The following is a 57,671-nucleotide window of genomic DNA, read 5'->3' as shown; positions in this document are numbered from 1 at the left end:
TGTCATAGAAATCTTCATTAAAGTCACCAAATCTTTGAGTTACCCAAGAACCTAAAGACGGCCAGTCGTCATTCAAAAAAATACCTCTATATTTAACCGAAGGCTCCTTGGAGATCACATGAAGCTGGTTATCAGGAATGGACAATGCCGGCTTCTTCTCCGGCACAATATCCGCCCAGTACACCCAAGGACTAACTCCAATCTTTTCGGAGATCGAATACAACCCGTAAATCGTCCCCCGTTTATCACTTCCTACAATGACGAGCGCCTTGTCCACTTCCGCTGTGGGTTGTTCAACCACCTGAATTTTATAACATTCTCTTTTACCTTGGATGACCGATACATCAACGGTTCCCTCCGCGATTAAATCATCGATAAAATCATTACTCCCTATCGATCCAGTGATTATGACTGTTCCATCCAATTCGTTCAATTGTGTATATATCTCAGGCTCAACCTCTGTTACCTGTTTAACATCTGCTGCAAAAGACTGTGCCACCCGGCGTAATCCCTCATAATCTTTCCCCTTGGGGTCTACGTAAATCTTGGCAGCACTGCCCTGCTTCACAAGGTGCAATTCCTTCGTAGGCATGATAATTCTCCCCTTAAGCATCCTATTTTCGTATGACTAGGCACATTATATAAGTAAGCGATTTCAACATCCATGTGTAAACTAGCAACTTTTTGTAATTATTAAATGAAACTTTGTTTATCGGTTGAACAATCTGGATATTTGGTGTTACTGTTAACAGGTATTCCTTCTAACAGAAGCATGTTTTTTGCAAACGCATCCATAACAAGAAAAGCTTATACAAAAAGCGAGGATGATCAATATGAAAAACAATAACGGGGTCATTACAGGTGGCAAGATTGAAGGTCCAAAGGCGCCCAAGGACCCGGCTGAACGCAGGAACGGTTTTTTTGTGCTCTACGAAACAGCGATTGAGGCGACAGCCCGGGCCGAAGGTCCATCTTCACAGGAAGTTTATCTGGAAGGTAACTATCTAATCGACAAGGCCAGATATATTGGCGGCGTCACTGATGAGACAATACTGGAGCTGCTAGGAAACTGTGTTGGATTCCGCAAATTAGTCCATAGTATCGGAGTGTCTGTGAGAAGGGATCATGAGCAGAACGAGCCTATCTCTTTTCTATTGCAGAACTGGGGCAAAACCAGCAAATACGAAACAGGCAGCAGCATACGTGTGCCCTGTCCCTCCGACGGTTCAGAAGTCCTCTTAAAGTTAGAGGATTTGGAATGGTCTGAAGAGGATGCAGTGCTCGGCAAATTCGCTTTTGAATTTAAACATGAAGGCGAACTGGCCATCGCGAGTATAATTTTTTATTTGCATGACGGTTATTCTGTACCAGAGCTAATCATTGAACCGCCTGTAGCGTTTGATTCTAACGAATACCGGGAGATCATTACCCAATCCTTGCTTCATCCGGGCAATAATAAAAGATTAAAAACGGCCATCCATAAGGCTATAAAAGGTGAGGATGTCACGATTGCTTATATTGGGGGTTCCATTACTCAGGGAGCAGGCGCTAAACCGATCCATACAGAATGTTATGCCTACCAATCGTATCTGAGATTTAAGGAATTATTCGGTACGAATGGTGGTGAGAACATCCATTTTGTGAAGGCTGGGGTAGGTGGAACACCGTCCGAGCTTGGGGTCATCCGTTATGAAAGGGATATTCTCCGGGAAGGTTCTGTAACACCTGATATCGTGGTGGTAGAATTTGCGGTAAACGACGAAGGGGATGAAACGAAAGGCAACTGTTTTGAAAGCTTATTCCTAAAAATACTTTCCGCCGATAATAGACCGGCAGTAGTTCTCCTGTTCAGCGTGTTTATGAATGACTGGAACCTGCAGGAACGGCTCTCCCCCATTGGGCGGCGTTATAATCTTCCTATGGTTAGTGTAAAAGATGCGGTATCCGGGCAGTTCCGCCTAAGCAAAAATGAGGGGAACATCCTCTCGAAACGGCAATTTTTCTATGATATCTATCATCCTACTAATGATGGTCACCGGGTGATGGCTGATTGTCTGGCTTATTTATTCTCCGAAACCCACAAAACGCTAATGGACGAAGATGATCTCCTATTGGATCAACATCCGGTCATCGGGAATGATTTTGCGGGAACCCTTCTGCTGGACCGCAAAAGCCATATTGACGCAGGCAGGATCGAGGTGGGCGGATTTTCGGGGATCGATACCGATTTGCAGCGGGTAGAAATGGATGCCAATCCTTTCGGAACTCCGGAATTCCCTCATAATTGGATGCATTCAGCGTCTTCTGGGGAACACAGCTTCAAGCTGACGATAACAAGCAAAAATCTTATCCTCGTATACAAAGATTCTGGCAGCAGCGAATTCGGCAAGGCGAACATTTACGTCGATGGTTGTCTTGTTGTCACCGCTGATCCACATGAGAATAACTGGACACATTGCAATCCGGTAATTCTTTATCAAAATGAGGTTAGCGGGGAGCATCAGGTAGAAATCAGAATGGTGCCGGAAGATCAGGACAAGTCTTTTACTATACTGGGCTTCGGCTATAATGTTTAATAATTTGACCTAGTGGCATATAACCTAAAAAGAAACCCATGGTCTTTAAATGACCTGGGTTTCTCAATAATTAGAGGAATCTTTTTCTATTTGGTAGGCAGCTTCTTATCCAAAATAGCCTTCACATCTTTAACAAGCTGTACGGACGCTTCAATTTCCAACTTACTTGTTGAAACACTTTCAATACTGCAACCAATAGGAATTCCCTTCTCCAGCCCGAAATCTAGTAATTCTTCAAAGATTTTTTGCGATAGCTGGATTGATTTATCCAAAATATCATTCGAGTATTTTAACTCGTTTTCTAACCATCCCGGGATACTGATCCCTAACCACTTCATAAATTGTAATGTTTTCGCGGTGCCGCATGGTGCAAGATTAAATAAAATAGGAACCATCTCAAAACCGTTATTTGTATAGTAATAATATAAATCAGACAATAAATTCTTAGATGCCTCTACATTATAAGTTGCCTGTGTAATAAAAAAATTGCACCCACTGTTGGTCTTTTCGACAACCCGTATATGCTCATCATTCTTTTTTATATGTCTTTCCGGAATGACAACTCCGCCAAAAGTTAAATTGTTATTTAGTTGTTTACTTAGCTTATAAGCCTCTGGTAAATTCAATTTCACCTCTTGTTTACTTGACGAAGCGCCCACATACACGGAAAATCTATCTTCATTTTCGTCAGTTTTAACCCAATCCTCGAACTGAGCTCTAGTATCATTACCGACGCACCGGTAAATTATTTTCGGGACCTCCACCTGTTTTAGATATTTATCACCATAGACAGCCGGATCAATCGTTGGTAAATAGGGATAAGGTCTTTCATGATCCACTCTGTCTACTTCTTCCTGAACGTCGTACAGAATTAACGCATCTAAATCAAGGTTTTTAAGTCTCTCAACCTGTTTCTGGGCGATTTCCGAGACCTTTTCTGGTGCGTGGCTTGCCTTCGGTGGTGTCATCCCATATGTTATAATACCCGGTTTTTTGCTCAATATTTTTTGTTTAAATGTATTCTCTGCCGCTCCCAAATTATAAAACCCCTCTACTCGTCGCTTTTAAGATAAGGTTACCATGGCAGGCTTAATATGTGTAACTTCTATTTACTATATCTAGTTATATTTTAAAGCTATGATTCCCTAATGATACTTATCGAGTAGTACATGTTGACAACCATTTGGTGTGACTATAATATTAGAAGTCCTGCCAACCTTAAGATTGGCGATAAGGGGACCGAAAGGTTCATTCTTATTTAAAAAGGGTGAGTATTATGAATAAAGAAGAATTAATGGAAAGCGCACGTAACACAAAGAAAGCTGCTTATGCCCCATATTCTAAATTTCCAGTTGGAGCAGCCTTATTGCTTAAAGATGGAAATGTTATTAATGGAGTAAACGTAGAAAATGTATCTTTTGGCGCTACTAATTGTGCAGAGAGAACAGCAATCTTCACAGCTATTACAAAGGGCTATACTAAAGGTGATTTTCAGGCTATAGCTGTAGCAGGTGACACAATGGATTTTCTGCCGCCATGCAGTATCTGCAGACAAGTATTATCGGAATTCTGTTTGCCCGACATGCCTGTCTATTTAACCAATGAGAAAAAAGAGATCTTAGAGCTGAGTTTAAAGGATTTATTGCCTTATGCATTCAAAAATTTAGATATGTAAAAATAATTCCTCTCGTAGTGGAATAACAAAAACACGCGTACCTGTGTTAGACAAGTACGCGTGTTTTTTGTGTTAAAAAGCTTAGTCAGAACACAGAGTTCACAGACCAGACACACCGCGTAAATACGTTGTTACTTACCAAATCGCAATTCCAACCTTATCTTTTTCTTTAAATACTACCTTTATCATTTCCAAAGCATTTCTTACCCTAAATTCAATAAATTCTTTATCATAGTCTGTATGTAGTTCTATAGTATCTAAAACTCATATAGTTAAAACCTCTCAATGAACATCATCAATAATAAAAAACAAGCGATCCATTGAGATAAAAGGATAAACACTTCCTCTCGATGATCGCTTGCTTTTAGTAGCTATGCATAGTCACATTTCTAGTTTTCCCACAAAACACTTATCGGCTCTACCCTTTACCCGCAACGACTATAACCGCAATTGCCACAAGTCTTACAGCCCTCAATATTAATCAGCGAGGCGCTGCCGCAGGATGGGCAAAGGTCACGGGAAGCCGTAGCATGGTTATGTCCATGATGACCACCATGTCCATCTTCCGTAGCTGACGGAACGCTCGATTTCAACTCCGCATTTAATGCTTCATTGAAATCCTCCAGCTCCAAAGTTGCTGCAATCGGAGCGGGTACATGATCATCATGAGCATTGTTCAGCACATGTGATTCCAGTGCCTTAGCTACAGCGTCAGCAATGGATTCAACACGATTCGCGCCGAAGCCGATAGCTCCTGATCCGCCAATGCCTTTCAGATGTTTGATCAACAGCTCCACTTTCTCACCATGATCTCCGTAACGGAGGAACAAGGAGCAGACACGGCCTAATGCTTCAGCCATAGCAAAGACGTCAGAACCCGCTTTACCTACATTCAGGAAGATTTCAGCCGGTATTCCATCAAGGTCATTGATCGTAATATATGCCATCCCAAATGGTGTGTTGATTTTATAGGTAGCGCCGCGCAGAACCTGCGGACGTTTTTTGTATTGTTTATCCGCCTCTTTTGTAGTCACTTGAGGCGCTGGACTTGCTGCTACAACACTTGTACTCGCTTCTACAGTAGTTGTAGCTTCTTCTGCCGCAACCGGAGCGGCTTCTTTTTTGTCTTCCTTCTTCGTGGTTTCCAGAACTTGAACGTCACGACTTCCATCGCGGTAGATCGTAACACCCTTACATCCTAGATCAAAGGCCATTTCATATAGCTCAGCCGTCTCCTCAACCGTAAAGTCAGACGGGCAGTTCGCTGTTTTGGAAATAGAGCTATCTACCCAGCGTTGGATCGCTGCTTGCGCACGGATATGATCTTTAGCTGACAGATCCATCGAAGTTACAAAGTAGTCAGGCAGCTCTTCACCCGGATGAGCTTCCAGCCACTCTTGAGCGATTGGAACAAACTGTTCATCATAGCCAAGACGACTTTGACGGAAATATTTAAAGGCAAAATAAGGCTCAATTCCCGTAGAAGTACCTACCATTGTACCTGTACTACCTGTAGGTGCTTGTGTAATCACTGTAACGTTACGCATACCATGTTCACGAATCGCTTCGCCAACCTCTGGATACGCTTCGACTATATTTTTCATAAAGCCGCTCATTAGATATTTCTCAGTATCAAAAGCTAGGAAGGAACCCTTCTCTCCAGCAATTTCTGCCGAAGCAAGGTAGGCTTCACGAGCCATAAAGCCGTATAGCTTGTCCAGAAACTCCAACGATTCCGGGCTGCCGTAACGGATGTTCAATTTAATCATCAGCTCCGCCAATCCCATGGTTCCGAGACCCACGCGGCGTTCCTTTTTCTGATTCGCTTCATTTTCCGGGAAATGATAAGGTGTTTTATCAATTACATTGTCCAGAAAACGGACCGAATAACGGGTTGTAGTCGCAAGATCTTCCCAATCTACATCATGATTTTTCTCATCGTAGAACTTGGACAGGTTCACCGCAGACAGATTGCAGACTCCCCAGCCTGGCAGGCCTTGCTCTCCACAAGGATTCGTACAAATAATCGGGTTGAAATACCAGCTGTTAGACATCTGGTTATAGTATTCCATGAACACGACGCCTGGCTCAGCAGATTTCCATGCCGATTCAATGATCGTACGCCACACGTCACGCGCTTTTACGGTGCGATAATGGATAACGTTTTTGCCGGCAGCTTTCCACTTGTCGAGATCGCCATCCCACATTTCGTTATATTCAGGATCGGTTGTATCCGGGAATACGAGATCCCAGTCCAGATCTTCTTTTACAGCCTTCATAAAACCATTGCTCACACATACCGAAAGGTTAGCATTAGTGACTTGGCCCATCGTTTGCTTCACGGTAATGAAGTCCTCAACATCGGGATGCCAGTCATTAATCATCAACATGAGCGCGCCACGACGGCTGCCGCCTTGCTCAATAAGCCCCGTAGTATAACTAAACAAACCGCCCCAAGATACGGAACCACTGGATGAACCATTAACCCCTCTAACAATCGCACGACGAGGACGCAATGAAGACAGGTTAATGCCCACACCGCCACCACGGGCCATAATCTCCGTCATTTCAGACAATGTCTGCATGATGCCGCCACGGCTGTCTTTTGGAGAAGGGATTACATAACAGTTGAACAATGTTAATTCTTCACTAGCACCTGCACCAGCCGCAATACGTCCACCCGGCACAAGCTTCCAATCATCCAGGATTGAACGGAATTTGCCCGCCCATTCTGCTTGAAGCTCAGGTGTCTTCTCTACAGAAGCCATCGCTGTGGATAGACGGTCCCACATTTCCTCAGGAGTTTTTTCTATATTAAGGGTCAACTTTTCAACATCCGATTTCACAAACTCACCGCTGCGTGTCTTTACAGTTACGATTCGACCACTGCGCTCCACAATTTCTCCGACTTCCTTAGTTGGAAACTTCGGATCATCTTTGGTCAGCACCAATACAACATCGCCTACTTTAGCATTGTTGCTGTCTGCATCCTTCCAAGCATAACGATCCAAAAATATTTTTTCACTTAGCCCTTCAAGGCGTTGCTTACGTTCCACTTTACTCAATAAAAAAACCTCCCGCATGTGTAGTAGATATTAGTTTCCGGTCCAAGGTATGGGCCCACAACAAAAACCCCCTTACCATCCTCCACTGCTTAACAGGTGTATGTAGGAAGCTCATCTTGTCAATAACAAATACCAGCTAAGCACTCTATAAAAAATACATTTTCAAGCTTTTGTCACAATATATTGTGTGCGTCAGCTTTTAAACTATACCACATATTGTATCGAAGGTCTTATTCGAAAATAGAGTCAAGTTGCCGAATTATCGCAAACGTTGCTGCTTTTTCTCGCTCTTGCTCTCTTTTTTAAAGGCTATCGTGAAAAATAAGAGGTTATGAATTCTCTCGTTTACGAGCATACTACTCTTACGAATGGTGATATAAATCCGAGCTTGAGGAGGCTGCATTATGACGCAATTATTCCGTAATTCTCTACCCCAGCAAGGGGGAACACCCGCGCCAATACTGCCTGTTCCTCTTTCTTTTGACCGGAATTGGTTGCAAGATCTGGAGCTCAAATTGGAAAAGGGCGGCCCATGGGGAGACTACCGTTTATCTAAGCTTGCCGTACAAGGAGAGGAAACAGGTCTAGTAACGAGCTTCGATGAGCTGCAATGTATGAAGCATTTATCCGGCTTGTCCCCACTTCCCCATCAGCTGGATACAGCGCATAAGGTTCTGTTCGAAATGTCAGGCCGCGCGATTCTTGCAGATGAGGTTGGACTGGGCAAGACCATTGAAGCAGGACTGGTGCTCAAAGAATATCTGGTACGCGGTCTTGTCTCCAAAGTGCTTATTCTCGTACCTGCTTCTCTAGTATTGCAATGGGTTCGTGAGCTAAATGCGAAATTTGGCATCACTGCTGTCGCTCAGAAAAAAGCCTATTCTTGGGGCAACGCCATAGTCGTCGCATCGATGGATACCGCCAAACGAGATCCTCATAAGGAAATCTTGCTGGAAAATGAATACGATATGTTGATCATTGATGAAGCTCACAAGCTGAAGAATAAAAAATCGACCAATTATCTATTTGTACAGCAATTACGCAAAAAATATTGCCTGCTGCTCACCGCGACTCCCGTTCAGAATGATCTGGGCGAACTCTTTAATCTGATCACTATACTGAAGCCGGGGCAACTTGGAAATCAGGGCGATTTTGCCTCGAATTTCGTGGTTGATAAACGCCAGCCCAAGAATGAAGGTCAACTGCGGGACGAGCTTTCGAAGGTCATGATCCGCAATCGCCGTGGTGAAGGTCCAGTTAATTTCACGAAACGAAAAGTCCGTAATATCCCCTTAGTTCTCTCCCAAGAAGAGAAAGATTTGTATAACAGTGTTACTTCCTTTGTCAAAGACCAGTATCAGGAATCCGGCGGCAATCTTAGCAGCATGCTTTCTCTGGTAACCCTTCAACGTGAGGTGTGCAGCAGCCGGGATGCCGTCTTTATCACTTTAGTTAATTTGATCAAAAAGCTGCCTGCGGATTCCCCAAAAAGAGACCGGATGATGGAGCTGCTACAGACCCTCCGTACCGTTAAAACAAACACTAAAGCTGAAACAACCTTAGCCCTCATTCAAGAAATGAATGAAAAGGTCATCGTTTTCACGGAATATCGAGCAACTCAAGAGTATTTACTACAGTATTTCCGTGAACATGGGCTGATGTGTGTCTCTTATTCCGGCGGAATGAACCGTGGAAAAAAAGATTGGATGATGGATCTTTTCCGCGGCCGCGCTCAAGTTATGATTGCAACGGAAGCCGGTGGTGAAGGAATTAACCTGCAATTTTGCCACCATATGATCAACTTTGATCTGCCCTGGAATCCCATGCGCGTGGAGCAACGTATCGGACGTGTCCATCGGTTAGGGCAAGAAAATGACGTAGTGATCTACAACTTGTCTACGCAAGGCACGATTGAAGAACATATCCTGCATCTGCTGCATGAAAAAATCAATATGTTTGAAATGGTGATTGGCGGGCTGGATGTAATCCTGGAACGTTTTGAAAAGAAGGAATCGCTGGAGAAAAGTTTATACAAAATCATGCTCGAATCCCGCTCCGACGAAGAATTGCGGCATGAGCTGGACCATATTGGTGAATCCCTCAGTGAATTGACACAGGGTATTAAAAAAGAAAGTGGGACTGCGACATGACCCTCACCGCACAGGAAGTACGCAAGCATGTGATGGACTATCTTGAAGCCACTGAATGCTCCATCATTGAGGCTTCGCCCCTTCACGTAACTGTGAAATTATCACCTAGAGCTGACAAAATGCTTACCGACCGGCCGTATTATTGGGGATTCGTGGAGCGCACAGGTGTAGATCCTGAGACCCTTTCTTTCACCTTTGTTTTTGATCCGGAAAAATACGACAGTCAAGCTGCAGTAGAGGTTCCCCCCATTGCAAATCGTAGTGCTGGCATTTTGAATCAAGTTGTCACCGGAAGCCTAACTACAGGCGGAACAAACGATGCAGAGGCCAGCACTGACTTACTCGAATCCGCCTCCCCGGGCTCAGAAGCAGTGAATGCTCCATCTACTGACCCGGAGGAAAGTATCCTAGCCCGCTACTTCGGCATTGTGCCGGCACTCCCACGAATTGGGCCAGGAATGATCCGCAGAGAGGATATTATTTACGGAAGCAAGCGATTGCAACAGATTTGGAACGCCGCTCGGGACGAAGGGAAATGCCTTTACTTATTTGAGGACCCGGGCAGCAGGCAGCGAAACACGCTGTTCTCTGCCGCTTACGAGCCATGGCTTAGTGTCTGCTATAAAGTGGAGATGAGCTGCGATTTGAAACGTGAAGAACTCCATTATCTTGGCATCTCCCTAACAAAGGGAACCATCATTGATGACTTTAATGCAAAAGTTTCCACAAAAGAGATGATGCCACGCTTACCGGAAAATGTGCATATCCAGCCTTATGAAATGACAGTAGCAGCCGCTACCGACTTATTGGAAACTCATCTTACCGCTCAGTTAGCCGAACTGGACTACACTTGGGCAGAACAGGCACGTGAGCGGCTAAGGGTTGAACTGGACATCATTGATGTCTATTATGGAGAGTTGCTGAAGGAGCCTGACGAAGAAAAACGCCTAGCGACTCAAGAGCAGTATAATCGGCGTCGACAAGAGACCATTTGGCAATATGAGCCGCAAATCGCAGTTTCTGCGGTGACCTATGGACTGTTTCATCTGCGGAGCCTATAGAATGCGACCCTACTCGCTAAAAGCAGGCAAAAAAACAAGGGAAATGCCGCCTTCCGGCGCGACAGCAAGCAACAGCCTTTTTATAGCTTGTCCTCTACAATAAAAAGGAAGCTTTTACTTTCTGATATTTCATAACAAAGAAAGGTGAACGACGCCATGAAAATAAGTGTACGGCGGAGGCTGCTTCTTGCAGGTCAAAGCTGCTTCCTCCTGCTTCTATGCATCGGACTCATCGCAACGAGCTCCGGTTCCTCTTCTGCGCTTGCCGCTTCCAGAGTAAGTGTAGTTGATTCAGTCACACAGGATTTGATACCTGTACTGCAGATGGATATCTTACCTTCACCCGGTACGGTCCAAGAATTTGCCAAGAGTACACTGAACAAGCTCGCAGCAGAAGCTCCATTTACAGCCTGGAAGGACGCAGGAATAGAATATTATCCTCTGGGTCCAGGTACTCATAGCTGGCTTGTCAACGTTATGAAAGGTGAACAGCGGATCGGCTACATGATCATTTCCGCTACGGATCAAGGTGGTTATATGCTTAGCGAATATGGAGCTGGCACTTACGGACTCCCCTATAGTTTATTAGAACTGCGCCAATTTTTGGTGCAGGAAGGACTTATACCTTCATCTTATACCGGAAAAATAAAACTCACAGCCTTATATGCACCACTTCTACCCGTATGGAAAATCGTCATTGACGATAAGACAATATTTATCAATGCTTCCGTGCCGCAAGTTTTACCGTGGACGCTAAGTAAAGCGGAAGAAGTGCTTAAAGGACAGCAGACAGAAACGGATGTAATCACTAACCTAACTACTGATTTGTCTCCGCTTTCTGCCTATCAAAGCGGGGGAACAGATGATCCTTATAAAGATATCATGTGGTTGACCTCCCCAAAACTGCTTGCTGTAGGCGGTGACAATATCGCCGCACTGATTCGTCCCAAGGAAAGTATTGCTTATCAAGCCGCTGGCCGAAATGATATCGTAGGGGCACCTTTCATGATTACAGGTTATCAAAACTGGTTGCCTGCTTCGAATAAAACAAAAGCAATAAACAACATGCCTACCGTTTACGCAGCATCAGGGCCAGAAGGAAGACGGTATTTGCCACTCACTGCCTTGCAGGCTATAGGAACACTGCACAAGCTGCCCGACAGAAATATCTATAACTAAACATAACAAATAACCTTCCGCTGCCACGCTCGATTAGGCACTGGAAGGTTATTTGTTATTTGTGAAATTCAATCCTTGTCACTGTGGCTCCATTTGCTTCGCCAGATCGACCAACCAAGCGGAAGCATACCGAACCATTTTTGTGACCACGGCTGCTTTGTAGCCGCTCTACGAGCATGAATGGCACGCGGATCCTCGATATAAACAACTACCTTCTCAGTGATATACTTCACAAGCTCATCGCCGCCGGAAGCCATTTGTAACACCTCCTACATTGTAAGTGAATTAAGATAGCCAGCGTCGTTCCATGCTCTTAGTGTGCACCACCGAGCATATATCTAAACTCTTGTCTCGAATTGTTCGAATAGGTTTACCTATTAAAGCACAATCTAACAAAGAATCTAGGGCACGAGGTTATTCACATGCAAGGAGGAGTTCATTTGAACAATGGGAGAAATAAAGCTTATTCCAAGACAGCAGCTGCAATATGTAGCTTGCGTATTACTTTAACCACAGTTGGACTTCTAATGCTGTTTATGGGGAGTGCATATGCTTCTGCAACTCCATCCAAACCCGTAGTGAATGATGAACGTCAGCATCTCTTAAGCCACGGTCACCGGATGATCTTAATTGACGCAGGACATGGGGGGATCGACGGAGGAACTTCCTACGGGAACATTCTTGAAAAGGATATTACATTAGATATCTCACGCCGATTATTTCTGCTGCTGCGCAGCGATGGATTTGACGTTGCCTTAAATCGTAATGGAGATTACGCCCCAAGCGATGAGAACCGCTGGCTGCGCAGTAAATCCCGGCATCTGCGCGACCTTGCCCAGCGTAAAGAGCTGGCTGAGACATTACCAGCTACTGTAGTCGTCAGCATCCATGTTAACTGGGCACCTTCACCATCCAAGCATGGTCCGCTTGTATTATATCGCCAAGAAGGGCGCAGCTTTATCCTCGCCCAGACCATTCAGCAACAATTAAACAGTCTCTATAATATCCAGGCAGAGACAAGACCGGGTAAACCTTTTTATTTACTCAACAAAATAACCGCCACAACCGTAATTGTTGAGGCGGGTTTTGTAAGCAGTCCGACAGATCGCGAAAAGCTGTGCACCCCTAAAGGGCAACAAGAAATTGCTGAAGCAATTGCTGGCGGCATAGTAGCTTATCTTATGGAAGTGTAGGATTCGAGTTCCATTTCATTTCGTTTTTAACGAGATCAGAAATGCCTATAAATTCAACATCATCTTTTATTTGCTCCACACCGCTGCGGATGCCTGCGGCGGTTTCTTTTCCATATACACCAACATGACCAATGGTTACGCAGAATCGTTGATCCTTCGCCAGATTATTTACTAGACCCATTTGTTTCAGGACATGATTAGCTGTGTGTGTATCATCCAAAAAGATATGGTTCTCTACGCGCGGCAGCCCCATTCGATAAGCCATATTGCCAGCAACAGAACGGTAGTTGGTCTTACTGTCCACAAAAAACAATCCCCGCTCTTTGCAGACGGCTAAAATCACACCCATAATCCGTTCGTCCCCGGTAATCTTAGAGCCCATATGGTTGTTTATACCGATAGCATAAGGCACATTATCGAGCGCGGCTTCCACCTTTTGACGCACTTCTTCATCAGACATCTTAGCCAGTATAGCTCCCGGTCCAAGCCATTTAGGATTACCCTGGCGGGGCTCCATTGGCAAATGGACCAGAACATCATCTCCGCGTTCATGCGCGCGTGTGGCGTCCTTCACAGATGTAGGCAAAAAGGGCATAACCGCCACAGTAAGCTTTATTGGCAGCGAAAACATTTCATCCGTCCCCTTCATGCCATTGCCGAAATCGTCAATAATAATTACGACCTTATTACGTTGAGATGTCTTCTCTTTACTTGGTGTGTTTGTAGGGTTGTCTCTGGACTCGGCAGCTGAAACAGACGGTGCCATGGGAGCGATTAAAGTAACCATTAAAGCAGCAACAGCAATCCAAATTAGTAAATAACGTTTGAACTTTCGACTGTCCTTCATCAAGAGGAACGCCTCCTTCGTCTTAAACAATTATTCTCATTGTTTGGTTCACGAAGGTTAAATATGTACGGGGAGGGTTCGCAATAATTTACAATCGGGCTTTTTCTATTGTCCCCGCGCGTCTGCGGCAAGAATTGCTTCCAGCACATCCACAGCTTGAACTTCAAAGGGCATATTCCAGATGGGGCTATCCTCAGAACAGCTAGCTTCCGCCACCATCATCAATGGATCAATATCCTTACTGGTAATTCCAAGATCGTTGAGAGTAACGGGAAGACCGATTTTTTTGCAGAAACCAATCACCTGATCAATCTCTTCATATGGTGCTTTCTCCAGTACAAGCTGAACGATCGTAGCAAAAGCAACCTTTTCACCATGAAGAGTATTCCTGCATTCCTCATGCAGCGTCAATCCATTATGAATCGCATGCGCCGCAGCAAGTCCTCCACTTTCAAACCCAATGCCACTCAAGTAAATATTGGCTTCAATGATATGTTCCACCGCAGGAGAGGTGATGCCTTGCTTAACATCTTTTAATGCCGTTTCACCCTCTGCAAGAAGGGTATCCAGACAGGCACGAGCTAATGAAAGGGCTGCAATTGTGCTAGTCCCACCTGCGTGTGTAATTGCCCCAGATTCTCGACAAGCTCTTGCTTCGTAAAAAGTGGACAAAGCGTCTCCCATTCCGGCAACAAGTAATCTTGCAGGAGCTTTAGCAATGATATCGACATCTACGATAACCAGATCAGGATTTCTTTTTAATGGAAGATAACAGTCAAAGTCTCCCTCATCCGTATACAACACTGATAAAGCACTGCAAGGTGCATCCGTTGAAGCCACTGTGGGTACAATAACTACCGGGAGGTTACTCATGTGGCTTACTGCTTTTGCCGTATCTAAGGTCTTGCCGCCGCCAATCCCTATAATGACTTCGGTATCCTTCAAGCCAATTGCGGTTACTATCTCATTAACCTGATTACGGCTACAATCGCCCTTGAATTCACACATCACTAGTGGCATTTCGTTCATTTCAAAACTGTATGTGATCTCTTTTTTGTACACAGAGAAAATATAAGGATCAATAATGGCATAAGCTCTTGTCGCTCCAAGCTGCAAACAATAATCTCCCAGCTTACGAATTTCACCATGTCCTTGTATATATTTAGTCGGTGAGCAGATGATCCGCGTCATGGTTTCACTCCTCCTTTTATTTACATTCATTTTAGAAGGATTGACCACATTCAGCTATTAAAAAGATCCCTTTAACCACCAGCTTAAATAAATCCACCATTCACACGGATCGTCTGACCTGTAACCCACTGTGATTCTTTGCTGGCTAAGAACAACACAATGTTTGAGATATCCTCAGGCTCGCCTAAACGTCCAAAGGAATTCATATTCCCCACGGTTACAATCTCTTCCGCCGATTTTCCTACGGTAAATAACTCCGTATTCACAGGTCCAGGTGAAACAGCATTGATAGTGATTCCTTTTCGTCCAAATTCTTTGGCCAGCTGACGAGTGATTTGTTCCACTGCTCCCTTAGTTCCTGCATAGACGCTGTAGGTCGGGAACATTTGACCCGTAACGGAAGTTGAAAAATTGATAATCCGTCCGTTATCATTCATATATTTAGCTGCTTGCTGGCAAGCAAAAAAGGTGCCTTTTACATTAATCGCAAACTGCTTGTCAAAATCCTCTTCCGTCATATTTAAGATCGGCTTCGTAATCATAATCCCGGCGTTATTGACGAGAATGTCGAGTTGTCCATAGGCTTCTAGTGTGGTTTGGAATAATTGTTCAAGTTCTGCCACCTGGCTGATGTCCGCCCGAATAGCGACGGCCTCTCCACCCTTTTGTTTAATACCGGTTACGACTTCCTCGGCTTTGCCGGGGTTACTCGAAAAGTTAACGACCACCTTCGCACCCTGTTGTGCCAAGTTCTCCGCAATCTCCCGGCCCATGCCTCTCGATGCACCTGTTACTAATGCTACTTTTCCAGCTAAATTCTGGTTCATAATTACTCCTCCTATTGCTTTGGCCTTCTTGTTGGTCTGATTATAAATCGATCGATTACAAATTACAAGTGACATTTTTTAATATTTGTCATTTGGATTTATTTTTGCACATATTTCACAACAGTTACTCGATTCAGCCTAATTAGGGGATTTATACCGTTCATTCGCCGTTAGTCGCTCAATTCAAACTAATCTACGGGATTTATACCGTTGATCTGCCCCTAGTTGCTCAATTCAGACTAATCTGCGGGATTTATACCGTTCATTCGCCGCTAGTCGCTCAATTCAATCAAATCTACGGGATTTATACCGTTCATTCGCCGCTAGTCGCTCGATTCAATCAAATCTACGGGATTTATACCGTTCATTCGCTACAAGTCGCTCAATTCAGACTAAACTGCGGGATTATACCGTTCATTCGCCGCTAGTCGCTCAATTCAATCATATCTACGGGATTTATACCGTTCATCTGCTAGCAAATCGCTTAATTCAATCAAATCTACGGGATTTATACCGTTCATTCGCCGCTAGTTGCTCGATTCAGCCTAATCTACGGGATTTATACCGCTCATTCGCCGCTAGTCGCTTAATTCTGACCAATCAACGGGATTTATACCGTTCATTTGCCCCTAGTTGCTCAATTCAGACTAATCTGCGGGATTTATACCGTTCATTTACTGCTAGTCCCTCGATTCAGCCTAATCTACGGGATTTATACCGTTCATCTGCTGCAAGTCGCTTAATTCTGACCAATCAACGGGATTTATACCGTTCATTTGCCCCTAGTTGCTCAATTCAGACTAATCAACGGGATTTATACCTCTTTAAGACACAAAAAAACCTCCTGAATATCAGAAGGTTTTAAGTAGATGTTACAAAGAAATCCCGGAAATAATCAAATCCCAAACGGAGGCGAAATCCTGATCAATCGTAGCCGACTGCCACTCTATAGCATGTGCTGGATGATGATACCGCGAAGTAGCATTAAAAATTGCTCTAGCCGTTACCACTGGTTCAACCACTCTATACTCTTTGGATTGTATGCCTTTTTCAATAATGCCTGCGATTTGCCCAATTAATTGATCTACGTGTAGGGTAATCATATCCACCGCTTCTAAAGTTACAGCTGCGTACATAGCAAACATTTCGGCATCATCCACAGCATAGGTGCGTTTACTACGAATCAGCGTGTCCATCCATAATCGGAGCTGCTCTTTGGCATTCCCATCAAAATGCTCTGAAATATTCTTTAAAGGCTCTGAAATATTATACTGCAACCATCTTTCGGTTACGGCTTCTCGCAAAGCAGATTTACTGGAAAAATGTCTATACAACGTACCATGACTTACTTTAAGCACCTTCGCTACATCTACAACAGAAGTCTTGTCCGGGCCAAAACGCCGGAGCACTTGTTCAGCCGCGTCCAAAATGTTTTCTTTTGATAATGGAAGATCATTCGACATATGTATTCCCCTCGCTTTCCCCTCGCTCTATCTCTGGTGGTAATTATCATAGCATATTATGTCCAAAAACGAACTGACAATATTACCACTTTGTCATTCGTTAAATCATTATCAGTATATACTCGCACCCAATTATTAAACTTAGGTCCCAGTTTAGTATCTTATTTTCCGTAGCCCCCGTACTACATGAATTCGGACTGAGGAGCCCTTATTTTCAAAAATCACCGTAATTCGCCATGCTATCGGACTCCAATGCGGCTATTCACCCAAATCCCCACCTTTTCGGCATTCTAATGTGCTAATAAGAGCTATGCAGTCCGAAAAGTTAGCCAATCACGCTAAATTGAGCAAATAGCTGCAATACGGTCCGTTACGATGAAGAAGCCCAGTATCTAGCAATCCACCTTCTGCTAACCTACGATTTCACCAAAAAACCTCCTTGATCTCTCAAGAAGGCGGGTAATATCAGCTGCTTTTTTGCTCAATCCGATCTAACCTCGTCCTAACAAACTTACCGACATTCGCAATCGCTTGCTGCGCCTCTGGCAGCATATAAGCTAAAAAGTGAAAGACACTCCACATGTTCTCCCATATTTCCAGTTCTACATGAACATCCGCAGCTTGTGCTCGTTCAGCCAACCTCGTTGCATCGCTTAACAATACCTCGTGGTCACCTACTTGAACAAGTAAATCAGGTAATCCCTGCAAATCCATCCTTAAAGGAGATAATATAGGAGCTAGTTCTGTCCGAGCACCTAGATAAAATTCAATTATTCGGTTATTTCCTTTTAAGCTGCCTGTTGGATCAAACTCCGCTCGGCTCAGATACGATTCACCATCCAAATGGACGAGATCTGTATGCGGCGAGATTAAAAAAGCACCCGCCGGCAATTCCCCACCCGCATCCCGTATAGTAATCAACGTCATCAGCGCAAGGCTGGCTCCAACAGAATCCCCTCCAAGCACGACATTCCCGGCAGAATATCCATTCGCGAGCAGCCACAGATAAGCGTCTATACAATCTTCATTAGCAGCCGGATAAGTAAACTCTGGTGCCAAGCGATATTCAATGATTAGGATCTTCGTGCCACTAGCTTTTGCAATTCGTGTAACCAAATCCCGATAAAATTCACAAGTCCCCGAAATAAAACCCCCACCGTGGAAATAAAGGATCACTTCATCAGCGGGTGAAGCAGATTTCACAGGAATAATCCACTCTCCGCTTAAGGGTCCAATCATGACCCGCTCGATGATAACATCCGTAGGACTGGGCATGTTCGCAGCCGTCCCATCCATCTCCTGTCGTATTTGCCCGATAGACTTGCTATCCCATCGGTTGCTTTGTCGCAAATAATCTTTGATCGCTGCAAGCTGCTCTGTACTTGTCTTTTCCATCTCGTAAATCCCTCCTACAATTTTTTTCAACTCAGATTGTAAAGTCTGTAGGAGACTACAAGGTCAAGTTAAGAATCCATTTTTAGGATTTCGAGCGTGGACTGTACGCCTGGGTGTTTATCTGTGGCTAACAAATTTTTCCTCAAATCTGCGAGGGCTGTTAGTTTTATTTCCTGTTTTGCAATTTCGCCACGAACTCGATCCATTTTCTTATCCACAACAGTTACAAAATCAGCAATACTAATGCCGCTGCTTTCAGATTTAGTGAGTGCCTTCTTGATTTCCTTTAAAGTGAAACCACACAGTTTAGCATTATGTATAAAAACAAGGCGGCTAAACACCTCATCCGAATAAAGACGATAACCAGCTTCCGAACGTAAGGGAGTGCTAATTAATCCGAGCTCTTCATAATACCTTAACGTCTCCATATTCACATTCGCCATTTTGGCAATTTGGCCTCGCAAGTACTCTGTCATAATCAGCGCCCCCTTAGAATCCCCTACATTATACCAAATCCAGAGGCTGCAGAGGACATCAAAAGGACATCAAAGGGACATCAAAAGAACGTCAACAACTACCCAAACTCCTTTTTAAAAACTCCTTATTTACGCACAAAAAAAACGACATTTCTGCCGTTTTCTCATCAATCATTTCCCAATTCACTATACTTCACTTCGAACTGCATTTTTCTGTATAAGCGAAATCTGTCCGGCATGAATGCCTGTATGATACATAAGTCTGCCTATCGCTTCAAGCGGTGTAGATGTGCCAAAAGCCGACTCCACACTCACATGCCACGCTTCTTCCGGAAGCTCCTGCATCGCAGCAGTTAGATTCTCATTGGAAACAGTCAGCAGATCAACGAGTTCATTCAATGTAGAATATGCCGCCTTGTCGCCTTGAGGATTAGGTTTTCCAAAAAACCACTCTGCGAACATAAACTCAACTTCTGCATTATGCTGAATTAATCCCCCAATTGTAGAGTTCCCTAGCTTAAGGTTAAGATCTTCTTCCGGCAAAGCCTTCACCATTTTATGAAATCGCGTTTGCACCGCTTGCCAGACTGGCAACACTGAAGTGAAAGTCATAGATTATTTGCTCCCTTGTACAGTGGCTTCTTCGTCTTTTTTCTTGTCGATCACCACATGGTTGAACAGGTTCGCATCTACGTCGATGTCAAAGGCCAAGCCAAAACCAACAACATAACGCCCTTGGAGAGGGGTCAATTCAAACAATGAAAAATCCAATCCACGCAGCAAATTCACCATTGCCGCCCCATGATCAGCATTAAACAATTCAAAGATCTCCTCATGCCCGTCATTCCCGATATTGCTTGATGTGCAATTCCACCGCACACGTTCCGTTGCAAATTTATTATTCGTCGCAGACTCATCTGCAATTAGAAGCGCATCTACAAAATCGTTATTTTCCATATATCTGTAATGCTCGGCGATCTTACTAATGTAGATATACAGCTTGCCTTCATGCTTAATAAAAGGAGCATAGCTGATAAAAGGTTTTCCTTCGTCATCAATCAAGCTCAAAATCAGATTTTTACGATTCGCAATAAATTGCAAATAGTTTTCTTTATTTTTTTCAACATCTACAGGCTTCTTCATTATAAAATCCCTCCATTAATAGGTTATGTAATCTAGCCACGAATCTAGCGAACGGTACTTAGCAAATGAATACGAGGTTTCGTCTCTGTAGGAACATATTGAACTTCGGCATCCATTCGGTATATATCCCGGATCATATCGGTTGTCATAACTTCATTTGGTGTCCCATACATCGCTTTTTCACCCGCCTGCACCACAACAATACTATCACTATAGGTAGAGGCTTGATTGAGGTCATGCAACACCATCACGACGGTCATCCCCATGTCTTGATTTAGCTCACGTACTAACTCAAGAACTTCATGCTGATGCGAAATATCCAAGTAAGTGGTCGGTTCGTCAAGCAACATAACCAAAGGACGCTGCGCCAAGGCCATAGCAATCCAAGCACGCTGTGATTCACCACCGGATAACGAGGAAACGGCTCGATCCTTATAATCCTTTAAATGTGTCTTCTCCAGTGCCCAGTCGACAATGTCCATATCCTCATGATTTAATTTTTCGAACCATTTTTTATGTGGATACCTTCCATAGGAGACGAGATCGATCACAGTCATATCATTAGGTGCTTGGTTCTTCTGGCTCAGCATACACATTTTTCGAGCGACTTGTTTGGCAGTCATAGACTTTAGATCCGTACCCTCGAGTGTGACCGCACCCGTATGATATGGAATTAGCCGTGATACCGCCTTAAGCAATGTAGATTTACCTGAGCCGTTTGGTCCTATAATCGAGACGATTTCACCCTTTTTTACGGAAAAAGAGAAGTTGTTAATAATGTTTTTCTGCTCATACCGAATCGAAATAGAATCGACAGTAAACATGTTAGAACGCCTTCTTTCTCATCAGGTATAGAAAATAAGGTCCACCAATCACCGCCATAAGGATACCCGCAGGAATATCTAAAGGTGCAAATAGGGTACGTCCACCTGTATCTGCTATCAACAATACCAATGCACCAAGTCCCATACTCATCGGCAAAAGAAATTTATAGTCTGAACCCACCAACAATCGAGCCATATGTGGCACAACAAGCCCTACAAAGCCAATCATCCCAATAGCCGCTACAGAGATAGCCGCTAGAAATACTGCCAGCAAGGAAAGTAGAATACGAATTCGGTCCACATTTTCACCTAAATTCGAAGCTACCTGATCCCCTAAACGTATAATATTCGCCTTGCGGATCGCGAAAAAGGATAAGATCCAGCCTGCTATGGCATACGGGAAAACCATCATCAAGGCATTGTTCCCTTTAGCAGCCAGACTGCCGTTTAACCATTGGACCGCTGCCGGAAGTCTGTCGCTGTACATGATGGTCAGGAGTCCTATTAATCCCCCGCAAAGAGCATTCACAGCAACTCCTGATAAAATAATAGTGATGGGCGAAATACCGGTTCTTCTCCACGCTAATGCATATACAATCCCTGCAGCAATTAGTCCACCCACAAAAGCCGCAATTGGAATGAACTCCGTATATTGTGGAGCTGCAAGCATAATGACAAGCACACATGCAGCCGCTCCACTCGTTACACCGGTCAATCCTGGATCAGCAAGTGGGTTGCCCATCACGGCTTGCAGAAGAGCACCCGAAACCGCGATATTTGCCCCAATGATCATCGCCAGTAATACACGCGGCAAACGAATATCCCATATGATGGTCGCATTCACCGCTTTTGCCGCTGAACCAAAGATCGTGCTTAGGATGTCTGGTATAGGAATGTATACTGAGCCTAGTCCAATCGCAATTATAGCGGCAACGAGCGCAAGTGCTAACGTTACAATAACAATAATTCTGCTACGAGATGTATTTATCACTTGCTGTCTCCTTTAATTATTCATAGAAGTATTTTGCAATTTCGGTTAAGGCTGTCTCCGCGTTAATAATCGAAGTGACACCGAATACGCTGTAATCTAGAATGTTGATTTTGTTATTTGCATAAGCCGAAAGCTTTGTCCAAGTTTCATTTTTCTCTATTTCTTTTTTGAACTTATCCTCAGTCGCTCCGTGATCGCCTGAAGCGAGTACGAGAATGATGTCTGGATCAGCAGCTACAATGTTCTCCATATTGATAGGTGAGTAAGTGTCAGTAACTTGCAATACAGAAGTTGCGATGTTATCAGCACCAAGCTTTTTAACCAAGCTACCTAAATAAGATTTCTCACTCATAACCATAAAGGAATCTGCGGTTCCGATTACTAGCAGCACGCTTGGCAGTTCTTTGCCTTCGGCTAATTGACTCAGCTCATTTTCTTTGTTCAAAATCTTAGTTAAAGCAGTATTCATTTCATCTTTTTTATTAAAATAAGTGCCTAATACTTTGAGACTAAGCTTTAGATCCTCAAATGATTCTGTTCTCAAATATGCTTTTTGTAGGTCGATTCCTTCTAGCGATTTGTCCAACGTGCTGCGAAGAGATTCCGCTCCCAGCAGCAAGTCTGGTTCGAGTTTTGTTACTACCTCCAGATCCGGCGCCATAGGTGATCCAATACGATCAATTGTTTCGAAATCAGCAGGGATTGGATTGGTTGAAGTTGGTACACCTACCGGTGTTATGCCGAGCAAATAAAGCATTTCTGTTAACGGTACAGAAGTTGTTACAATACGCTCCGGTACTTTGGCTGGGAATTGGCTTAACGCTTCGTTGAACAACGCTTCATCCACACCATCATTCTCCAGACTGTACACCTTGCCGGTAGCTTCCGCTGTATTTGCTACTTCTGTTGTTTTTGCTGCATTTGCTTCTTTCGATTCATTAGCAGTTGTATTCGTTACCGCTTCATTTTTTGGATTGTCCGCTGTATTTGTAGACGAACATGCAGTCATTGCCGTAAGCGCTGCAATAACCAGTAGTACTAATATTTTTTTCAAAATCTATCCCTCCAAATATGTATATTTATACGTTCCCTGTAGTGATAATGATTTTCATTTTCACTCATCGATTCCTATGATAATCGTTATCAATGAGAAGTGTCAAGAATTTTATTTTAATTTTAAATAAGAAGGAATTTCATTATTGTCCGTTGAAGCCAACTAGCATTTCTAATAAAAAAGCCACGCCCTATGGGCGTGACTTCAAATAGTGGTGTATGAAATCCAAGCGTTAGTTAGTAGCTCCCGTATTTAATATCCCATAATGAATAAGGTCTACAAACTCATTCTCTTTATAAATATGCTGTAACAAAACGCCTTCTTTCAGCATGCCAGATTTTTGCATAACTCGTCCCGAACCAGGATTTGAAGCAAAGAATCTGGCGTACACTTTGTGATAATGTTTTTCTGTAAAAGCAAAATTAATGACCGCTTTTGTTGCTTCTGTAGCATATCCATTACCCCAGTGTTCCTCGCCTATCCAATATCCAAGCTCGCCATTTCTGTGTGTCCGGTTATTTCTCAAACCTATAGCACCATACAGTTCGTTTGTATTTTTATCAGTAATAGCGAATTCATATGTATTATCATTATTGAACTCAACTTCATGTGTTTCAATCCATGATAATGCACAATCAATAGGGTATGGATAAGGTAGAGTTAATGTACTTTTGTAAACATTATAATTATTGCAGAGCTCACTGACACGCTGTGCATCAGACAATGCAAAAGGTCTTAAAATCAATCTTTCCGTAGTAATTGTTCTCTTCTCTGAATTGTACAATGGTGTCCCCCCGTTAAACTAATTATTATAAAACAAATACAAGCCAGATAAACAGAAAACTTGGCCACCACTGCTTGCCCGCTTTCACAAACAGCCAGCCAAATACCAAAGAAAAAGCAGTAATATACAAGCCGCTTTGCAGACCATGCGTCAAATGACCTAATCCCCAAGTCAGCATTAAACCTATTCCCCCATAAGGAAGAGAAGGATTCTTAAACCATACTTCTCCTGCACGCTGCATTAGCGCAACCAATAGTACAACTAGTACAGCTTCCACAATGTAATATATGTTTTGAACCAAGCCAACCCATATGCCCATAAAACCATGTTCTAACTTGAAGTTTTCATATTCCCTATAAATCTGTGGAATGCTCTCCCCATTAATCCAAAATTCCAACACAGCGAACAAAAAGCTTGATATAAAAGCTACAATTAACAAAGGAATGACCTTAGAGCTCCAACACAAAGATATAACCGGTCCAATCAACTTCCTCTTCCTGAACCAAAGTAGAAACATCATAGCTCCTACTGCCCACAATAGGGTAACTATGCTCCAATGAACAACTAGTACGTACCAAGGGCTGACAAAAAAGTCGTCTATATTAAACAAATCCCCCCATAACCATTGATCTAATCCCATGATGAACATATCCATTCCTAACATTAAAAATATAAGCAGTCCTAATAAAAAATATTGAATACCTGATATATTCCCTTTTTCTTTCACGAAACCTCTCACCCGCCTTATATATTGTCCATTTTTGTACTATATTCCCAAAATTATGATGCTGAAAGTATGGCATCCCCCCATTCTGTTTGTCTGTAACAAATCACTCACTTGAATCAAAGTTAGAAAAATAAAAAAACAGCATGCATCGATATAAAATCGACGCATGCTGTTTACTTGACCTGGCTTGTCCAAACTAGAATCTAGCCACAAAAAATTCGCGGTCTGCGGGAACGTTAAAACTTCTTATAGTAGCTCCACTCTCATCTCTCAAAGTGAGAAGATAAGGTACCGATGTTAAGGTACTAATTGTTGGGAATCTAACTACACCAAATTCGTCAAAATCAGCAGTAACCGTTGTAGTTCCAGCTCTCAATGAAGCTGTCCACCCCGTAGTATCTTTAGGTGTACCCGTTGCATTTGTACCAATAGCAACAACAATAAATCTATCCAGAGTCTGTCTAATTCTACGTTTCTTTCTTGTAGGAGCTGCTTTCGCTTTTTTAGCCGCGAGAACTTTGCTAGCCATAACTGCTTTCTTGTTAACTGGTTTTTTAATAATTGCCATTTACTTCACCACTTTCTTTTTAGGATACGTTAGTAAATGCAAGAATCGTAAGGTTTGACCTCTCTTTCACCTACAAATCTGAAAATATGTTAAACCCTAGTTTCATAGTTTCGTGTCCACTAGCTCTGCAGTGCATATAATACCTTCAAGAGGTGATTCATTACTAATGAACGGTCAAAAATGGCTAGAGCAATATCATTCGAAAATGCACCATTCCTTGAGAAAAAGAGTTCAACGTTCCTATCTTCCAGGGCATAAAGCGAATACCATTCCAGTTATTATTAAATTCAAACAAAAAATAACTACAGCCCAGCTACAGTCTTTACAAAAGCATTTAAAATCCCACGACCTTCCGATCAGACATCATCTTCACCTGCTCAATTCGATATCATCCAAAGTTTCAAAGAACTGCCTGAACCGGATGTGCCGCTGGGATGGAATCGAAAAAATTTATTTGGATCAAGTCAAAAAAACATCCCTTAATATAGCGACACCATCCATTGGTTCTACAACCGCCCAAAAGAAAAAGGGGCTTACCGGAAAAGGCATCAACATTGCCATTCTTGATACAGGGGTGTATCGGCACCCTGACCTGTTTCGCCCTGTTAACCGTATAGTTGCTTTTAAAGATTTTATCAATCATAGAAAACAGCCCTATGACGATAACGGCCATGGAACTCATATCGCAGGGGATGCAGCAGGCAACGGATGGATGAGTAAAGGAAAATACAAAAGCCCTGCTCCAGAGGCAGGGATAGTAGGTGTCAAAGTACTAGATAAAAATGGCGATGGATATGACTCCACAATCATTAAAGGAATTGAATGGTGTATTGCGAATCGGAGAAGACTTAATCTTCGTATTCTTTCGATGTCGTTCGGGGGTAAGGTGAATCTTCCTTGTTCAGATGATCCACTCTGCCAAGCTGTAGAAAAAGCAATTAAAGCCGGACTTAACGTTGTTATAGCTGCTGGAAACAGCGGCCCGGGACGCAGTACGATCGAATCTCCAGGGATTAGTCCTTCAGCAATTACTGTCGGTGCAGTGGATGACCGTCGCACGCTCACACAAGCGGACGACCGAATTACTTGGTTCTCCAGTCGCGGACCCGCACCGGGAGGAAGGAAGAAACCAGATCTCGTTGCTCCAGGCGAGACGATCATCTCCCTTCGTGCTCCACGATCCAAGCTGGATCGCGAGCTTCCTTATTTGCGGATAGCTAAAGATTACTTTGTGCTGTCCGGTACCAGTGTCTCAACACCTATCGTCTCGGGTGTGATCGCGCAATTACTCCAGAAGAACCCTTCTCTTACGCCTAAGCAAGTAAAATCCATACTAAAAAAGAACACGTATCGCCTTAAACTAAGTCCTAACACAGCAGGATGCGGTGAGATCAATGCGCGGTTTTTATCGTAAATCCGCTTCTTTTTTAAAGGCAGTAATGACGGAAACCGACAGGTCCTCTGTAAATACACCTGTAGGTTCTATTTCTAATAAAGCTGATTTCATATCATCTTCGAAACGTTCTAAGTTATCTCTAAATAATCGCTTAGAAGCATAAGACGTAGAATACAAATTTCCTAGTATCGAATCAACAGTCCAAGTGATGGAATAACTCGGTAATACCTGTCTTTTAACGTCTTTAAAACTGGATCGCTTTACAACATCCTCATGTCTTTCTTGGGGATGTTTATATGTACTTTTTCCGGCTATTCTTTCGTCACCCAACCAGCGTTTCACTACTTCCTCTACCTTTTGTTGCCAAGGTAACGGTTCTTGTTGTTCATTAAAAGTATCAATTACAGCAATACCACCGTTATCATCTAAACTATGATAGAGAACTTCAAGTATGGATTCTCGGTCCATCCAGTGAAACGCCTTAGCCATCATGATGAGACGAAAGGAACCCCAGTCATTGAATAGTTCTTCCGCTCTCCCCTGTTGCCAGCTAACATTCTCAACCCTGTTGTACTGTGATAACAGCTTTGCTTCATCTAGCATCTCTAGTTCAGTATCTACGCCAATGATTTCTTCGAACCAATCCGTAAACCTTAGCGCTAACTGCCCAGTACCACAGCCTAAGTCCAGCAACCGGCCCTCTCCGTGAAGTGAGAATTTGTCCACTAGATATCGAATCAGTGAGGACGGATATAGCGGGCGATATCTGGTGTAATAGCTTGCAGTATCTTTGAACAGATCCGGACCATAATCATTCATAGCTGAACTCCCCCTTCTTTTTTACCAAGGACAAAATCATAGCAGATATGTTGTGCAAATAAAAGGCTATCCAGAGCATTCTGGGCAGCCTTTATTTATGTGGATACAGCCCAAAATAATTAAAAATATTGACAATTAACTTCGTTGCATATATGGTTAATTACATAACTAACTAACCAATGAAGTTGGCGGTGAATACATGGGAAACTTAATGGATGATACACGACCGATATTTATGCAGATCGCCGAACGAATAGAAAATGACATCATCGAAGAAACACTGCTGGAGGAATCACAAGTTCCTTCGACAAATCAGTTTGCTGTTTTCTACCAGATCAATCCGGCTACAGCTGCGAAAGGTGTGAATTTGCTTGTGGATCAAGGGATATTGTACAAAAAACGAGGAATTGGTATGTTTGTGGCATCTGGAGCGCGTGCAGTATTGATGGAGAAGAGAAAAGAACAATTTTATGAACAGTATGTAGTAACCATGATCCGTGAAGCTGAAAAATTAGGAATTACGTTGGATCAATTAACAATTATGATTCAGAGGGGAGACAACAAGTCATGAATGAAGTTGTTGAAATCAAAGGATTGACTAAGTCATACGGAAATGTCACTGCCATCCATGAACTCAGTTTTTCTTTGGAGAAAAACAAGATATACGGGCTTCTCGGCAGAAACGGTGCAGGAAAAACCACAATAATGCATATGATCACAGCTCAGCTTTTCCCCACAAGTGGTGTCCTGAACGTATTTGGTGAACATCCGTACGAGAATAACCGGGTTCTCAGGCAGATTTGCTTCATTAAGGAAAGCCAAAGGTATCCGGACACGTACCGAATCATCGATGTACTGGAGGTATCCGAATTATTTTTTCCAAACTTTGATCGGGAATATGCTCACTCTTTAATCAAGGATTTCAATCTGCCATTAAAAAGAAGAATAAAAAAGCTATCCCGAGGTATGCTCTCGGCTGTAGGAATTGTAGTAGGTCTAGCCAGCCGTGCCCCGCTTACCATTTTTGACGAACCCTATTTAGGACTTGATGCTGTAGCTAGAAGCCTGTTTTACGATCGCCTAATTGAAGATTATGCTGAAAATCCACGCACAGTTGTTTTGTCCACCCATTTGATCGATGAGGTAAGTCAGCTTTTAGAGCATGTTATCGTCATCGACAACGGCAAGCTAATTATTAACGAAGATGCTGAAGCCCTTCGCGGGCAAGCTGTTACGGTAATCGGCGCGACAGCGAAGATCGAAGATTTTATCGCCGGCAAACAAGTCATTTCCCGCGAGTCTTTTGGCGGATTGCTTACGGCCACCATTATCGGTTTCAACGCGAAAGATCACGCACATGCTGAAAAGTTAGGCTTAGAGATCTCACCTGTATCTTTACAGCAATTAATCGTTCATCTCACAAATAAAAAAACTCTAGGAAAGGAAGTGACCGTGTAATGAATCCTACGGCAGGCATGATAAAAATGCATTTCAGAGATAAGTGGTTATGGTTGTATATGCCTTGGGTAATCTTGTTATCCAGCTTCTTGGTAAATGTCATCGTCGCTTCTTTCATCCAAGAACCAATCTATACCGGCGGTCTCGTCTCCATCTTCATTTATATGTTAATCACCGGTATACTCATTTTGGTGCAGACCTTCCCTTTTGCTCTGGGCCTAAGCCAACGCAGAACGGATTATTTCATAGGCACTTCCTTAATGGCTATTATAACTAGCGCCACCTACTCAATTCTCCTCTACCTGCTCGCAATCATTGAAAGCAAGCTCACGGGTGGCTGGGGTTTGGAACTACATTATTTTCATTTGCCCTATTTAAATGATGGTAATGCCATAGAACAGCTGTGGATGTATTTTGTGCTCTTTCTTAATATGTTTTTTCTGGGGCTAATGATATCCAGTATCTTCCGGAGATTTGGCCGAAGCGGTTTGTTCATTTTCTCAGGGGCTATGTTTATCCTGTGCAGTCTCGGTGTATTATTAATGACCTATAATCAGTGGTGGGTAGACCTCTTCAACTGGTTTGCTGGATATACCGCATTTGAACTTGCTTTGTGGTCCATGCCTTTGACAGTTGTGTACGCTCTTTTATCGTTTTTGATGCTGCGTAGAGCAACAGTGTAATTCATTATCCTGTAAAAAAACAGGTGTGTCCCAAAAGCCATGCCGGGTGCACCTGTTTTCTTTCGTGTCTTAGACTTTGATCTAGACAACAAACTTTATTGGATTCGAGCATAGTTGCGCGTGCGATGGTGCTATCGGACCCAGCGGGGTGAGTAGCTTAAAAGCAAACGCAGTTCGCTATTGCAGGTAACGACGGGTCGAAACACAGATTAGTATTTCGCTAATCAGCGCGTGCGAAGGCTCTATCGGACCCAGCTAATCTTATTCGTGGCTTTAGAGCACATTTGGATTCCTAACGGACCCAGCTGACCTTATTCGTGGCTTTAGAGCACATTTGGATTCCTATCGGACCCCACAGTCGCTATTGGCATAAAAAACGCCAATTGTGATCCTTTTTCCATGCAATAGCTGCACTGGGGTCCGATACTACGCTCAAAAGGTGATAAATGAGCAAATAGCTTCATCCGGGTCCGTTAGCCTCTGGTGATGATGACGACTCCGCGGGGCGAGTAACGTTGAAGCAAAACACTAATTAGTATTTCCCCAATCTGCGCGTGGAAAGACACTATCGGACTCCGCTGACCTTATTCGTAACTTAGAGCACATGTGGTTTTCTATTGGACCCAGCTGATCTTATTCGTGTTTTTAGAACACATTTGGATTCTATCGGACCCAGCTGACCTTATTTGCAGCTTTAGAGCACATTTAGATTCCTATCGGACCCTACAGTCGCTATTGGTATAAAAAACGCCAATTGTGATCCTTTTTCCATGCAATAGCTGCACTGGGGTCCGATACTATGCTCAAAAGGTGATAAATGAGCAAATAGCTTCATCCGGGTCCGTTAGCCTCAGGTGATGATGACTCGGTGGTACGAGTAGCATAGAAGCAAAATACAAATTAGTTTTTATCCATCTGCGCGTGGAGAGACGCTATCGGACTCCGCTGACCTTATACGTAGCTTAGAGCACATTTGGTTTTCTATCGGACCCCGCTGACCTTATTCGCAGCTTTAAAGCACATTTGGATTCTATCGGACCCAACTGACCTTATTTGCAGCTTTAGAGCACATTTAGATTCCTTTCGGACCACACAGTCGCTATTGGCATAAAAAATGCCTTATTCGTTCCTTTTTCCATGTAATAGCTGCGCTGGGGTCCGATACTACGCTCAAAAGGCGATAAATGAGCAAATAGCTTCATCTGGGTCCGTTAGCCTCAGGTGATGATGACGACTCCGCAGGGCGAGTAGCTTAGAAGCAAAAATACAAATTAGTTTTTATCCAATCTGCGCGTGGAGAGACGCTATCGGACTCCGCGGACCTTATTCACAGCTTAGAGCACATTTGGTTTTCTATCGGACCCAGCTAATCTTATTCGTGGCTTTAGAGCAAACTTGGATTTCTATCGGACTAACTGACCTTGTTCGCAGCTTTAGAGTACATTTGGATTCCTATCAGACCCCACAGTCGCTATTGGCATAAAAAACGCCAATTGTGATCCTTTTTCCATGCAATAGCTGCACTGGGGTCCGATACTACGCTCAAAAGGCGATAAATGAGCAAATAGCTTCATCTGGGTCCGTTAGCCTCAGGTGATGGTTCTTAAGGATACCTTCCTCTTTCGCACTACCGTCTGCTGAAAAACATAAAAAAAGGATTATAAACCTGCTACTAGAGCAGTTCTATAATCCTTTTAGCTATGCGGTCAAGAGGACTCGAACCTCCACGATATTGCTACCACTGGCACCTGAAGCCAGCGCGTCTGCCAATTCCGCCATGACCGCGTATTATAATGACTCGCTTATTGCGGTCACAAGATAGATCATACCACGCTGAGAATCCAACGTCAATATATTTTCGCCGTTTTCTTATCATTCATTAATTTATGGATAATTATTGCTTTTGTTGCCGAATATAAGGTATAATGAGAACAAAAGTTCGCATAATATAAATGAGGTGATTTATAATGGCGACTACAAAGCTAAACACATCCATTATTGATGAAGAAGTAACTAAAGAAGAACTGTCCCTGGTCAGAAGCTATTTGCTGCTAACGTTTATTCATAAAGTGTTCGAACGTGACTGCCGTGTAATCAGTAGAAGCGGCCTGTTTAAGACCCCTCAGCTATATATGGAGCTCGTATCTGGTGCCACAAAGAAGACGTCACTAATGCTTCAAGAGGTTACGCGCGAGCTGAGCTCCCATGATTTGAAGATTACTACCGTTCGCCAAGATCAGCGAGGAGTCGAAGCCTTATATTCCTGCAGAGGATTTCAAGGAGAGATGAATATATTATGGCCAGGCTTCCGTAGAGAAATGATGCTGCGCATGCGCGCGTATCTTGGACTGTCCACAGAACTCTCCATACTCTCCAGAGAAGAGAATGCGTCTGAACTAGCTCTAACTATATAATCCCAAATGATATTACAGAAACAGCTCCCGCCCAGTAGGGCGAGAGCTGTTTTGTATTATGAAGATTATTACTGCGGAAATTATTACTGTGAAGATTATATATTATCCGGATCTTGTCTTGGTTCACTAAATGGCTGGAATATATAATTGCGATCCAGCTTCACTACTCGTCTATTCTGACGACGTATCATCACCTGAGAATCATCCCAAGCAAGAACTATCCCTTTTACATCGTTACTTTCCAAGCCATCACGCACTACACGAATTTTCTCACCGGAAATCCGGTAGGCATCCAATTGCTCATCGCTAATCATCATTAATCCCTCCTGTCATAGCTTGTCCTATTTAGTCTCAGAAAAAAGACCCAAATGATAAATCATCTGGGTCTCATGTAGGCAATTAACGACTTGCATGTCTACTAAAGCATTCTTATATCAGCGCTTCATTCTTCTCAAACCAGAAGTCAAGAACTTTAGCGGACATCACACGTTGCTCCAGATACTCCACTTGGTTAGTTGTGAATTTCTCCCTCCACGGGAAGGATAACTCTTCGCACAAACCTTTGATTGTCAGAAGCTCTGACCAGGCTACATAGCGTTTGTACCAAAAAAACTGAGGATGTTCAATCATATAGGGATACAGATCGTCGAATTCCGTGTGTTTGCAATCCAGCGCACGCTCGAAATGATCCTTGGCCTCGGTTAATTTATCAATAAAAAATTGTTCAGTCACCGGTTCTTTCCCCATTGTGACGCCTCCTCCCTATGTCTAATTTTTATTATAAAGGAAAATCCATAGGGTGAAAAGCAGTTGTTTAAAAAATAGGCCTGTTCTTATTGCCAATTAGGTTATTCCCCAAATTCGATGGTGCCTCCATTTAGAGAGGTGATTCTTACGAGTGACTCCAGACGAATGCCTTGCTCTCTGATCGTCCGAGCCCCTGCCTGAAAGCTTTTTTCTACTACAACACCAAGACCAACTAGCTCAGCGCCAGAACGTTGAATGATCTTAATCAAGCCACGCGCTGCATCACCATTGGCAATAATATCATCAATAAAGAGGATTTTATCCTCTGGAGAGATGAACTGGCGAGACAGCATAATATCTGTAACGATACCTTTTGTAAAAGACGGAACTCTTTCGCAAAGCGCATCCGGATCAGCTAACAGTGTTTTTTTGCGGCGTGCAAAAACTAGCGGCACCTTTAATTCATACGCGGTGGCAAATGCCACGGCAATGCCCGAGGATTCTACGGTCACAATACGTGTAATTCCTGAGTCCGCAAACCTCCCGGCAAACTCCCGTCCCATTTCCATCGTAAGCTGTGGATCAACCTGATGATTTAGCAGTGCATCCAGCTTCAGCACCTCATCCGAAACGACGACACCTTCTTCCAAAATCCGCTGTTTCAACACTTCCATGACTTTGAACCTCCAATACCCTTTATAATCGCAGACATTCCGTACAAATTAATCACTGATCATAAAGCAATTACGACGGAAGTCATGTCCTACTGATCCTCATCATAACCTGTACTATACAGAGTACACAAGGTTATCCTGCATAGCACTCATTATGATTTTTCTTTAGCTTCGTAAAACTATTAGGAGGGGAGCCATGAAATCACATGTCCGAACATTACAGATCGCTTTCACTTATATTGGCACCATTGTAGGAGCCGGATTCGCCACCGGGCAGGAAATATTAAAATTCTTCACACGTTACGGGCACTGGGCAGTCCTGACCATCCTGCTCTCAACTATATTGTTCATATGGCTGGGTACAAAAATGATGGTCATTGCTCGGCGAATAGAAGCGGAATCCTATGAGGACTTTAACCGTCACCTCTTCGGGGAACAGGTCGGAAGCACCATCAGTTTGTTCATGATGGTCGTCCTGATCGGAGTAAACAGTATTATGCTTGCAGGGGCCGGCGCTATTTTTCAGGAGCATCTCGGACTTCATTATCAGACTGGACTAATTATCACATTGCTTGGTTCATACTTTCTGCTAAAACGAGGAATTTCCGGTATTCTGCAAATGAACAGTATTGTAGTTCCTTTAATGCTTACTCTGTCACTTATCATTATTTTTAATACTTTTCAAATTCCGGGAGCTGGACGGTTCCTGTTCCTTGATAACGATCGCTCTCTCTTTGGGGCATGGATGTCACCGCTGCTCTACACCGCCTTTAATTTAGGGATGGCACAAGCTGTTTTAGTCCCTATGGCTCGTCACACAGAGGAAGAAAAATCCCTTGTATGGGGCGGTATTATTGGGGGTACCGGGATTGGTTTTATGTTGATTGCCGCACATTTCGCAATGAGCTCACAGATGCCAGGGATTCTCAAGTTTGAAATTCCGATGGGCAGCATCGCCGTCCGGTTGGGTACTGTAGTGCAAACTATATATCTGCTGCTGATCTTTTTGGAGATCTTCAGCACTTTTGTCGCCGATATTTATGGAGTAGCTGTACAGCTTAAGCAACGGCTTCCCCTATCAACCGCATTGATTACACCACTTCTGATGTTGGTCTGCTATTTACTGAGCCAGTTCGGCTTTAGTTCACTGCTCTCCGTGTTCTACCCAATCTTCGGAGGTTTATCACTGGTCTGGGCTGTCAAACTGCTACGAACACCATGGTCCTCTCCACCAGGTAGTAATACTTCATCGAACTCAAAGGAGAAGGGGAACAGTATCGTATCCGTAAAACCAATCACCCGAACTACACGGAAATAACCGCTGCTGTAGGAATCATACGTGCTGCCGCTTCCGCCACATGCTTGTGACAGGTCATCATCACAATCTGGCGGGAGATCGACAGTTCTCCAAGAAGTCCAAGTGCAGCATGAAGACGAGACTCATCAAAGTTAACGAAGAGATCATCGAATAACAGCGGCAGCGATACTTGCCGTGACATGGTCTCTGCCAATGCCAGCCGGATGGCAAGATACAGCTGTTCTGCCGTCCCTCGGCTGAGCAGTCCACTGTCCAGCAGTCCCCCGTCCTTGTGTTCAGCTTTCAGCTCTTTATGCCCTAGTGTCATAACAACCCTTTTGTATTCCCCTTCCGTCAGCTTGGAGAAATAATCTGAGGCAAGCAGTAATACCTGTGGCTGCTTCTCCTGCTCATACACACGGCGAGTTCGCCCGATTAGTTCGGCAGTTATCGCTGCCACTGCATATTTATCAGCCACGATCCGCAAGGCTGCTCTCTGCTCTTCCAGTTGCTGAATAACGGAATCCTCCACGCAGCGCTCCTTCAAATACTCCCTTTCCTGAAGCAGCTTGCCTCGTTGCTCCAGCAGGGTGTTCCAACCCTCTTCCTGCCGTTCCATCAATTCTTCAGCCAATGACCGCTTCAGCTGCAATGCTTCCACATCATGATGATTTAATAATTCCAGCAGAGCAGCAACCCGCTCCTCCTCCCAACCACCGAACATAGCAAGCTCCCACTGGCGAATCAATTTATTCAGATCACTGCGCCGCTGCACAGCTGCTGACCTGCGTAAGAAATCCTCTCCACCAGTCGCCCCGCCTTCCTGTATCAGAAGCTCACGCTGTTCTCTCAGCTCACCTAATATCCTGTGGCTCTCCTTGAGTTCTTCATCCACATCCTGCAATCTTGACTGCATAGTTTCCCGGCGAATCAAGTCCTTTTTCAGATCATCCCATGCTCTTTTTCGCAGTTCCAGCCAGCTTAGTAAGGTTAATGCAGATACTCGTTTCCCCTCTTGCGGATCTATTTCAAAGCCAGCTGCCGCTACACCAGACTCGTCGCCAAGATCAGCACCCGACTCATAAATAAGAGCGAGCAGCTCCTCCTCAAACACGTTACATTCTGCTTCCAGCTCCTTCAATCGTAAGGAGAGTTTATTCTCTTGGCGCAGCAGCTCATTCCCTTGTTCAACCATAGCAAAAATATCCGGCAGCCCTTCAGGAGATAATCCTTCAGGCAACCTGCGTTGGCGAAGCCATTCTTCATATTGCTCAGCAGTTTCCGTGAATGCCGCCTCCGCCCGGTGCATTTCTTCAGCGAGCAGCTTCTCTTGGCCTGCCAGCGTCTCCAGCTCCGTGTGGCAGGCATCACGCTCGGCGGCATAGCGTTCGATGCGCTGCCGCCAAGCTGACCAAGCCTCCATGAGCCTGCGAAGCTCCCTCATGGAGGCCTCCAGCCCGCCTGCGTCAGGGCTGGACCCCGGGGCGGCCGTCCGCCGCCCCGGCACAACGCTCTCCGGCTCCGCCCCGGAGAGCAGCTGCCCCGCAGCCGCAGCATCTCGGCTGCGGCTGCGCTGACGTCCCCGCCATGCTCTGGCGGGGACGCTTCCGGCCGGCGCGCTCCGCGCAAGCCGGCCCAAAGGGCCAGATCGGCCGCGCCCAGCAGGCCGATCGCAAGCACGGCGCTGGCCGGCGGAGCACCGGTCAGCCACAGCGCTGCGGGCAGCAGCACGGTTAGTGCTGCCCCAGCCCACAGCAGGCGCCGGTAGAGCGCGGCCATGCGCTTCGCGCCAAGGCCGTCACTTCCGGCGCCGCGCGCTGGCCCTTCGCTGAGCTGCGCTTCGCGCCAGCGTTCGGCCGCCTGCTGCAGCTCGTCCCACAGCTGCAGCACTTCACGGGCGCTGCGCGGAGCCAGCTGCGCAAAAGCTTCCGCGCCGGTAGCGTGCTCACGCGCCAGCGCCCGTTCTGCTGCTTGGAGCGACGCTGAGGCAGCGGCCAAACGGGAGCGCAACGACTGCCGCGTTGCACCCTCCGCCTCCATGCGGCGGTCATAACTAGCGAACGCCGCCGCAAACTTCCGTGCAGCTTCACGATCCGCCGCTGTCCCAGAGAATGAAGTCAGCTCTGCAGGGCCCCAGCTCACATCAATGCCGCGCAGAATTCGCCGCAAATGCTCATTCAGCGCCGTTAATTCTCCCTCAAGCCGCTGTCTTTCCGTTCTACGGTTCTCGTAACTGCTCCGATGCCGGTCCAGCCGCTCTAAAACAGGCCCCTGTGCTGCTAATACTTCATCTGGAGGGTTCTTTGCCAGTTCAATAGTAAGCTCGCTTAGAAGACGTTCATAACGTACTACTGATCCCTGTGCATTCCGAATTTCTCCTTCAAACGCCTGAAAGCGAGTTGCTCCTTCTTCAGGAAAGGCTGAAATCAATGGCAATCCTTGCAGCTCTAGCTGAGCCTCGCTCCATTTTAACCACAGCTCACGGACTTCCTGTGCTTTTCGAAACATCACTAGCTGCTCTCCAGTGAGCTTGCGCTGTTGCTCCAATTCATCTAGCTCCGACTCCGTTACCCTCAATGCCACTATATTATCGTTATATCGCGGAAGATAAGAACGGCTCTCAACCATTTGTCGCTCAAGCTTTTCAATGGCTTGCACAACTTTTGCTGCTTCTTGCAGCTTGCCACGAGGTTTGTACAGCTTCTCAGCTTCCTGCACCAAACGGCGTTCCGCACGCATGATTGCACCGCCACCGCCCATACCTGCATGAAAAAGAAAGCTGCTCATCTCCTCAGATTGAAGGGCAGCAAGCTCCTGCAGCTCGTCCAGTGAAACTGCGAACAATTGCTGGAACATACTCCTAGAGATCCCCCCAAGTAAATGTCGTTCCATTTCAGCTTGTCCCAGCTCTTGAGTCATTTCATTTGGATGATTTACTGTAATGTTCAGCTTTTCATTTCTTCCTGATCCCTCAGCACCTGAAGCAAAACGGCGAATGGTCCACAAACCATCATTACTGTCACGTATCTTCAAGGTTCCCCCATGCAATCCGCCTTGCAAAGGTTCATACCTTTCCAAGGGATTTCCACGGCTTGGAATTCCAAACAGCATAGAGCGTATGAATTGCAGTGTCGTACTTTTTCCTGCTTCATTACGCCCATAAAGTACGGTCACTCCCTGCGTTAAATGAATCTCTCGATTGTGAAGACGCCCAAAGCCATTGATATGCAAATGTTCAATTCTCATCGTTTTGCCCTCCGGCTTGTTGATACGAAAGACTTTCCGCCGCTTCAACAGTATCATCCATCCCGCCAAGCATCGTGATTCCCTGCTCTGCTGCACCACGTAGCCAGCTCAATTTCTCTTCTTGACTAGTCATAGACAACAGCTTTCGCAGCTCCTGATTCTCCAATAGCGGTTTAAGCGCACTATTTAATAGTTCTTCGAGCGCTTCCGGGGAATGTTCCGTATGCTCTGCAATGCGCAGCATTTCTCCAAGAAAACTATCCTCTTCCAATAAGCGTTGGCGATCAATAGCTAAACCGGACTCTATAGCGAACCCTTCCGTCCAGACAAGCCCTTTGTAATCTTTACGCTCAGCCCTAATCGCCTCACGGCGCTGGAGTTCAGACAGCAAATCCTCTGCTGCCCCTTTTTCAGCCAATACTTTATGTACGTCCCCTCGCCCAATCAGACGAAATCTGACCACCGACATGAGCTCCGGGAGCTCCGCGCGGATGTCTTCAATAACCTGCTCCACTTTCTGTATCCATTCTGCTTCATTGCTTAATCCTTCTATAGATAAGTCTCTAACCTGCCAGCGAACGAAATCCAGTTCATGAAATTGCAGAGTGGATCTTCCAGCCTCATCTACATCCACAATATAACAACCTTTAGCTCCGGTTTCCTTAATGCTGCGCCCTTGTATATTGCCTGGATATACAATCACAGGCTTCTCATGCAGTACACTACGTTTATGAATATGTCCAAGCGCCCAATAATCAAACCCCCGTTCGATAAGGTCCCTGCGACTGCAAGGAGAATAGGTCTCATGCAGCAAATCACCGTCTACATTGCCATGCAGCATCGCAATATGAAACAGGCTGCTGCCAGGTTTACGAGAAAAGGTTACTGCTGTGTTGTTCGTCACTTTCGCCGTTGGGTAAGAGATTCCACTAACGATGGCAACTTCTTGGCCATCTATACGGCGGCAAGCTGTAGCGTGATCTGGCTTCTCTCCGCCAAATACGGTAACATGCTTTGGCATTTCCGTTGTCAGACGCAGTCCGTCAAGCGGATCGTGGTTGCCATGAATCAGGAACACGTGAATCCCGTGCTCACCGAGTTCTTTGAGCGCTTCCTGAAATCGCAGCTGTCCCTGTAATGATGCATCTGAAACATCATACACATCTCCACTAATGACAATAAAATCAACATTCTCTTGGATCGCAACGCGGACAAGCCGCCCGAGGGCGGCAAAGGTAGACTCACGTAAATAAGCACGAATGGCTGGCGAAATATGCGCCAGCCCGGCAAAACGGCTATCCAGATGTAAATCAGCAGTATGCAGAAAGCGAAATGGAATCATAGGTGCTCACCCTTTCGTTCCTGAAGGATACTGTAAATAGGTTTTTTTAAGTTCATTAGCAACTCGTGTCAACGAATATAGGCTTTTGGCTTTATCCCATGCGGAGCGCGAAAGCTCATAACGATAAGCCGGATCAGATATCACCTTCTCTAATGCATCAGCAAGAGCAATCTCATCGTCAGGACTGACCAATAAACCATTCACACCATCTTCAATCTGCTCCGGTATTCCGCCCACATTTGTCCCCACTAGAGCCAGGCAGCTAAGTGCCGCTTCCGCAAACACTGAACCGAACGCCTCCGCCCGAGAGGGCAATACGAAAATATCAAAGAATGGCATGAATTCTTCAGGGTGCAGCGTATATCCGTAAAAGATCGTTTCATTATAGATCCCTAAATGCTGGGCCATCTTTTCCAGATCCGCACGTGAAGGACCGTCGCCAATAATATGCAGTACATACTCATGGCCGCGATTTTTAAGCTCCGCGCAAGCGTTGAGTAATATATCTATTCCTTTAGCCGGAACCAGACGTGTCACGGTCACTAGCTGCGGAATAGCGTTATCATGCGGAACAGGCTTAAATCTTTTTTCATCAAAACCATTCGGTATAACACCTATATTAGAAGGATCAATAATATAAGGGGCCACATACTCTGCAAAAGATCGCGACACCGTCATTAATCGATCACTAACATGCTCAAGTTCACGATAAAGTGAGACTAGAAAACGATGCTCCAAGCCATCCTCGGAAATCGCTCCATTTAGAATCAATTCCCGCTCGTAACTGGAATGCAGGGTATGAATTAACGGAGTATCAGGGAACACTTTTTTCATCGCTAAGCCAGCAATCGGATGATGAGAATGAATAAGATCATAAGGCTTACTCATCCGCAGTTTTGTCCACCATAAATAATCACGATAGGTCTGAATATATTTTTGAACGATCGGACTTTCTCCATACTGCGTCCAATCAAACGTCTCGAATATTACTTCTTCATGCCCCTTATTGCGAATCCGCTTAGGCAGCCAAAACAAATCCATCTCCCAACGGCTTGAACGGAATCTTTCCTGAAGATAAGGGATCATAGATGATACACCACCGGGTTGCTCCGGCGGGAAGAAGAGCGCTTGCAGCAAATTCATATGGTACATCCCCTTTACAATTGCCCTGTGTACTGTAAGACTTGGCAATTATGATATAGTTGAATATATGTAGAATTTCAGGTACGATTACGTTCCCCATACCTTGATTTTATCGGTATAAACATGAAACAGCAACTAAGAAAAAGGAGAATGATCTATGAAGGAAGAACAGCTGCCTGCCTCTTACACCGCATCTATTAAAGAAATGCTGGGGCAAGAGGCAGATGCTTTTCTAGAAAGTTATTCAGCGCCACGAACTCAAGGACTGCGCTTTAATCCGCTAAAAAGCACCTCAGCCATAGGCCAAGTTGCGGTGGACCGTACAGTCTCACAATTTATTTTGAAGCCTATCCCATGGTGCCAGGGCGGGTTTTATTATGATGAGCCCGCTCGACCAGGCAGACATCCTTACCATGCAGCTGGACTATATTATATTCAGGAGCCTTCCGCAATGTCCGCAGCTGAACTGCTGGCACCTGAACCCGGTGAAACCGTCCTCGATCTTGCAGCAGCCCCTGGAGGTAAAACTACGCATATCGCTGGTTTAATGCAGGGACAAGGCCTCTTAATCTCTAATGAAATCCATCCGGAACGCGCAAAAATTCTAGCAGAGAACGTTGAACGTCTGGGCATTAAGAATACCCTCGTAACCTGTGCAACACCAGAACAGCTATCTGCGCGTTTCCCGCAAGCTTTTGACCGAATTATGCTGGATGCTCCTTGTTCTGGAGAAGGCATGTTCCGAAAAGATCCAAAAGCCATTCAAGAATGGTCTCCTGCTCATGTAGTTATGTGCGCAGCGAGACAATGGGATATCCTGCAAGACGCCTACATTATGCTTAAACCAGGGGGTACTTTAGCTTACTCTACCTGCACCTTTAACCGTCAAGAGAATGAAGAAACCATTGCTCGATTGACGGCTAGTTACCCCGATATGGAACTACTCACCTGCAAACGCCTTTGGCCGCATTTAGAAAAGGGCGAAGGTCACTTTGTTGCACTCCTGCGTAAGCAAATTGACACTGTATCCGTAAATGACGATGCCAACCGCAACGCCAAAAAACGCCGAAGCAAAAACAACCCAAAAACTAATTCTTCTGTACGTGATGCCTACCAGCTTTTTCAAGACTGGGCTGCGGTAGAACTGCCTGGTCTTTCATGCCAAGGTGTACCCCTGCTCTTCGGCGAATCTCTTTATTTGCTGCCAGAATCCTTTAATGGCAACCTCCATACCGGGCTGCTGGACGGACTGCGTATTCCACGAGCTGGACTACATATTGCCCATTTGAAGAAAAATCGGATTGAACCTGCTCATGCATTAGCTATGGCACTTCAGCCCCTACAAGCATCACGAAGCTTTGATCTCAGCAGTGAGGGCCCGGAAATACATGCTTGGCTCCGCGGTGAAAGCCTGCCTGTCCCCAGCGAATTACATGGATGGACACTTGTAACTTTAGATGGTTTGCCGATTAGTTGGGGCAAGGCGAGTTTAGGCCAGCTTAAAAATCATCTTCCTAAAGGATTACGTATCCTAAAAGCCCATATTGACGAGCAATAGGCCATAGACCAGTGCAACAGGCCCTCTTCGGCATATGATGTCATTATCTCAGAAAGCTGCGACACCAGTCACAGCAATTGAGAAGAAGACATAAGTTGAGGAGGAATAAATCATGGGTGAATTTCAAGGAGGAGCTTTCACTTCGACCGGAGCGATTTTGGTACTTTTCATCTTGCTGGTCATCATTTCCCGTTCGTTGTTTGTTTAAAACCTTCCCGGCTTAATTAGCTGGTGAAACGAAGCGGCTGTGTCGTCCTTTTTTGGGGCGGTGCGGCCGCTTTATTTCTTTCCGACATAACATCTCCATTTGTTATTCTCGTGAATATTTACCGTCTGAAAGCCCGATTTCCGTAATAACTGCTCCATCTCTTCGTTCTTAGTGAATTGCTTCATATGATAATTGATTTTATAGATCTCAGAAATAATAACAAATGTACCGCCTGCTATCAGCACCCTAAATGCTTCACTTATATCTTGTTCGAGGTCCGGCCAGAAATAATGCGTCTGAGTCGCTGTGATCGTCCCAAAAATCCATCGTTGAACGGTGATGCTGGTATGTGCCTGATTCATGATTTTGATCATGATATTTCCTACGAACCCTCTAGGATTCTTGGCTTGCTCAATCAGCGCATTCAATAAACCCATATTTGTACCTCCCAATCAATTGGCCATACCAGTAGCCTGATCCCTTGATATATGTTCCGTAAGATTTTCTGCTGTAACTGCCCACTTATCTGCTTGATACTCTATTTTATGAATACTAGTATATGAAGTCGGGAAATGAGCATTCTTATTCGTCCACGTTAGCCCTTTTAAAATATGGTATATAACATTAATTACGCCACCATGAGTGACCATAATTACATTTTCATTTGGATCAGTACTCTCCAGTTCATTACATAGTTTTGAGAAACTTGAACTTATTCGCGTAAAAAATTCCTGGGGACTTTCTCCTCCTGGAAATCTCTCATCCATTCTTAAAGCCGAGAAATAAAGACCCGGGTATCGTTCATTTGCGATTTCATGGGGCATTCCAGCGATTACACCATTGTTCGTTTCTCTCCAATACTGGCTGCTTTCAACAGGCAAATTAAGCTCTCTGGCGATCTCATTTGCTGTATCTAACGCACGTTGCAAATCACTACAAAGAATACGGGTTATATTAAAGCTAGATTGATTTTCCTTAAGATAATATCCAAGACGTTCGGCTTGTCTATATCCCTCTACTACAAGTCCACGTTGACTCCAACCCCCACGAAAGCCTTCTTCATCTATTCCATGCCTTATAAAATATATAGCCATCGATTGTATACCTCCTGAACAAGATTGTTATACATTTGCATTAAACTTCGAAAACGCTTGTTTTTTAAGTTGATCCCAATTGGGCGTTGCGATGTTTGCTTGTTGCTTCAAAATATCAAATGAATCAAACAAAGCTGCTATTTCGTTGAAAGAACCGTCCACTAATTTCATAAACGGTAATTTATGAATTATTGTCAGACCATAATATACAGCCTGCTTGTGCTTTCGAACAAAGTTAACTTGCCCTGCTGGAGTGACAGTATAACCTAATTGCTCCATGATTTGAAACCCCTCATCCATTACTGAAATGGCTTGTTTTAATAGCTTCTTATCTTTGGATACCTTTTTCAAATCCCCGTCATGCAGATAACTAAGGGAGTTCAAAGCCACTATAGGCACGATATGACTTTTGAGCCAAGCATCCATATCCTCATGATAAGTTAGCTTATACTTAGCGTTCTCAAACGCTTTTTCCAGTAAGTGTTTTATTGAGATCTCACCGTCTAAACTGCCAAGTACCATTTGCCCTCCTGCGTGTATTTTGATAACACGACCGCTCGTTTCCCGAATTCCTGCACTAAGCTGAAATCCGAAGAGTATATTTTTCCTCACATTGCTCATTTCCTGGAGAGCCTTTTGCATGCCAAGAGCATCGCCATTGTTCCCCACAAGAATTATATTCTGACTCTGATTCTCAGCTAGAATAGGTAGCACAGATGGAAAATCATTATATTTCATAACAACAAAAATAAGATCATAGAGATCATCGGATCGAAGCGTAGAGATGACCTTTACTGTATCCACAGTGTTTTTAATTTGAAAATAATGGCGAAGCACAAGTCCGTCTTTCGTCAATTGCTCTGCTCGCTTTCCTCTGGCAAGCATGGTGACATCATTTCCCCCACGCACTAGAACATGTGCAAGATAGCTGCCTAATACTCCCGCTCCAAAAACTAAAACTCTCATATTTAACTCCTCTATCCCTTTTTAGACATTTGTTGAATTTTGATCAACTGTTCGATAAAATTAGATTATCACATCTCCGGTAGGGTTCAATCGTTAGTTTGATCGGGTTTGTTGATTTTTCAACAGAATACAATACATTGTTTAATAAAAAGGGAGTCTTACCATGGACAGAAGAATTAAAAAAAACCAAACAGCCATCATGAATGCATTAATTCAACTGATGGCTGAAAAAGATTTTGAAAAAATAACGATCAACGAAATCGCAGAGCGCGCTGATGTAAACCGCGGAACGATTTATTCCCATTATGCGGATAAATACGATCTGATGGATAAATGTCTGGAGGCTCAGCTCCGGCAACTAATCGAAAGCTGCTCCGCAGTGGAGGATGAAACCGAACCTAATCCCTCGAAGGCGTCATTGCTCCGCACGCTGGAACAATTGGAGGAGAATGCTCTCTTTTATAAGACTTTATTAAGAAACAAAGCTTTACTCTCCTTTAGAAACCAATTACAAGAAATGATAAATGAGCAGATTAAGGTACAATTTTTAGAAAACAATTTTAACCTGGATGAGCTGAGTAAAGATATATCTGTGCAATTTTTGAGTTCGGCGACTGTCGGAGTGATTGAATGGTGGTTTACTCATAGTAATCCTTGCTCTGCAAAAGAGATCACTGAAAAGTTATGGTCCATGGTCGATCTAAATCTGCAGATGATCCGTTCTCAAGCTTGAATATGCTCTCCCGTATCCATCTCATAAATGGAGCTGATGATTTTTTCAATGGGAATCTCCTTAATAGATATATCAAGGATCTCTACCTTTTCGCTAAGAATATGCAGAAACTCGCCCATTTTACATTGCTCGGTATCGATCAGCAGCTCCACTTCGTAATCCGATATTCTTTCCGATATCAGAGTCCCAGGCAGATCAATATCTCCAATAGTTGTGGCGGCTGAAAGCCTAACTACTTTTTTGGCGCCCAGATGCAGTCGAAGTTCAGAGAACTTGTCGTCATATACTTTTTTCCCTTGATGAATTATAAGTACTCTTTGAACCAAACGCTCTACATCTTCCAAGTCATGTGTTGTCAGAATAAATGTGGTGCCTTCCTGATTCATTTGCTTAATGAATTCTCTGATTCTTTGTTTAGCTATCACATCCAGCCCGATCGTCGGCTCATCCAAAAAAACCACAGGTGGTGAATGAAGCATCGCCATAATAAACTCGCATTTCATTCGTTCTCCCAGGGAAAGGGTTCGTGTGGGTTTAGTGATAATATCGCCAATCTCAAACATGTTTACAAATCGGTCTAGTCTTGTACGAAAGTCGTTCGTAGGAATATCATAGATTTCCTTGTTCATATAAAAGCTATCCAAAGGGGGTATGTCCCATATTAACTGCGATTTCTGTCCGAACAATACCCCGATTTGTTTTACATATTGATTTTTCTGCTTATGAGGGTTGTACCCTAGAACATTTATTTCGCCCGAGGTAGGATAGAGAACGCCTGTCAGCATTTTAATAGTCGTAGATTTCCCCGCACCGTTTGGACCCAGAATGCCAATGATTTCTCCTTTTCCAACACTGAACGAAAGATCTTCTACAGAGGTAATGATCGATTTTTCACGGTGAAACAGACTTTTAAATACGCTTTTTGCATCTTGTCCACGGTGATAGGTTTCATATTGCTTGGTTAAGTTCTTGACGGTAATAATGTCCAAGTGAAATTCTCCTTCTTAGAGCTAAACTAATCTTTTATCCTCCGGCGCTTTTGTAACTGCGAAGCATGTATGTATAGAGCCAAATTCCGAAGGCAGCAAATAACACACAAGGGATAATCGCTATAAAAAAATAGGGTTCCCATCGGCCAATCAGTGTAGATGCTGGAAAGTAAGCAATCATGGAAACCGGAAACAGAAAAGAACTCACGGCTACGACTGCTTTAGGAAAAATCGTCCCTGGATAACGTCCAAAAGACTTAATGCTCTCAAACATCTCCGGCAAGCGGGAATTCGCTACCCATTTGAAGGAAATCGCTGCCACAATAAGCGCCACGCCGAACATAACAAGCAGCCCTGCGCCAAACAACAACAGGAACAATAACCAAGAGCCGATGGTCATCCCATCGATTCCGCTAAGTGCGTATACGAACATGATTACTCCTCCGCCTAAAAGCCCGATACTTTCGAACTCAAAAGATCTGGCCAACAGCAGAAAAAGGCTCGAGGTCGGTTTAATTAATACCACTTCCAAAGTCCCTTCTACAACATGAGACATCGTATTCCACATAATTCCGTTAAAAAAAATCCCGGCACAAGCCGTAGACAGAATAAAAACGGATTGAATCAACAGCGCCTCTTTAAAGGTCCAACCTGCAAATGAAGCATTCGAATTATAAATGAATACCGTTACTAGAGGAAACAGCACATTCCCTATGAGCATGATAAGACTATTAAGAATAAAATTAACACGATAAGTGATAGCAGAAGCAATATTCGCCTTCATGCAGGTTTTATATATTTGATACATACGTTTCATGCGCCCACCCCCGTAAAATGCTTAAGCGACACCGCATACAGCACCCGGCAGACAACTCCGGCAATAATTACCGCTATGAGCTGCAGCAATAACACTTGAGGAATAGGTAAGGTTATATCCGCTAAAGTATAGCTACCTGTATAGACCATTGCAGGAAGAAAGGCCGTGTATTGAAAGGGTAAGAAAAAGGACGCCATTTGTAAGGATTTTGGGAAAAATACTAATGGAATCAGCGATCCTGAAAATATCCCTTCGCAAAGATTAAAAAAATTACGAATACTAGAGGATTGCACCATCCAAAAAGCGACCATTCCAATACTATAATGAATGAAAAAATTCATCATAAACGCCATAGCTATCGAAAGAATCGCGTATAGTAAATTTGCAGGTAAGACATTAATATGAAAAATAAAGAAAAAGATCATAAAGCAGGGTAAAAATTCAAATAAAAGCCCAAGTACCCTATGCCCTGCCTTCTGAGACAAAGCAAAGAACATATGATTTAGCGGTCTTAACGAAAACGTAATGAATTTCCCGGTACGAATAAGCATTTGTAAATTCCAATCGGCAAAATCCATCGTCAAATAGTTGATCAACATCGTAGCACAAAAATAGGAAAGCATTTGGGAGAGAGACATCCCGTTGATGTAAGATTCCCCGCTATAAACAGCACTCCATATATAATACTGCACTAAAAAGTACACTGGGCCTACAAAAATAGAAACCATCGAATGCGTCCTGTACGCACTCCATTCCTTATAAGTAACAAAAGCAACCGCCCTCATAATGCGAAAGCGGTGCTTTATCATCTCAAACATAAGTCACATCCTGCCTATCTATAGATATCACATAAAAAAAGTCTTTTTCTTATTCGAGTCCGGACCAGATCACATTGTGGGTGCCAAATACCGCTCTACCGTCCCATACCCCTTTGTGAAAAGGAAGATACCAAACGGCAATCAGCTTTTCAACCGGGTCAACGAATAAGGCACAGGCCCCAGCCCCTTCGTGAAAAAAAGTGCCTTCAGAGTAAGAAGTACTCACATTATAGCGAAGGTCTGGTCCAAGTCCGTATGGTCGATCCGCTCCTGCATCTCCCCATGCATAGTTTGGGATTTTCTCAGAATTAAACCGCTTGGTCATTCTTTGTACCGCCATACGGCTTAAGATATGACCCCCTTCGTATTCCCCTTGATTAAGCAGCATAATTCCGAACTTTTGCAGATCAGCAACTGTGGAATATAAACCACCACCAGTTTCGGGAACGTTGATTTCTTCCTCAGACCTATGTCCCGCGTCCGTAATTTCCCCGTTTTGCAGCTTCTGAAGATATTCCTTAGCCCTTTCCGAACGAATGGCGATCCTACCAGCTTTTTCTGCTGGTATATCAAAGAAGGTATCTTTCATGCCTAACGGTTTTACAATGTGGTCCATTATGTATTTTTCTGCAAAAACACCCGTTATTTTCTCGATAATTGCACCCAAGATCGCGTATCCAAACGATGAATACATCCATTGAGTCCCTACCGGAAAATGAATCCCTTTAGATAGACCGGCTTTAATCCAGTTTTCTTTTCCAAGCTCTGATTCAAAAATATACCACCATGCACTTTTATAGTAAGTATCACTTATAGTGCCAGGATCGGGAGCGATGCCAGAGGTATGAGTCAGTAAATGTGCAATGGTAATCGGCTTAAAAGGGTCGGCATCAAACTCTGGAAGAATAGAACTCACAGGCTGCCCCATAAAAATCTTACCATCATCCGCAAGCTGCCAAATCGCTGTCGCCGTAAATAGCTTCGTAATTGAAGCAACACGAAAAATTGTATCCGTTTTCATTTCCTGGGTGCTTTCTTCTTCGTAACTGAAACGACCTCCGGCAGCACTAGCAAAGATTTTCCCGTAACGACTAAGAGAATAAATATAACCATCGACTACTTTTTTATCACAGAGATCCTCATAAAAATGATTAACTACCTCTAAACGGTCCTCCCTGTAATTCACTTCGTTCAGCTTGCTAAGCTCTGTGGATGATAACATTATTCGCACTCCCCCTTATTATTCAATAAAATACATGATGCATAAATATCTTGCAATAAAACCCAAATAATTGAAAGGGTGATTTTACATATAACTATTTTATACTGCTCCAATAATTCTGTAACAGTAATGCTGTAATCTCGTTAACGGTTTGTCGTTAGAGATTTAACTAGTGCCATTCCACTAACCAGACCAAATACTATTCCATCATGTATGGTTGCGAATTTGTAGATCTCCATATTCGAAATGTTAAAATACATTACTAAAGTTGGATACATAAGCAGAAGAAAACTTGGAAGAAACACAATAAACAACAGAAGCCAATTAACAACAAAAGCTTTAGGTAATCCTTCTAATAATGCCAGATAGATTCCATAGACAAACGGGACAATAGCCGTGATCCATACAGTATTTTCTAATTGATAGTTCTTTTGTGCCTCTTCAGTGTAATGACTAATTAGCGAGTTTCCATAATGTAATAAGAGCGCCCCCACTATGATCCAGACAAGATAATATAAAAGTTTTGAATTCCGCATCTTCATGAAATCACTCCATTTCTTTTTATATAGTTCATTAGAATTAGAATGTCTCCATTTAACTTACCATATAATCCATACTTTGGATATTACATTAAAGTAAACTGGCCCTAACTAAAAAGGCTACCTCTCGGCAGCCCTTAATTGAATTCCAACTCCCCTGAAGGATAAGTTTATCTGCGAGGCATGGTGACGCCAGCTTTGTTATTATATTTTTCCGTAGCTTCCTTGATGACATCGTTGCCGCCCTTAGAAAGCCACTCTTCCACAACCTTCGGCCAGTCGCTGATAGGTTCCTTGCCATATACCATCTTTACCATGTGCGTCAGCAGTACCGGAGGAGCCGTGTCCGAGTTAGGTGCAATGTCTGGATTCTTCACCAAGGCATCTAGCCGCGGGTCGAACTGAATTCCGTCACGGCCTTCGTTAGCCAGAATAGTATCGTATACATTGATCAAGCTTCTACCTTCTTCTGTCATGTTAAGGACACCCTTATTATAAGTAGTATCCTGCACCATCCAGAGGAATGACTGGCGGTAGCGCTCCTCATCTATAGCGGCGGAATCCGCAGGAGAAGTGTATACGATTTTGCCGTTCTCTTCCTTATAGGTTTCGTCCTTAATCCCAAAGGTAAAGAAGGTTTCTGCCTCTTCGCTCAGCATCCAGTCAAAAAATTTCACAATATCCGCAGCATTCTTCGTACCTTCCTTAATAAAGTAGGTGCGCGTGGCGGAGCCGTACAAGTAGGAGCCTCCTTTTCCATCAGGTCCCACTGGCGAAGGAATAATCTCCAGCTTGGCGGATGGCGTCGTAGCCTTCAGTTGCTGCTCCCACTGCAGAAGCTCGTTGGCATTCATCGTCCACATGCCCGCTTTGCCTGAGAGAATCGCATTTTTGTAGTTGGTCGGGTTAATGGTGGCAAATTCCTTGTTGATCAAACCCTCTGTATACATGGTGTTGTAGGTTTGTAACGCCTTCATCATATTTTCGCTATCCATAAACTTCGGCTGAACCTGGCCGTTTACTTCCTCGAACATAGTCAGATACGGAAAAACATCATAAGCGCCAAAGAAAGCATCCGCATATTTGAAGTCTTGACGGCCCATGTACGGGTTCTCTATCCCCAGCTTTTTGAAGGCACGCAACACAGTCAAGTACTCATCGACCGTTTTTGGAACCTGCAAGCCGGTTTGATCCAGCAGGTCCTTGCGAATCCAAGTCGCCCGGCGGGAGGGATTGGACAGAAACTCCGGTATTGCATAAATTTTTCCCTGATAGGTGACGTTCTCCCAAGCTTCCTTTGGGATTACTTTCAAAAGGTTCTGGCCGTTTTGCTGCAGCAGATCATCCAAGGGCATGAACACACCAGCTTCAACAGAACCAGCCATCTCCTTGCCATTTACGCCGCCCGAACCTTGAACGACATCCGGTATATCATTAGTAGCGAACATCTGCACCATTTTCTGCTCGAACTCTTTATGAGGAACCAACACAATATCCAAGTCTGTGTTTGTCATCTCCTCCAGCTTTTTCACCCATTTGTCCTTATTCAAGTCGGGTGATTTCTCAACGTAGTTAAAAGCCAGCGTCCGCATCGAGATCGAGAATTCAGTTTTCTGCGGCGTATTTGACGCGCCTCCGGCAGTCTCTTCTTTGTCCTTGTTCGAGCAACCTGCAATAACGGTAGCACCCATTACGATAGCCAGACAGATGCCAATCCATTTTTTCATAATATAACCCTCTCCTTGTACAATGGGGTGTATACGTAAAATGAAGATATCTTAAGACTAATAAGCTTTTGGGATCTCAACACGGTGGGTAATTCCCTGATTCGTAAAGTAGACATGAACCCCATGGTCCTGATCGTCCATAAAGTACGATACGTAATCCCGGCTTCCTGCTTTTTGGGGAATCAGAAGAGTGACGATCCGATGGCTTACGGCCTCTTGAGTAGAGGCAGTCAAATGCCAATGCTCGGGCAGCCCTTCCCATTCTTTCGGATCTACATCTGTAAATTGATTGCTTTGGCTAAGTGTCATTTCTCCCGAGGAACTATAGACAAATCTGCCCTCCAACTGAGCTTTTTTACCATGTACTTTAAAAGATTGATCCTTCAGCTTCATGGGATACAGCGTATGAAACAGCCAATCCAATTTTCCCGGACGTTCCAGCTCGACACTGTCTGTGATAACGAAGTAAGCGCTATCAAAGAAAAATATTTCCCGCACATACCGCTTGATATAGGGCACATTCTCGCGGTAGGCTTCGGTGGCATCCATTTGCGTGTAGTTGATTCCGGGCGTACTATACGCCTTCAACACCTTGCCGTAGGCTGCCATGTTCTTCGACTTGTCCGTGCCAGCATATTGGCCTTTGCCGTCAATAAGAATTGCGTTCTTGGAGCGGGTCTGCCTGCGCCACTGCATATGCATCGTACTGTTGAATGCAACGTAATAGCCGCTTTCAATAGCCAAGGGCTCGCCGAAGGCATGCAGCAGGAAGGCGTTTTGATCCCCATGGCTATGGCTCACAGAGCCGTAACGGCTGCTCTTGGTCAACAGCATGATATGTTCCTGCGGATCCTCCATCCGATGATGCATGGCCACCCATCCCACATCCTGAAACCACTTCAAAGGTTCTGCAGCCACCGGTGGCTCTGAAGAAATCTGCGGATAATCTGTGCGATAAACCATCTCATCGAACCGGAAATCCCACCAGCCGTAGTTATAGAAGATCATCTGGGTGTCAGGGTTCAGTTCCTTAGTTTGCTCAAAATACCATTGGTACTGGCCATTCCCGGTTAAACCGGCGAATTGGCGGATATTGAAGCCCGTTTTGAGATTGACCGGATCTCCCAGTGACGATTGATCGCCGAAGCTGGCCCTCATGGTATCCGGACTGAAGCAATAGAGCGGAAAGTCACCTGTTTTGCGAAAGAAAGGACGGTCATAGAAATTGATTGCCATGTATTTGCGAATTAGATTGAGCGCCTCCGTAACGAATGCCATCTGAGTGGTCCAATACATCGGACCTTCTGCCCACCCGCCATCTTTGCCACCCCATGGGGTATACATGGCGGAGAAGTACTCCAGCGTATAATCAAGCCATTCCTGCGCCTTCTCCTCCTCACCCAACATGGAAATACAACAGGGTACGAGAACAGAGGATAAAGAGCGGATCGCATGGCTGTCATAAGGAACTTGATGGATGCGGGAGCGTTCGATGACATGGAATGCGATCTGCCCGGTTCTTCGCAGTAGCGCCTGCCTTACCTTAAGGCGTTCTTCTTCCGTCAGAGAGCCGTGAAGCCAATCATAGCCCCATGCCAACGCTCCGGCTATGCGAAAGGAGCATTCATCATTGTAATCCCGGCTGGTGGTACCATCTGTGTTCCAGCTTGCAGCATGAAGCAGCCACTCTTTAGCTTTGGCGATAAGCGCCTCGTCCTCTAACACAACTCCAGCTATAGCAAGATGCCGGATAGCATAGAAGACTTCCTGGCAGTCCATATACATCTGCCGCCAAAGTGTGGCGACACGCTTATTATCTGGATACGGTGCAGGCTCGGGAATAAGCTCGCGCTTTGTCCAGGGTAGAACGGAATGCTTCAGGAAGTCTTCCCAGCCAGTTGAAATCGGGTCTTGGCGGACAACTTCCCGGTAAGACGGTAGCTGTTCCGCTTGAAGCCAAAGCCGCGGATGGTTGGCGGATGCAGCTGAATATCGTTCTGTACGGGAAGGCAGTGGCGTTAGCGGCAATTCATCCTCCACCACAAAAGCTCTTACTTTACTCCACTCGGAACGGATATCATTCTCCCCGATAAGACTGTATCGCCAATAATACGAGCCGGGCGCCAACGGCTTATCCGGGGTAAACAAATTATAGGGAATTCTACTGTAGGTCAACGTATCTTCAGACTCAAATTCAGTTTTTGAGGAGATCTGCAGCTCATACATGCTCTCTTCCAGACAAGCAGGCATCCAAGTAAACCGCGGAGGATTCTCTCCAACATCTATATGTTCATCTGGCCCATACGACAGGTCGAGTACGCCGCTGGTAGGTTGAAATAAAGGTTCTAACATCTCTACTCCTCCGTATTCCGGGACTTTTCCTGAATCAGTCCCGCTTTAGGGTCAAGGCAATACACCACTGCTTGCCCAGTTGTTGCTATTTGGATTCGGGGCGGTTCGCCCACCTGACTCACTAGCTTCAGTACAGCAGGTTCGTGACCGTCCCGATAAACCGTAATAAAATCAACCGACGGGCCTTTGTGCCGAAGCATAATACCTCGTAGCAATCTACTCGGGTCTTCGGCATTACCCGGTGTGCGGATTTCATACATAGTGGAGCCAGGCGCCAGTAGAGTACTCGTGGATACTTCATACTCCCGGCCGGTGCTCACTCCATCATAACGGATATTCCACTCCGTATTTAACGGGCAGTCCGTCTCATTTTTCATTGCGGACAGTACTTCTACTGAGCCATAACCAGCTTCCAGACCAAGGACTGTCGGAGAGTCCGTCTGGACACGGTGAGGGTCGAACAGTAACAGCAAATGTCCCGTCGGATGAAACCATAAGTCTACTTCCTGACTCCGCTCCGTTACTTGCTCAACATGAAACCAATCCAGCAGCCAACCGTCGGCCAATACAAGATGCCGCTCTAGAACAGCTCCTTCATATGCGCTGTCTGAACGAATCCATAAGTACGTAGCGTTGCCTTCCTGGCGAAATTGACAGCAGCTTCCGGTATGTGGAGCTTGGGAACGACCTCCGATGGTGACCGTGTTATGGCTCGCAGTTTCGGAATACCATTCCTTGCGCAAAACAGATCCATAAGGAACCATACCCAGCTCGGGAGCAACCTCGCCCCATCGGTGCATAATCGTGATATGAAGCTTGTCGAAATGTCCATGTGATCCGCCATGCTCTCCGAAATCCGCCAGCACGGACAGCGGATTGCCCGGGTGGCGGAGCACGGCGAATCCGGAATCCGGCAGTAGGACAGAGTCTCTCACCCTGTAACTGGTCTGAAGCTCCTTACTCTCACCTGCTCCATACAGCACTGCCTCCAGACCAGTCCTTAAATCCTGCCCGTATAGATATCTATAAGCATTCGCCAGTATTGGCTGGAGACTCGGGTCTTTGTAAACCGCAATACCTATTTCAAATACTTCAGCAATTTCTCGGGCGAAAGGAACGCGCGCATAAGGACCATCATGCACGGCTGGAAGCTCCCCGTTATCGCCGCTAAGCTCTGCCAGCAACTGAAACATGCCACGGATGGATTGTCCCTGTTCTCCTTTGGCAGCATAGAGGTCAATCCCGAAGCGCCCGTACATCTCGGCTGCTATGAGATAAGCCCGCAATACAAAAATATGGTAGTACGTGCTGCCTTCAAATTCAAAACCATCTGGCTTCACGCCAATGGACAGATGATGATAGAATCCGCCTTCTCCCTCCAGCAAAGAAGCAAGCTTTTCTCTGGTACCCTTGGCGGCATATACACAAGCCAGGCTAGCATTCAGCCATGCGGTATAATTGTTCTCTGCATTCTTCTTCTCGTAAATGAGGATGTGGAGGTATTGCTCCATACTCTCCTCCAGCATCGTGAAGAACACTTGCAGCTTTACCTCTTCCTCCCCAGTGAACGTTACTCCATGATCCACAAGCAGCAGATAGGCCCGAATAAGCGTAGTGGACCAGATAGCCTCTGTCAGCGCCTGATGAAAGGCACGGCCACTAAGCATCCAGGGTTGAGCATCGGGATGAACCGGATACAAAGGAAACTGCTCCGCATAACCGACAAGAATCTTCCGGGCTAAGCTGCTGTAGAATTCTTCTCCGTCTGCGGCGAATACCACGGCAGCTTGCAGGGCGTATCGCGCCATTGCCTGATGCCGGTATACCAGCCACGCTCCCCGGTAGGGTTCACCTTCCAGCTTGCAGCCCTTCGGGCAAGAAAAGACAACCGCATCTTGCTCCATAACATCGAAGATTAGCTCAGTATGATGCTGGGGACATACATATTGGTGCCACCAGCCACCAGGTTCTGTCGGGAGCAGAATCTCTTCTCTCCGGAAGGGATCCAGCTCCATTTTCAATTTATCCACCTCAAGACCAACCCAGGAAAAAGTATCTGCTTTCTCCTTAAGGTTCATCATCGCATGAACAAGCCTCCGTTAATTTCAATAATTTCGCCTGTCAGATAATCCGACAGCTCTGAAGCGAGGAAGAGTGCCACATTGCTCACATCCTGTGGAGCACCTTCCCGGCCCAGCGGAATCTTCGCAATCGTTGCCTGTCTTGCCGCATCCGCAGTAAAGGTAGCATGGAAAGCGGTCTGACCGATAAATCCAGGAGAGATAGCGTTTACATTAATCCCGTGAGGACTCAGCTCCTTGGCAAGTCCCTTGGTATAAGACCATACCGCAGCTTTGCCCGCTGCATAAATGGAAGCGCCCGGTCCTCCGCCGTCATGGGCCGCAAGGGAAGATACATTGATGATTTTACCGCTTTTCTTGGCAATCATCCCTGCGGATACGGCTTTGCAGGCAAACACGCATGATTTAAAATTGACGTCCATCACCTTGTTGTAATGCTCTTCGTTCATTTCAGTATTGGGAACCCGATTGATCATGCCGCCTGCATTGTTGACGAGAATATCGATGGTTCCGCCGAAATGCTCCTCTATTTCCTTCACCATATTGTCCAGTTGACCAGGACTTGTTGCGTCTGCCTGAAAAGCATAAGCTTCTCCTCCGGCCTGACGGATCGCGTCCACCGTCTCCTCCGCAGAACCGAACAAATAGTTTACCGCCACTTTGGCGCCGGAAGCAGCCAAAGTCTCCAAGATTTGTCGGCCTATCCCTGCATTGGACCCTGTAACAAGCGCAATTTTACCAGTCAAATCAATTTTCATTGCCTATTTCCTCCTAATAGTAATTTTTTTTGAAAACATCTTTTTCCTCACTCCGCAGGCATGGATAAGATCAACCGGGTTCCCTCATTCTCCACGCTTTCGACACTTAATCCGTATTGTTCACCGAACACCATTTGAATTCTCCGATGCACGTTCATGAGCCCGATTCCACCTCTATGATAGAGGGAGTCTCCTTCCGTATCCGCCAGCTGATTCAGATTCAGCTTCTCACGAAGCTTATCAAGCCGTTCGCGGGACATCCCTGCGCCGTTATCCTCTACAAGAACTAGAAAACGATCTCCCTCTTTTCTGGCGTCGATTCTAATATAGTGCTTGTCTTCAATTCCCTCGGGAAACGCATGCTGAAAAATATTTTCGATCAAGGGCTGAAGTGTAAGCCTGACCATCTTAGCCAGTAGCAGCGTCGGCGGAATCACTACGTCAATTTCGAACTCCCTGCCGATCCGGTGCTTGAGAATCGTCATGTAGCTCAGTACATGATTAAGCTCATTGGCAATCGTAATTTCCTCCAGATTAGTTTGGATGGAGTAGCGAAGCATGAATGCCATGGCCTCCACTATTTCTGTGATTTCATCCGAATCCTGAACGACCGCATAACATTTGATAGTCTCTAATGTGTTATATAGATAGTGCGGATTAATCTGCAGCTGGAGTGCCTGGAATTCAGCTTGATGACGCTCCAGAGCCTCCTTCTGGGTGGTAAGCTCCGCTTCGTATACCCGCTCAATCATTTCGGACAGCCGGGTCACCATGAGATTGTAGCTGCGCATCAATCCCCCCAGTTCATCCTGACGGCCGTTCATCTCAAGCCTGCGCCACTTGCCTTTTTCCGTCTCCCTCATGCCCTCCTTAAGAATCAGGATGGGCTTCGTGATGGATCGTCCGAACCAGGCTGCAAGGAGCAGTGTGCCGACAAGCGTGAGAACTCCCACCACCAGCGTGGTCGTACGAATGGTAGAAATAGGCTTGCGCAGCTCACCAACGGGTATGGATACTACAAGCTGCCATTTGGAATATTCGGATTTTCTCGACACGAACAAATACTCTTTCCCGTCTACTTTTTCCACCACAGAGTCATTTGGGTGTTGAAATACGTTCTGAATGTGCTCAGCAGATAACCCAGGGTGGTTATTATTCCCTTCCGCCCGGTAAAGGAGCTTGCCGAATTCGTCCATGATAAAATAGGACCCGCCCTGTCCCAGATCAAGAGGTTCCCATATACGGGCCAGATCCTCTGCCTTGAATTCAATGGCGACTATACCTTTGGGACGATAGGAAGAGACCCCTCTGATTCGGCGGACCATCGTAATAATGTTCTTATCCCCTTCATTCATCACATTCGTGTTGAGAATGGTGATGCGGCCGCTCTCCGGCGTATGT

General features: G+C 44.7%; 54 protein-coding genes and 1 tRNA gene (2 of these 55 only partly in view). 15 read left to right on the top strand and 40 right to left on the bottom strand.

What is annotated here, in order from left to right; translation table 11 throughout:
• A protein-coding gene (locus tag MHB37_RS10655) for a glycosyl hydrolase 115 family protein (RefSeq protein ID WP_405169221.1) crosses the window boundary here: on the bottom strand, nt 1-592 show its 5' end (the start). Its footprint begins 2,276 nt before the window's first position; only the first 592 of its 2,868 coding nucleotides appear in the window; its start codon is at nt 590-592; the stop codon falls past the left edge of the window.
• A gap of 241 nt (nt 593-833) precedes the next feature.
• Here MHB37_RS10655 and MHB37_RS10650 point away from each other — a divergent pair, with 241 nt between their 5' ends.
• On the top strand, nt 834-2,576 hold the full coding sequence (locus tag MHB37_RS10650) for an SGNH/GDSL hydrolase family protein (RefSeq protein WP_076195016.1): 1,743 nt from the start codon (nt 834-836) through the stop codon (nt 2,574-2,576).
• Nucleotides 2,577-2,662: 86 nt separating this feature from the next.
• On the opposite strand, the gene MHB37_RS10645 is transcribed toward MHB37_RS10650, so the two are convergent.
• A complete protein-coding gene (locus tag MHB37_RS10645) occupies nt 2,663-3,613 on the bottom strand; it encodes a methylenetetrahydrofolate reductase (RefSeq protein ID WP_248549229.1) in 951 nt (316 codons plus the stop codon).
• Nucleotides 3,614-3,852: 239 nt separating this feature from the next.
• Here MHB37_RS10645 and MHB37_RS10640 point away from each other — a divergent pair, with 239 nt between their 5' ends.
• Nucleotides 3,853-4,251 carry a cytidine deaminase gene (locus MHB37_RS10640; RefSeq protein ID WP_076186474.1) on the top strand — a complete coding sequence of 133 codons (399 nt, stop codon included), beginning with the start codon at nt 3,853-3,855 and terminating at the stop codon, nt 4,249-4,251.
• A 425-nt stretch (nt 4,252-4,676) separates the two neighbouring features.
• On the opposite strand, the gene MHB37_RS10635 is transcribed toward MHB37_RS10640, so the two are convergent.
• Nucleotides 4,677-7,316 (bottom strand): adenosylcobalamin-dependent ribonucleoside-diphosphate reductase, encoded by a 2,640-nt coding sequence (locus MHB37_RS10635; protein WP_405132600.1) that lies wholly within the window; start codon nt 7,314-7,316, stop codon nt 4,677-4,679.
• A gap of 404 nt (nt 7,317-7,720) precedes the next feature.
• Between MHB37_RS10635 and MHB37_RS10630 the strand changes: the two genes are divergently transcribed.
• The 3 genes from MHB37_RS10630 to MHB37_RS10620 all read left to right on the top strand — a co-directional run bounded on the left by MHB37_RS10630 (nt 7,721) and on the right by MHB37_RS10620 (nt 11,706).
• Complete coding sequence (locus tag MHB37_RS10630; RefSeq protein ID WP_076129985.1) at nt 7,721-9,466, top strand: DEAD/DEAH box helicase; 1,746 nt, start codon at nt 7,721-7,723, stop codon at nt 9,464-9,466.
• On the top strand, nt 9,463-10,527 hold the full coding sequence (locus MHB37_RS10625) for a YqhG family protein (RefSeq protein ID WP_076129984.1): 1,065 nt from the start codon (nt 9,463-9,465) through the stop codon (nt 10,525-10,527). The genes MHB37_RS10630 and MHB37_RS10625 overlap by 4 nt, the downstream gene beginning before the upstream one ends.
• Before the next feature lie 156 nt (nt 10,528-10,683).
• Nucleotides 10,684-11,706: a hypothetical protein gene (locus tag MHB37_RS10620; RefSeq protein ID WP_076195020.1), complete on the top strand. Its 1,023-nt coding sequence runs from the start codon at nt 10,684-10,686 to the stop codon at nt 11,704-11,706.
• A gap of 68 nt (nt 11,707-11,774) precedes the next feature.
• On the opposite strand, the gene MHB37_RS10615 is transcribed toward MHB37_RS10620, so the two are convergent.
• On the bottom strand, nt 11,775-11,963 hold the full coding sequence (locus MHB37_RS10615; protein ID WP_036689445.1) for a YqzE family protein: 189 nt from the start codon (nt 11,961-11,963) through the stop codon (nt 11,775-11,777).
• A gap of 183 nt (nt 11,964-12,146) precedes the next feature.
• On the opposite strand from MHB37_RS10615, the gene MHB37_RS10610 reads away from it, so the two are divergent.
• On the top strand, nt 12,147-12,899 hold the full coding sequence (locus MHB37_RS10610; RefSeq protein WP_248549233.1) for an N-acetylmuramoyl-L-alanine amidase: 753 nt from the start codon (nt 12,147-12,149) through the stop codon (nt 12,897-12,899).
• On the opposite strand, the gene MHB37_RS10605 is transcribed toward MHB37_RS10610, so the two are convergent.
• From MHB37_RS10605 to MHB37_RS10540, 14 genes are all read right to left on the bottom strand, one after another.
• Nucleotides 12,886-13,746, bottom strand: coding sequence for a divergent polysaccharide deacetylase family protein (locus MHB37_RS10605; RefSeq protein WP_340012328.1), 861 nt, complete (start codon nt 13,744-13,746; stop codon nt 12,886-12,888). The genes MHB37_RS10610 and MHB37_RS10605 overlap by 14 nt on opposite strands.
• Before the next feature lie 105 nt (nt 13,747-13,851).
• A complete protein-coding gene (locus MHB37_RS10600) occupies nt 13,852-14,937 on the bottom strand; it encodes a glycerol dehydrogenase (RefSeq protein WP_405169220.1) in 1,086 nt (361 codons plus the stop codon).
• A gap of 83 nt (nt 14,938-15,020) precedes the next feature.
• The gene (locus tag MHB37_RS10595) at nt 15,021-15,764 is read right to left on the bottom strand and encodes an SDR family oxidoreductase (protein ID WP_340975626.1); all 744 of its coding nucleotides are present in this window, start codon (nt 15,762-15,764) and stop codon (nt 15,021-15,023) included.
• 872 nt (nt 15,765-16,636) lie between these two features.
• Nucleotides 16,637-17,227, bottom strand: a complete 591-nt coding sequence (locus MHB37_RS10590) for a TetR family transcriptional regulator (protein WP_076186459.1) — start codon at nt 17,225-17,227, stop codon at nt 16,637-16,639.
• A gap of 465 nt (nt 17,228-17,692) precedes the next feature.
• Complete coding sequence (locus MHB37_RS10585; RefSeq protein ID WP_076186457.1) at nt 17,693-18,622, bottom strand: alpha/beta hydrolase; 930 nt, start codon at nt 18,620-18,622, stop codon at nt 17,693-17,695.
• Nucleotides 18,623-18,690: 68 nt separating this feature from the next.
• Complete coding sequence (locus MHB37_RS10580; RefSeq protein WP_076280565.1) at nt 18,691-19,098, bottom strand: MerR family DNA-binding transcriptional regulator; 408 nt, start codon at nt 19,096-19,098, stop codon at nt 18,691-18,693.
• Between the two features lie 186 nt (nt 19,099-19,284).
• On the bottom strand, nt 19,285-19,710 hold the full coding sequence (locus MHB37_RS10575; protein ID WP_405169219.1) for a DinB family protein: 426 nt from the start codon (nt 19,708-19,710) through the stop codon (nt 19,285-19,287).
• 3 nt (nt 19,711-19,713) lie between these two features.
• On the bottom strand, nt 19,714-20,241 hold the full coding sequence (locus tag MHB37_RS10570; protein ID WP_076219470.1) for a HugZ family protein: 528 nt from the start codon (nt 20,239-20,241) through the stop codon (nt 19,714-19,716).
• Nucleotides 20,242-20,285: 44 nt separating this feature from the next.
• A complete protein-coding gene (locus tag MHB37_RS10565) occupies nt 20,286-21,065 on the bottom strand; it encodes an ABC transporter ATP-binding protein (RefSeq protein ID WP_076129974.1) in 780 nt (259 codons plus the stop codon).
• 1 nt (nt 21,066) lies between these two features.
• Complete coding sequence (locus MHB37_RS10560) at nt 21,067-22,056, bottom strand: iron ABC transporter permease (protein WP_051491618.1); 990 nt, start codon at nt 22,054-22,056, stop codon at nt 21,067-21,069.
• 16 nt (nt 22,057-22,072) lie between these two features.
• Nucleotides 22,073-23,110, bottom strand: a complete 1,038-nt coding sequence (locus MHB37_RS10555; RefSeq protein WP_405169218.1) for an ABC transporter substrate-binding protein — start codon at nt 23,108-23,110, stop codon at nt 22,073-22,075.
• A 232-nt stretch (nt 23,111-23,342) separates the two neighbouring features.
• Nucleotides 23,343-23,894, bottom strand: coding sequence for a GNAT family N-acetyltransferase (locus tag MHB37_RS10550; protein WP_405169217.1), 552 nt, complete (start codon nt 23,892-23,894; stop codon nt 23,343-23,345).
• Nucleotides 23,895-23,919: 25 nt separating this feature from the next.
• Entirely contained in the window at nt 23,920-24,621 is a 702-nt protein-coding gene (locus MHB37_RS10545; RefSeq protein ID WP_405169216.1) for a hypothetical protein, read from the bottom strand.
• Between the two features lie 196 nt (nt 24,622-24,817).
• Nucleotides 24,818-25,189 (bottom strand): hypothetical protein, encoded by a 372-nt coding sequence (locus MHB37_RS10540; protein ID WP_076129971.1) that lies wholly within the window; start codon nt 25,187-25,189, stop codon nt 24,818-24,820.
• 166 nt (nt 25,190-25,355) lie between these two features.
• Between MHB37_RS10540 and MHB37_RS10535 the strand changes: the two genes are divergently transcribed.
• Nucleotides 25,356-26,603: a S8 family peptidase gene (locus MHB37_RS10535; protein ID WP_076129970.1), complete on the top strand. Its 1,248-nt coding sequence runs from the start codon at nt 25,356-25,358 to the stop codon at nt 26,601-26,603.
• On the opposite strand, the gene MHB37_RS10530 is transcribed toward MHB37_RS10535, so the two are convergent.
• The gene (locus tag MHB37_RS10530; RefSeq protein ID WP_076129969.1) at nt 26,595-27,404 is read right to left on the bottom strand and encodes a trans-aconitate 2-methyltransferase; all 810 of its coding nucleotides are present in this window, start codon (nt 27,402-27,404) and stop codon (nt 26,595-26,597) included. The two genes, MHB37_RS10535 and MHB37_RS10530, sit on opposite strands and share 9 nt — an antisense overlap.
• 199 nt (nt 27,405-27,603) lie before the next feature.
• Between MHB37_RS10530 and MHB37_RS10525 the strand changes: the two genes are divergently transcribed.
• The 3 genes from MHB37_RS10525 to MHB37_RS10515 are packed head-to-tail and all read left to right on the top strand — an operon-like array spanning nt 27,604 to nt 29,545.
• Nucleotides 27,604-27,975 carry a GntR family transcriptional regulator gene (locus tag MHB37_RS10525; protein ID WP_036689422.1) on the top strand — a complete coding sequence of 124 codons (372 nt, stop codon included), beginning with the start codon at nt 27,604-27,606 and terminating at the stop codon, nt 27,973-27,975.
• The gene (locus tag MHB37_RS10520) at nt 27,972-28,862 is read left to right on the top strand and encodes an ABC transporter ATP-binding protein (RefSeq protein ID WP_076301198.1); all 891 of its coding nucleotides are present in this window, start codon (nt 27,972-27,974) and stop codon (nt 28,860-28,862) included. The genes MHB37_RS10525 and MHB37_RS10520 overlap by 4 nt, the downstream gene beginning before the upstream one ends.
• Complete coding sequence (locus tag MHB37_RS10515) at nt 28,862-29,545, top strand: hypothetical protein (RefSeq protein WP_076219465.1); 684 nt, start codon at nt 28,862-28,864, stop codon at nt 29,543-29,545. The genes MHB37_RS10520 and MHB37_RS10515 overlap by 1 nt, the downstream gene beginning before the upstream one ends.
• Nucleotides 29,546-31,246: 1,701 nt before the next feature.
• On the opposite strand, the gene MHB37_RS10510 is transcribed toward MHB37_RS10515, so the two are convergent.
• A tRNA-Leu gene (locus MHB37_RS10510) sits at nt 31,247-31,330 on the bottom strand.
• Between the two features lie 182 nt (nt 31,331-31,512).
• Here MHB37_RS10510 and MHB37_RS10505 point away from each other — a divergent pair.
• Nucleotides 31,513-31,959, top strand: coding sequence for a hypothetical protein (locus MHB37_RS10505; protein WP_051491615.1), 447 nt, complete (start codon nt 31,513-31,515; stop codon nt 31,957-31,959).
• Nucleotides 31,960-32,054: 95 nt separating this feature from the next.
• Here MHB37_RS10505 and MHB37_RS10500 read toward each other — a convergent pair whose 3' ends face one another.
• The 3 genes from MHB37_RS10500 to MHB37_RS10490 all read right to left on the bottom strand — a co-directional run bounded on the left by MHB37_RS10500 (nt 32,055) and on the right by MHB37_RS10490 (nt 33,380).
• The gene (locus MHB37_RS10500) at nt 32,055-32,273 is read right to left on the bottom strand and encodes a hypothetical protein (protein WP_076186635.1); all 219 of its coding nucleotides are present in this window, start codon (nt 32,271-32,273) and stop codon (nt 32,055-32,057) included.
• Nucleotides 32,274-32,388: 115 nt separating this feature from the next.
• Entirely contained in the window at nt 32,389-32,706 is a 318-nt protein-coding gene (locus tag MHB37_RS10495; protein WP_036689410.1) for a hypothetical protein, read from the bottom strand.
• A gap of 101 nt (nt 32,707-32,807) precedes the next feature.
• The gene (locus tag MHB37_RS10490) at nt 32,808-33,380 is read right to left on the bottom strand and encodes a xanthine phosphoribosyltransferase (RefSeq protein WP_038569895.1); all 573 of its coding nucleotides are present in this window, start codon (nt 33,378-33,380) and stop codon (nt 32,808-32,810) included.
• A 196-nt stretch (nt 33,381-33,576) separates the two neighbouring features.
• Between MHB37_RS10490 and MHB37_RS10485 the strand changes: the two genes are divergently transcribed.
• Nucleotides 33,577-34,698 (top strand): GerAB/ArcD/ProY family transporter, encoded by a 1,122-nt coding sequence (locus tag MHB37_RS10485; protein ID WP_405169215.1) that lies wholly within the window; start codon nt 33,577-33,579, stop codon nt 34,696-34,698.
• On the opposite strand, the gene MHB37_RS10480 is transcribed toward MHB37_RS10485, so the two are convergent.
• From MHB37_RS10480 to MHB37_RS10465, 4 genes are read right to left on the bottom strand one after another with little or no spacing between them, the layout of a single operon-like run.
• Nucleotides 34,685-36,100, bottom strand: coding sequence for an ATP-binding protein (locus MHB37_RS10480; RefSeq protein ID WP_405169214.1), 1,416 nt, complete (start codon nt 36,098-36,100; stop codon nt 34,685-34,687). The two genes, MHB37_RS10485 and MHB37_RS10480, sit on opposite strands and share 14 nt — an antisense overlap.
• Nucleotides 36,101-36,117: 17 nt before the next feature.
• Entirely contained in the window at nt 36,118-37,923 is a 1,806-nt protein-coding gene (locus MHB37_RS10475) for an AAA family ATPase (RefSeq protein WP_405169213.1), read from the bottom strand.
• A complete protein-coding gene (locus MHB37_RS10470) occupies nt 37,913-39,265 on the bottom strand; it encodes a DNA repair exonuclease (RefSeq protein ID WP_076191394.1) in 1,353 nt (450 codons plus the stop codon). Before MHB37_RS10470 ends, MHB37_RS10475 begins: the two co-directional genes overlap by 11 nt.
• Before the next feature lie 6 nt (nt 39,266-39,271).
• Nucleotides 39,272-40,408: a glycosyltransferase family 4 protein gene (locus MHB37_RS10465; RefSeq protein WP_076191391.1), complete on the bottom strand. Its 1,137-nt coding sequence runs from the start codon at nt 40,406-40,408 to the stop codon at nt 39,272-39,274.
• A gap of 157 nt (nt 40,409-40,565) precedes the next feature.
• Here MHB37_RS10465 and MHB37_RS10460 point away from each other — a divergent pair, with 157 nt between their 5' ends.
• Complete coding sequence (locus MHB37_RS10460; protein WP_076305890.1) at nt 40,566-41,966, top strand: RsmB/NOP family class I SAM-dependent RNA methyltransferase; 1,401 nt, start codon at nt 40,566-40,568, stop codon at nt 41,964-41,966.
• 112 nt (nt 41,967-42,078) lie between these two features.
• Complete coding sequence (locus tag MHB37_RS10455) at nt 42,079-42,174, top strand: sporulation protein YjcZ (protein WP_081383126.1); 96 nt, start codon at nt 42,079-42,081, stop codon at nt 42,172-42,174.
• A gap of 71 nt (nt 42,175-42,245) precedes the next feature.
• Here MHB37_RS10455 and MHB37_RS10450 read toward each other — a convergent pair whose 3' ends face one another.
• Genes MHB37_RS10450 through MHB37_RS10440 form a run of 3 tightly spaced genes read right to left on the bottom strand, consistent with a single transcriptional unit; the run spans nt 42,246 to nt 44,234 of the window.
• A complete protein-coding gene (locus tag MHB37_RS10450; protein ID WP_405169212.1) occupies nt 42,246-42,611 on the bottom strand; it encodes a class I SAM-dependent methyltransferase in 366 nt (121 codons plus the stop codon).
• 15 nt (nt 42,612-42,626) lie between these two features.
• Nucleotides 42,627-43,268: a histidine phosphatase family protein gene (locus MHB37_RS10445; protein ID WP_340393957.1), complete on the bottom strand. Its 642-nt coding sequence runs from the start codon at nt 43,266-43,268 to the stop codon at nt 42,627-42,629.
• A 27-nt stretch (nt 43,269-43,295) separates the two neighbouring features.
• Nucleotides 43,296-44,234 (bottom strand): ketopantoate reductase family protein, encoded by a 939-nt coding sequence (locus MHB37_RS10440; RefSeq protein WP_405169211.1) that lies wholly within the window; start codon nt 44,232-44,234, stop codon nt 43,296-43,298.
• Nucleotides 44,235-44,397: 163 nt separating this feature from the next.
• On the opposite strand from MHB37_RS10440, the gene MHB37_RS10435 reads away from it, so the two are divergent.
• Nucleotides 44,398-44,967, top strand: a complete 570-nt coding sequence (locus MHB37_RS10435) for a TetR/AcrR family transcriptional regulator (protein WP_076309873.1) — start codon at nt 44,398-44,400, stop codon at nt 44,965-44,967.
• Here MHB37_RS10435 and MHB37_RS10430 read toward each other — a convergent pair.
• The 10 genes from MHB37_RS10430 to MHB37_RS10385 form a co-directional block, all read right to left on the bottom strand.
• Nucleotides 44,958-45,956 carry an ATP-binding cassette domain-containing protein gene (locus tag MHB37_RS10430; protein ID WP_248549246.1) on the bottom strand — a complete coding sequence of 333 codons (999 nt, stop codon included), beginning with the start codon at nt 45,954-45,956 and terminating at the stop codon, nt 44,958-44,960. The genes MHB37_RS10435 and MHB37_RS10430 overlap by 10 nt on opposite strands.
• 34 nt (nt 45,957-45,990) lie before the next feature.
• Nucleotides 45,991-46,773 (bottom strand): ABC transporter permease, encoded by a 783-nt coding sequence (locus MHB37_RS10425; RefSeq protein WP_036689373.1) that lies wholly within the window; start codon nt 46,771-46,773, stop codon nt 45,991-45,993.
• On the bottom strand, nt 46,770-47,591 hold the full coding sequence (locus MHB37_RS10420; RefSeq protein WP_405169210.1) for an ABC transporter permease: 822 nt from the start codon (nt 47,589-47,591) through the stop codon (nt 46,770-46,772). The genes MHB37_RS10425 and MHB37_RS10420 overlap by 4 nt, the downstream gene beginning before the upstream one ends.
• 49 nt (nt 47,592-47,640) lie before the next feature.
• The gene (locus MHB37_RS10415) at nt 47,641-48,813 is read right to left on the bottom strand and encodes a serine hydrolase (RefSeq protein ID WP_076280250.1); all 1,173 of its coding nucleotides are present in this window, start codon (nt 48,811-48,813) and stop codon (nt 47,641-47,643) included.
• A 143-nt stretch (nt 48,814-48,956) separates the two neighbouring features.
• Nucleotides 48,957-49,355, bottom strand: coding sequence for a hypothetical protein (locus MHB37_RS10410; RefSeq protein ID WP_339173019.1), 399 nt, complete (start codon nt 49,353-49,355; stop codon nt 48,957-48,959).
• 167 nt (nt 49,356-49,522) lie between these two features.
• A complete protein-coding gene (locus tag MHB37_RS10405) occupies nt 49,523-51,079 on the bottom strand; it encodes an extracellular solute-binding protein (RefSeq protein ID WP_076130137.1) in 1,557 nt (518 codons plus the stop codon).
• 57 nt (nt 51,080-51,136) lie between these two features.
• Nucleotides 51,137-53,431, bottom strand: a complete 2,295-nt coding sequence (locus MHB37_RS10400) for a DUF4962 domain-containing protein (protein WP_405169209.1) — start codon at nt 53,429-53,431, stop codon at nt 51,137-51,139.
• A gap of 2 nt (nt 53,432-53,433) precedes the next feature.
• Nucleotides 53,434-55,512 (bottom strand): heparinase II/III family protein, encoded by a 2,079-nt coding sequence (locus tag MHB37_RS10395; RefSeq protein WP_405169208.1) that lies wholly within the window; start codon nt 55,510-55,512, stop codon nt 53,434-53,436.
• Entirely contained in the window at nt 55,509-56,270 is a 762-nt protein-coding gene (locus tag MHB37_RS10390) for an SDR family NAD(P)-dependent oxidoreductase (RefSeq protein ID WP_076280949.1), read from the bottom strand. The genes MHB37_RS10395 and MHB37_RS10390 overlap by 4 nt, the downstream gene beginning before the upstream one ends.
• A gap of 47 nt (nt 56,271-56,317) precedes the next feature.
• A protein-coding gene (locus MHB37_RS10385) for a sensor histidine kinase (RefSeq protein ID WP_076280254.1) crosses the window boundary here: on the bottom strand, nt 56,318-57,671 show its 3' portion. Its footprint extends 443 nt past the window's final position; only the last 1,354 of its 1,797 coding nucleotides appear in the window; its start codon lies beyond the right edge, outside the window — the gene reads right to left on this strand; the stop codon is at nt 56,318-56,320.

The organism is Paenibacillus sp. FSL H3-0286, assembly GCF_045040705.1.
GTDB classification, from domain to species: domain Bacteria; phylum Bacillota; class Bacilli; order Paenibacillales; family Paenibacillaceae; genus Paenibacillus_AQ; species Paenibacillus_AQ odorifer.
Note: the sequence above shows the minus strand (reverse complement) of the source record. Positions and strands in the feature narration are given on the sequence as shown.

What these genes read in the sequence shown, in the direction of transcription:
- MHB37_RS10570 (WP_076219470.1), bottom strand. Translation starts at nt 20,241, where the DNA reads ATGAAGAAGCCTGTAGATGTTGAAAAAAATAAAGAAAACTATTTGCAA.
- MHB37_RS10475 (WP_405169213.1), bottom strand. Translation starts at nt 37,923, where the DNA reads ATGAGAATTGAACATTTGCATATCAATGGCTTTGGGCGTCTTCACAAT.
- MHB37_RS10640 (WP_076186474.1), top strand. Translation starts at nt 3,853, where the DNA reads ATGAATAAAGAAGAATTAATGGAAAGCGCACGTAACACAAAGAAAGCT.
- MHB37_RS10440 (WP_405169211.1), bottom strand. Translation starts at nt 44,234, where the DNA reads ATGAGAGTTTTAGTTTTTGGAGCGGGAGTATTAGGCAGCTATCTTGCA.
- MHB37_RS10400 (WP_405169209.1), bottom strand. Translation starts at nt 53,431, where the DNA reads ATGTTAGAACCTTTATTTCAACCTACCAGCGGCGTACTCGACCTGTCG.
- MHB37_RS10500 (WP_076186635.1), bottom strand. Translation starts at nt 32,273, where the DNA reads ATGATTAGCGATGAGCAATTGGATGCCTACCGGATTTCCGGTGAGAAA.
- MHB37_RS10630 (WP_076129985.1), top strand. Translation starts at nt 7,721, where the DNA reads ATGACGCAATTATTCCGTAATTCTCTACCCCAGCAAGGGGGAACACCC.
- MHB37_RS10460 (WP_076305890.1), top strand. Translation starts at nt 40,566, where the DNA reads ATGAAGGAAGAACAGCTGCCTGCCTCTTACACCGCATCTATTAAAGAA.
- MHB37_RS10565 (WP_076129974.1), bottom strand. Translation starts at nt 21,065, where the DNA reads ATGTTTACTGTCGATTCTATTTCGATTCGGTATGAGCAGAAAAACATT.
- MHB37_RS10445 (WP_340393957.1), bottom strand. Translation starts at nt 43,268, where the DNA reads ATGGCTATATATTTTATAAGGCATGGAATAGATGAAGAAGGCTTTCGT.
- MHB37_RS10605 (WP_340012328.1), bottom strand. Translation starts at nt 13,746, where the DNA reads ATGAAGGACAGTCGAAAGTTCAAACGTTATTTACTAATTTGGATTGCT.
- MHB37_RS10580 (WP_076280565.1), bottom strand. Translation starts at nt 19,098, where the DNA reads ATGACAGAGTACTTGCGAGGCCAAATTGCCAAAATGGCGAATGTGAAT.
- MHB37_RS10525 (WP_036689422.1), top strand. Translation starts at nt 27,604, where the DNA reads ATGGGAAACTTAATGGATGATACACGACCGATATTTATGCAGATCGCC.
- MHB37_RS10530 (WP_076129969.1), bottom strand. Translation starts at nt 27,404, where the DNA reads ATGAATGATTATGGTCCGGATCTGTTCAAAGATACTGCAAGCTATTAC.
- MHB37_RS10390 (WP_076280949.1), bottom strand. Translation starts at nt 56,270, where the DNA reads ATGAAAATTGATTTGACTGGTAAAATTGCGCTTGTTACAGGGTCCAAT.
- MHB37_RS10495 (WP_036689410.1), bottom strand. Translation starts at nt 32,706, where the DNA reads ATGGGGAAAGAACCGGTGACTGAACAATTTTTTATTGATAAATTAACC.
- MHB37_RS10600 (WP_405169220.1), bottom strand. Translation starts at nt 14,937, where the DNA reads ATGACGCGGATCATCTGCTCACCGACTAAATATATACAAGGACATGGT.
- MHB37_RS10405 (WP_076130137.1), bottom strand. Translation starts at nt 51,079, where the DNA reads ATGAAAAAATGGATTGGCATCTGTCTGGCTATCGTAATGGGTGCTACC.
- MHB37_RS10505 (WP_051491615.1), top strand. Translation starts at nt 31,513, where the DNA reads ATGGCGACTACAAAGCTAAACACATCCATTATTGATGAAGAAGTAACT.
- MHB37_RS10650 (WP_076195016.1), top strand. Translation starts at nt 834, where the DNA reads ATGAAAAACAATAACGGGGTCATTACAGGTGGCAAGATTGAAGGTCCA.
- MHB37_RS10395 (WP_405169208.1), bottom strand. Translation starts at nt 55,512, where the DNA reads ATGATGAACCTTAAGGAGAAAGCAGATACTTTTTCCTGGGTTGGTCTT.
- MHB37_RS10595 (WP_340975626.1), bottom strand. Translation starts at nt 15,764, where the DNA reads ATGAACCAGAATTTAGCTGGAAAAGTAGCATTAGTAACAGGTGCATCG.
- MHB37_RS10480 (WP_405169214.1), bottom strand. Translation starts at nt 36,100, where the DNA reads ATGGAGGCTTGGTCAGCTTGGCGGCAGCGCATCGAACGCTATGCCGCC.
- MHB37_RS10455 (WP_081383126.1), top strand. Translation starts at nt 42,079, where the DNA reads ATGGGTGAATTTCAAGGAGGAGCTTTCACTTCGACCGGAGCGATTTTG.
- MHB37_RS10450 (WP_405169212.1), bottom strand. Translation starts at nt 42,611, where the DNA reads ATGGGTTTATTGAATGCGCTGATTGAGCAAGCCAAGAATCCTAGAGGG.
- MHB37_RS10470 (WP_076191394.1), bottom strand. Translation starts at nt 39,265, where the DNA reads ATGATTCCATTTCGCTTTCTGCATACTGCTGATTTACATCTGGATAGC.
- MHB37_RS10535 (WP_076129970.1), top strand. Translation starts at nt 25,356, where the DNA reads ATGAACGGTCAAAAATGGCTAGAGCAATATCATTCGAAAATGCACCAT.
- MHB37_RS10465 (WP_076191391.1), bottom strand. Translation starts at nt 40,408, where the DNA reads ATGAATTTGCTGCAAGCGCTCTTCTTCCCGCCGGAGCAACCCGGTGGT.
- MHB37_RS10420 (WP_405169210.1), bottom strand. Translation starts at nt 47,591, where the DNA reads ATGTTTGAGATGATAAAGCACCGCTTTCGCATTATGAGGGCGGTTGCT.
- MHB37_RS10415 (WP_076280250.1), bottom strand. Translation starts at nt 48,813, where the DNA reads ATGTTATCATCCACAGAGCTTAGCAAGCTGAACGAAGTGAATTACAGG.
- MHB37_RS10490 (WP_038569895.1), bottom strand. Translation starts at nt 33,380, where the DNA reads ATGGAAGTGTTGAAACAGCGGATTTTGGAAGAAGGTGTCGTCGTTTCG.
- MHB37_RS10425 (WP_036689373.1), bottom strand. Translation starts at nt 46,773, where the DNA reads ATGAAACGTATGTATCAAATATATAAAACCTGCATGAAGGCGAATATT.
- MHB37_RS10625 (WP_076129984.1), top strand. Translation starts at nt 9,463, where the DNA reads ATGACCCTCACCGCACAGGAAGTACGCAAGCATGTGATGGACTATCTT.
- MHB37_RS10520 (WP_076301198.1), top strand. Translation starts at nt 27,972, where the DNA reads ATGAATGAAGTTGTTGAAATCAAAGGATTGACTAAGTCATACGGAAAT.
- MHB37_RS10515 (WP_076219465.1), top strand. Translation starts at nt 28,862, where the DNA reads ATGAATCCTACGGCAGGCATGATAAAAATGCATTTCAGAGATAAGTGG.
- MHB37_RS10585 (WP_076186457.1), bottom strand. Translation starts at nt 18,622, where the DNA reads ATGGAAAAGACAAGTACAGAGCAGCTTGCAGCGATCAAAGATTATTTG.
- MHB37_RS10575 (WP_405169219.1), bottom strand. Translation starts at nt 19,710, where the DNA reads ATGACTTTCACTTCAGTGTTGCCAGTCTGGCAAGCGGTGCAAACGCGA.
- MHB37_RS10410 (WP_339173019.1), bottom strand. Translation starts at nt 49,355, where the DNA reads ATGAAGATGCGGAATTCAAAACTTTTATATTATCTTGTCTGGATCATA.
- MHB37_RS10590 (WP_076186459.1), bottom strand. Translation starts at nt 17,227, where the DNA reads ATGTCGAATGATCTTCCATTATCAAAAGAAAACATTTTGGACGCGGCT.
- MHB37_RS10615 (WP_036689445.1), bottom strand. Translation starts at nt 11,963, where the DNA reads ATGGCTTCCGGCGGCGATGAGCTTGTGAAGTATATCACTGAGAAGGTA.
- MHB37_RS10485 (WP_405169215.1), top strand. Translation starts at nt 33,577, where the DNA reads ATGAAATCACATGTCCGAACATTACAGATCGCTTTCACTTATATTGGC.
- MHB37_RS10620 (WP_076195020.1), top strand. Translation starts at nt 10,684, where the DNA reads ATGAAAATAAGTGTACGGCGGAGGCTGCTTCTTGCAGGTCAAAGCTGC.
- MHB37_RS10540 (WP_076129971.1), bottom strand. Translation starts at nt 25,189, where the DNA reads ATGGCAATTATTAAAAAACCAGTTAACAAGAAAGCAGTTATGGCTAGC.
- MHB37_RS10435 (WP_076309873.1), top strand. Translation starts at nt 44,398, where the DNA reads ATGGACAGAAGAATTAAAAAAAACCAAACAGCCATCATGAATGCATTA.